Consider the following 45573-nt stretch of genomic DNA (forward strand, 5'->3'; position numbering starts at 1 on the left):
CCGCCCGGGACAGCGGCCCAGCAGGCCCCACCCCGGCCGCCACGCACAGCCGCCCAGCACGCACCGCACAGCCCGTCACCCTCACCGGCCCGGCAGCCCACACACCGGCCGCCGCAGGCAACGGCGCGGCAGCCGGCACGCAGACCGCCCGGGACAGCGGCCCAGCAGGCCCCACCCCGGCCGCCACGCACAGCCGCCCAGCACGCACCGCACAGCCCGTCACCCTCACCGGCCCGGCAGACCACGCGCAGACCGCCGCAGGCGACGGCACGGCGGCAGGCCACGCGCAGACCGCCCGGGACAGCGGCCCAGCAGGCCCCGCCCCGGCCGCCACGGACAGCCGCCCAGCGGGCCACGGCGCCCCAGCCGTCCCGGTCACCGGCCCGGCGGGCACCGCGCAGCCCCCCGCGCACGCCCGCCCGGCCACCGCCGCCCTCCCCTGGGGCATCTCCGTACTGGCCGCCGGTCTGGCCGTGGAGGCCATGGCGGACCGCACCGGCGACACCGGCGCCCCCGCCGCCGGTGTGCTCGTCGGCTGGGCGCTGACCGCCCTCGGCCTGGCGCTCGCCGGCCCCGGCCTCACCCATCTGTGCGGGCGCCTGCTCCAGGCGGTCCGCCCGGGCGCGCTGCGGCTGCTGGCCGGCCGGGGCCTCATGGAGGAGGCGCACCGTCTCGGCCGCCCCCTGGGCGTGGTCTGCGCGGTCGCCTCGGCGGCGTACGCGGCGGCGGAGCTGCGCGGCGCGGACGGATCGTCGTTCGGGCCGCTCAGCACCCTCGGCGCCCTCCTCGTGTCGGGCTGCGCGGTGGCCACCTTGCTGACCACCGCCGTCGAGGCCAAGCACACCCGCGCCGACGCCACGTCAGCGCTGCTGCGGCTCGGTGCGCCGGCCACGGTGCTGCGCGGTGCCGCCGCGCTGCGCGCCGTCGCCCTGCTGGCCGCGTTCGGTCCGCTGACGCTGGCGATCGCGGAGCTGGCGGCGCTGCCGCTGGCCCGTTCGTGAGACGGCCCGTTCGTGAGACGGCCCGTTCGCAAAAAAGATCGAAGAAATCTGCCGAACGTCGATGAGTTCGCCCCCGGCCTCCGGTCTACTCCTGCGAACGACACGACACCGACGGAAGAGGCCCGCATGTATCAGCAGATGATCTTCGTGAACCTGGCCACCACCGACCTCGACGCCGCCAAGAGGTTCTTCACCGAGCTCGGGTACACGATCAACGCCCAGTTCAGCGACGACTCGACCGCCTCGATCCCGCTCAGCGACACCATCGTGGTCATGCTGCACACCCCGGAGAAGTACGGCGTGTTCACGAAGAAGGACATCATCGACTCCCGCAAGAGCAGCGAGGTGCTGCTCGCGCTGAGCGCCGAGAGCCGCGAGAAGGTCGACGAGCTGGTCGAGAAGGCGGTCGCGGCCGGCGGCTCGGTCACCGGCGAGACCCAGGACCACGGCTTCATGTACGGCCGCGCCTTCGACGACCTCGACGGCCACACCTGGGAGGTCGTGTGGATGGACCCGGCCGCGGTGGAGGGCTGACAGCCGCCCGCCCCTAGCATGGGCGGGTGGATGACCTGACACCCGCCCAGCCGTACCATGCCGCCCACGACCGTGAGATAGAGAGCCTCGCCGAGTTCGACGAGGTCCTCGCCCGCGGCGCGGGCCTCGCGCACTACCGCGTCCAGGCCGTCGACCTGACGGACCGTACGGACGCGCTCCTGACCGCGGAGGCCACCGGCGCCGTCTTCCTCGGCTGCCCGATGGACGACAAGGCCGCCACCGCCGTACGCGCCGCCGGGGCCCTGGTGTTCCCGCCCGTGCCCGGTCTGCCCTTCGATCCCTACCGCGCGTCCGTCTACTCCCCGGACGACCTGTACGCCGGTCTGTCCGACGGCTACGGGACGACACCGGACGCGCTGGCCTACGCCTGGTTCCAGCGGACCAAGGCGGACGGCGACATCTTCGCCTCCATGCTGCGCGCCGTCCACGACGACGCCGTCTCCGACGCGGTCGACGAACTCCTCGCCGGCGCCCGGGTGGTGGGCGTCATGGGCGGCCACGCGATGGCGCGCGGCACCGAGGCGTACGCCGGCGCGGCCCGCCTCGGCCGCGAACTGGCCCGGGCCGGCTTCACCGTGGCCACCGGCGGCGGCCCCGGCGCCATGGAGGCGGCCAACCTGGGTGCCTACGCCGCCCCGTTCGCCGACACCATGCTGGAGGAGGCGCTGCTGCTGCTCGCCAAGGCCCCCTCCTTCACGCCGTCGATCGAGGAGTGGGCGCGGGCCGCCTTCGAGGTGCGCGAGCGCTGGCCGGACGGCGGCGCCTCGGTGGGCATCCCGACCTGGTTCTACGGCCACGAGCCGCCGAACGCCTTCGCCGCGCACATCGCCAAGTACTTCGCCAACGCCACCCGCGAGGACGGCCTGCTGGCCCGCTCCAACGCGGGGGTGGTCTTCCTGCCGGGCGCCGCCGGGACCGTACAGGAGATCTTCGACAACGCGACGCCGAACTACTACGAGTCGCGCGGCGAGCCCACGCCCATGGTGCTGGTGGACGAGGCGCACTGGACCGAGAGGCTGCCGACGTGGCCGCTGCTGCGGGCGCTGGCCCGGGGGCGGTCGATGGAGTCGCGGATCAGGCTGGTCGACCGGATCGAGGACGCCCCGGCGGCACTGAAACTTATTCGAGGTTAATAAGAGGGCAAAGCCAATGTCCTTATGGCCTCCACACGTTGACACTGCCGGTGTACTGCCAATAGACCTGTGAGTCTCCTGGGGCCGCGGTGTCGCGAAAGTGTGACCACCGGTCCCGGGCAACCCCCCGCACCCAGCATCCGGTAAAGGACCAACGTGCCCCTGCCCATACTCAGAAGTGCGGCGTCCCGCCGTAGCGTTCGTGCCCTCGGTGTGGCGACCGCCGCGGTCGCCCTGGCCGTCGGCGCCGCCGGCAACGCACTCGCCTGCAACATCGGCGAGTTCAGCGCCGACGCCACGTGCGACGGCGCCAAGGGTGTCATCACCGTGACCGACGTGGACGCCGGTGGCGTCAACGCCGTCGTCACCGTCTTCCGTCAGAGCGACGGCGGCGAGGAGAAGGTCGGCGAGCAGGAGGTGAAGGGGTCCCGCGAGGGCACCACCATCACCTTCACCGAGGACTGGAAGCCGAGCACCGAGTACCGCATCCACGTCAAGGCCGCGCCGTACGTGGACGAGGACATCAAGCCGAACCTCGTCACGCCGGCCACCGCCTGTGGCGGCGGCGAGGAGGAAGAGGAGTCCCCGACTCCGACGCCGTCCGAGTCCGCCTCGACCCCGGCCGAGGAGGAGTCCGAGACCCCGGCTCCGGCTCCGTCGACCCCGGCCGCCTCGGAGAGCGAGTCCACCGTTCCGGCGGAGGACACCGCGAGCAACGCTCCGTCGCCCGCGGCCGGTGACTCCAACCTCGCCGAGACCGGCGCCAACTCCAACACCGGCGTGATCGCCGGGGTCGCGGCCGCCCTGGTCGTGGTCGGCGGTGGCGCGGTGTTCTTCGGCATGCGCCGCCGTGGCGCGAAGAGCGAGAGCTGACGTCACGTCAGTACAGGTGGTGGCCCGTCCCCCTTCGTTGCGGTTCTCCGGGGGGCGGGCCACCGTCATGCCGGCTCCCGGCCGGCTGTCGGGCCGACTGCCGAGTCGACTGCCGAGCCGGATGTCGAGCCGGCCCTCAAGTCAGCCGAAGCTCGCCTTCGCCAGCCAGAACTCCAGCAGCTCCCGGTCGCCCACCACCTCCAGGTCCGGCGCGTCCAGCGGCAGCCGCCGGTAGAAGAGGTACAGCACGGAGGCCAGCGGCCCGCGCACCGCGGCCGTCGCCTCCTCGTGACCGCGGCGCCAGGTGACGCCGTCGGGCGTGAGGCCGACCAGCCAGTCGGCGCCGAGCGCGGGGTCGGTGTCGGTGGCGTGCAGCTGGATGCTGCGGCCGGGGGCGCGCAGGTCCTTCGCCGGTCCGTCGGGCAGGGCCCGCTGCACGAACTCCACGATCTCCAGCCACTCGTCCAGCGCGTCGGCGGCCACCTCGGGCGCCACCGCCCCGGGCGCGCGGCCCGCCGCGAGCGCCCCGTCCGCGCCGTGCACGATCAGCTCGTGGCACATCCGGCGGGCCCAGAACGCGGCGTCGTGCTTCCCCATCCACGACCAGGCGTACGCATCCGGCCCGGCCGCCCGCAGCGCGCCGGTCACCGCGGCGGCGGACCGCGCGAACCACTCCGCCAGTGCGGCGGCGTCGCCCCGGGCCGAGGGCCCCTCGATGCCGGACACCTGGTTCATGGGGACCTCCGCCCGCGCGCGGGTACGGACGGTGTGCTCCGTCCAGCGCAGGGCCCGGCCGACGTGCAGGACCAGGTCCTCCAGGGTCCACTCCGGGCAGGTCGGCACGGTGGCGCCCAGGTCGGCGCCGGCGGTCAGCAGCTCCCCCAACTGCCCTGCCTGATGGGCGATTTCGTCGCAGTAACGGTCGTGTGTGAGCAGTGTCATGCCCTCACCCTACGAGCGGGTGATCACCCGAGTACGACGATTTCCGCCACGTCGAACTCCACCCCGACCCGCTCCCCGATCTCCGGCGCGGCCCGCAGCGCACAGGCCGCCTCCAGCCGGGGCACGCCCGCGGGCCTCCCGGACTCCTCAGGCCTCCCGGACTCCTCGGGGCTCCCGGCCCCCTCAGGCTGGAGGCGCACGGCGACATGGGTGCCCTTGAAGGTCCGGGCGGCGACCGTGCAGGGCAGCCCCTCACCGGCGGCGACCAGCCGGACACCGGCCGGCCGGACCAGTACCGGACGCGTGCCCTGAGCACTGCCCTCGGGCACCGGCACCTTGCCCCACGGGGTGTCGGCGGCCTGACCGGCCACCGTCGCCTCGACGACGTTGTCGAACCCGAGGAACCGGGCGACGAACGCGTCGGCCGGGCGCTGCCACACGTCGAGCGGCGTGCCCTGCTGGGCGATCCGCCCGTCGCGCATCACCACGACCCGGTCGGCCAGCGCGAACGCCTCGCCCTGGTCGTGCGTCACCGCGAGCACCGTCGTGCCCAGCCGGCCGAACAGCTCCCGCAGTTCCACCACCAGCCGCTCCCGCAGCGACCGGTCGAGCTGGCCGAGCGGCTCGTCCAGCATCAGCAGCCGGGGCCGGGCCGCCAGCGCCCGCGCGAGCGCCACCCGCTGCTGCTCACCACCGGACAGCGCGGCCACGGACCGGCGACCGGCCCTCGGCAGCCCGACCAGTTCCAGCAACTCCGCGACCCGCTCCCGCTGTTCGTCGCGCGACGCGCCCCGCATCCGGGGCCCGAAGGCGACGTTGCCGGCCACGTCCCGCTGCGGGAAGAGCTGGTGGTCCTGGAACATCAGCCCGACCTCGCGCCGGTGCGCGGGTACGCCCGCCTGGTCCCGCCCGTCGAGCAGTACCCGCCCGGCGTCCAGCGGCTGGAGCCCGGCGACGGCCCGCAGCAGCGTCGACTTGCCGCTGCCGCTGGGCCCGAGCACACACACCACCTCGTGCTCGGCGACCGTCAGACCGACGGCGTCCAGCACGGCCCGCCCACCGAAGCGGACGGTGGCGCCCTCAAGGCTCAGCATGCTCAGAACTCCCCACTCCGGTCGGTGCGCAGCCGTTCGAGGACCAGCAGCGCCACCGCGCACACGATCATCAGAATCGTCGACAGGGCCATCGCCTGCCCGTAGTTGACGTCCCCCGGCCGGCCCAGCAGCCGCGCCACGGCCACCGGCAGCGTCGGGTTGTCGGGCCGCGCGATGAACACCGTCGCCCCGAACTCCCCCAGCGACACCGCGAACGCGAACCCGGCCGCGACCAGCAGCGCCCGCCGCACCAGCGGCAGGTCCACCTCACGCCAGACCCGCCAGGGCGACGCCCCGAGCACGGCCGCCGCCTCCCGCAGCCGTCCGTCCACCGCCCGCAGCACCGGCAGCATGGTCCGTACGACGAAGGGCACCCCGACCAGCGCCTGCGCGAGCGGGACCAGCATCCAGGACGAGCGCAGATCCAGCGGCGGCTCGTCCAGCGCGATCAGGAACCCGAAGCCGACGGTCACCGCCGACACCCCGAGCGGCAGCATCAGCAGCGCGTCGAAGCCGCGCACCAGACGGCCCGCGTCCCGGCGGGCCAGCGCGAAGGCGGCCAGCGAGCCGACGAGTACGGCGACGGCGGTGGCGGCGACGGCGTACTGGAGGGAGTTGCCGACGGCGTCGATCGGCGGGACGAGGAAGGTGCCGCCGTCCTCGCGCGTGAGCGCCCGGTAGTAACCGAAACCCCCGTCCACCGACCGCTGCACCAGCACGGCCAGCGGCAGCAGGATCAGTACGGCGACGGTGGCCAGCACCCCGGCCAGCAGCCCCCGCTGCCCGGCGCCGCGCGGCCGGCGCGCGGTGACCGAGGCGTCCACCAGCTTCAGCGCGGTCTCCCGCCGCCGCACCGTCCAGGCGTGCACGGCGAGGATCGCGGCGACCGCGACGAACTGGACCAGCGTCAGCACGGCGGCCGTGGAGAGATCGAAGAGCTGCGAGGTCTGCCGGTAGATCTCCACCTCCAGGGTGGAGAAGGTGGGCCCGCCGAGGATCTGCACGACACCGAAGGAGGTGAAGGTGAACAGGAACACCATCAGCGCGGCGGCGGCCACGGCGGGCGCCAGCGCCGGCAGGGTGACCCGGCGCCAGGCACCGAACGGCGACGCGCCCAGCATCCGCGCGGCCTCCTCCTGCCGCGGGTCGAGCTGCGCCCACAGACCGCCGACGGTGCGGACGACGACGGCGTAGTTGAAGAAGACGTGCGCGAGCAGGATGGCCCACACGGTGGTGTCCAGCCGCACCCCCCACAGGTCGTCGAGCAGCCCGCCGCGCCCGACCAGGGCCAGGAACGCCGTACCGACCACGACCGTCGGCAGCACGAACGGCACCGTCACCACCGCCCGCAGCACCTGCTTGCCCGGAAACTCCAGCCGGGCGAAGACATACGCGCCCGGCAGCGCGATCAGCAGCGTGAGCGCCGTGGAGGCCAGCGCCTGCCAGGTGGTGAACCACAGCACGTGCCGGACGTCGGAGGCGGCGACCACCTCCCCGATCCGGCCCAGGTGCCAGCCGCCGTCGTCCTTCAGGCCCCGCCCGACGATCGCGGCGACGGGCCAGGCGAAGAAGACGGCGAAGAACGCGACGGGCACCGCCATCAGGGCGAGCCGCACCCCGTTCGACCGCCGCCGCACGGCTACTTCAGTACGAGCGAGGTCCACGACTTGACCCAGTCGTCCCGGTGTTCGGCGATCTTCGCCGGGGCCATGGTCCGCGGATCGGTGACGTCCGGCATGTTGTCGGTGTAGACGGCCGGCAGCTCGGCGCCGTCGACGACCGGGTTGACGAACATGTTCAGCGGCATGTCCTCCTGGAACTTCTCGCTGATCAGGAAGTCGATCAGCGCCTTGCCGCCCTCGGGGTTCTTCGCGTTGCTCAGCAGCCCGGCGAACTCGGTCTGCCGGAAGCAGGTGCCGGTCGCCACACCCGTGGGCGCGGTCTTCGGCTGCGGATCGGCGTAGACCACCTCCACCGGCGGCGAGGAGGCGTAGGAGACGACCAGCGGCCGGTCCCCGCCGGCCTTCTTGCCCCCGGCGGACCCGGAGAACTCCTCGTTGTACGCCTGCTCCCAGCCGTCGACGACCTTGACTCCGTTGGCCTTGAGCTTCTTCCAGTACCCCTGCCACCCTCCCCCGCTCTCGGCTTCACTTGAGCGGGAGGTGCCCCCATCCCCGTACGCGGCGGCCGTCCCGAGCAGGAAGCCCAGCCCCGGCGAGGAGGTCCCGGCGTTCTCGGTGACGAGGAGGTCCTTGTACGCGGGCTCGGTCAGGTCGGCGAAGGAGGCCGGCGGGTCGATCTTGTGCTCGCTGAAGTACGCCTTGTCGTAGTTGACGCAGATGTCGCCGTAGTCGACGGGCGTGACGCGGTGCTGCTCGGCGTCGAGCTGGAACCGCTCGTCGACCCGGTCCAGCCCCTTCGCCTCGTACGGCTGGAACAGGCCGTTGTCGAGGGCGCGGGAGAGCAGCGTGTTGTCGACGCCGAAGAGGACGTCGCCCTGCGGGTTGTCCTTGGTCAGGATCGCCTTGTTGACGGCCTGCCCGGCATCGCCGTCCTCCAGGACCTTCACCCGGTACCCGGACTGCTTCTCGAAGGCGGCGATGACGCTCTTGGACACGGCCCACGAGTCATGGCTGACCAGCGTCACGGTCTTCGTGTCGCCGGACGCCCCGTCGCCGGACGACGACCCGCACGCGGACAGCGTGACCAGACCGAGCCCGGCGACCAGGACCGTGGCCTTCTTGGTGATGCTCACTGAATTCCTCCTGGGGTGGACCAGGAGAAGACGCGGCCCTGCCCGGAACCCCTCGTCGGGATCCCGGGCAGGGCGCAACAGCTCGAGTGATGACCGATCTCCCTACCCAGAATGACCTGGGCCAGGTTCGGAGGGTCTGCGGCCGGTGCCGCACTCTCAGCGCTGTGGCGCTCCCCTGTCGGAATATGAAGATGTGTTTTTCTGATGTCCTACGTCGATCAGGTTACCGCTCGCTCGCGGCGAGCTGGCCGCACGCCCCGTCGATCTCCTGCCCCCGGGTGTCCCGGATGGTCACCGGCACACCATGCGCCGCGATGGCCTCGACGAACGCCTTCTCGTCCTCGGGCCGCGAGGCGGTCCACTTCGAGCCCGGCGTCGGGTTCAGCGGGATGAGGTTGACGTGCACCGGCTTGCCCTTGAGCAGCCGCCCGAGCCGGTCACCCCGCCAGGCCTGGTCGTTGATGTCCCGGATCAGCGCGTACTCGATCGACAGCCGGCGCCCGGACCGCGCGGCGTACTCGAACCCGGCGTCCAGCACCTCCCGCACCTTCCACCGCGTGTTGACCGGCACGAGGGTGTCGCGCAGCTCGTCGTCGGGGGCGTGCAGCGAGATCGCGAGCCGGCACTTGAAGCCCTCGTCGGCGAACCGGTGGATGGCCGGCACGAGACCGACCGTCGACACGGTGATCCCGCGCTGCGACAGCCCGACACCGTCCGGCTCCGGGTCGGTGAGCCGCCGGATGGCCCCGACCACGCGGTTGTAGTTGGCCAGCGGCTCGCCCATCCCCATGAACACGATGTTGCTGAGCCGCGCCGGGCCTCCCGGCACCTCTCCGTCCCGCAGCGCCCGCATGCCGTCCACGATCTGGTGCACGATCTCGGCGGTCGACAGGTTCCGGTCCAGCCCCGCCTGCCCGGTCGCGCAGAACGGGCAGTTCATCCCGCACCCCGCCTGCGAGCTGATGCACATGGTCACCCGGTCCGGGTACCGCATGAGCACCGACTCGACCAGCGTCCCGTCGAACAGCCGCCACAGCGTCTTGCGGGTGGTCCCCTCGTCCGTCGACAGATGCCGTACGACGGTCATCAGCTCGGGCAGCAGCGCCTCCCGCAGCTTCTCCCGCGCACCGGCGGGGATGTCGGTCCACTGCTCCGGGTCGTGCGCGTACCGCGCGAAGTAGTGCTGCGACAGCTGCTTGGCCCGAAACGCCTTCTCACCGGCCGCGACGACCGCCTCCTTGCGCTCGGCGGGCGTGAGGTCGGCGAGGTGCCGCGGCGGCTTCTTGGCTCCGCGCGGGGCGACGAAAGTGAGTTCTCCGGGCTTAGGCATGGCTGTACCAGTGTCGCAGATCAACTCGCATGCCCCGGGGCACGCGGCGGCGCCCCGCAGCTGCCGGGCAGCTCGTGCAGTACCGCCGGGAACACCACTCGTCCGACCCCGTCGGCCACTACGGCCGAGCTTTCCGGCGCTCGTGCCGTTGCGAGAGCCTGCCAGGCGGTGAGGGTGAGGCGGGCGAGTTCCGGTATGCGCTGCGCATGGACCGCACCGCGGGAGCGGCTCTGCGCGAGGTTGCGCGGCTGCCAGTCGCCGGAGGTCCGCCGCCGACGGCTGTTCAGCGGCGGGGCCGTCGCCACTTGCAGAGCGTGTTCCAGCGCCAGCCCGCAGACTTCGGGGCCCATCGTCTCGACCTCCGACCGCTCGGCCGCCGGAGCCTCGGGGAGCAGCAGCGGCCAGCGGATCACCACCACCCTCTCCCACACCTCCGGCGGCACCGTGTTGGCGAGGTGATGGCTCTCACCCACGGGAAGGTCACGCAGCCGGCGCCCGGCCTCCTGGGTCTGCCCCACGTAGCAGAGCCCCGTGCCGGAGGCGAAGACTCCGTAGAGCACCGCGCCGACGGTGGCGGGGCTGTCCCCGTACTCCTCGGTCAGCAGGGACCCACCCGGTGGGCGAACCGGTACCGGCGCTCCTGCCACCGCGCCAGCCGCGCGGCATCCGCCAGCAGCGTCGTCAGCGACGACCGCCAGGTGCGGTAGGCGTCCTCGTACGCCCGGTCGTCCGCCGGTCCGTGTCCCAGGAGATCGTCCACGCACCGCAGGGTAGGGCAACGGCGACGGGCCCCGTCCTCCAGGAGGTACGGGGCCCGAGCGCGGCGGCGGCAGCGGTCAGCCGCTCCCGACGAAGATCACCAGCAGCAGCCAGGCCACCGGCGCCGTGGGCAGCAGCGAGTCCAGGCGGTCCATGATGCCGCCGTGGCCCGGCAGCAGGGTGCCCATGTCCTTGATGCCGAGGTCGCGCTTGATCATCGACTCGCCGAGGTCGCCCAGCGTGGCGCTGACCGCGACGGCCAGGCCCAGGAGCAGGCCCTGCCACCAGGCACCGCCGTCGATCAGGAAGTGCACGCACAGCGCGCCCGCGGCCATCGCGAAGGCCACCGCTCCGGCCAGGCCCTCGCGGGTCTTGCCGGGGCTGATGCGCGGCGCGAGCTTCCGCTTGCCGAAGCGCCAGCCGACCGCGTAGGCGCCGGTGTCGCTGACGACCGTCAGTATCAGGAAGGTGAGCACCCGCCATGCACCGTCGTCCGCCGTCAGCATCATGGCGACGAACGTGGCCAGGAACGGCACGTAGAACGCCGCGAAGACGCCCGCCGTGACGTCCCGCAGGTAGTCCTGCGGTGGCCGCGCCATCCGCCAGACGAGGACGGCGAGCGCGGTCAGCGCCATGGCGACCCACGCGCCGTCGGCACCCCACACATAGCCGGCGATCACCATCGCCGCGCCGCCGACCGCCAGCGGGACGAGCGGCGCGTGGATGCCCTTGCGCTCGTCGAGCCGCTTGGTCAGCTCCCACAGCCCGACCACGACGGCGACGACGACGACGCCCACGAACACGGCCTTGACGAAGAACAGCGACGCGACGATCACCACGCCGAGCCCGAGAGCCACCCCTATCGCCGCACCCAGGTCGCGCCCCGCGCTCTTCTTCTGCGGCGGGGGCGCCGGTTGCGGTGCGGCGTCCTGCATGGACTGGGGTTCCTGTCGGATCGGGGGTCCACCCGGCCGCGCGGCCCCCCGGTCGTCATCCTGGTCTCCGCCGAAGTCGGGTACGTCGGGCACGATGGGCATGGGGCGAGTCTGCTGCGCGTACTGCGCATCGTAGGCGGGACCCGCCGGGGCAGCCCCCTGGACAGGTCCCCGCTCGGACGGCCCCCAGTACCCGGCTTGTGGCGGCGCCCCCCAGGAAGAGTCGTTCATCAGACCTCGAGCAGCTCCGCTTCCTTGTGCTTGAGGAGCTCGTCCACCTGGGCGACGTACTTCGCGGTGGTGTCGTCGAGTTCCTTCTCCGCGCGGCGGCCCTCGTCCTCGCCGACCTCGCCGTCCTTGACCAGCTTGTCGATGGCGTCCTTGGCCTTGCGGCGCACGGAGCGGATGGAGACCTTGGCGTCCTCGCCCTTGCCCCGGGCCACCTTGATGTACTCGCGGCGGCGCTCCTCGGTCAGCTCCGGGAACACCACGCGGATGATGTTGCCGTCGTTGCTCGGGTTGACGCCGAGGTCGGAGTCACGGATCGCCTGCTCGATGTTGCGCAGGGCGGTCTTGTCGAACGGCGTGACCACGGCCATCCGCGGCTCGGGCACGGAGAACGAGGCCAGCTGATTGATCGGCGTCGGCGCGCCGTAGTAGTCGGCCACGATCTTGTTGAACATCGCCGGGTGCGCACGGCCGGTGCGGATCGCGGCGAAGTCCTCCTTGGCGACCACGACGGCCTTCTCCATCTTCTCCTCGGCTTCGAGGAGGCTCTCTTCGATCACCACTTGCTCCTGCGTGTCTTGAGTAGGCCCGGCCGCTGCTCCCCACGAGGGGCGGCGGCCGGCTGCGTCGCGTCTTCTTCCTGCACGGTTCCCGACCGGCAGGACATTGTCCATCCCCCGGCCAGGGGGTCAGGCACGGCTGTCCTGGTCCCCCACGAGCGTGCCGATCTTCTCACCCTTGACGGCGCGGGCGATATTGCCCTCCTTCAGGAGTTCGAAGACCACGATCGGGAGCTTGTTGTCACGGCAGAGCGTGACCGCCGTGGCGTCGGCGACCTTCAGGTCCCGGGTGATGACCTCGCCGTAGCCGAGGGCGTCGAACTTCACCGCGTCCGGGTTGGTCTTGGGGTCGGAGTCGTAGACCCCGTCCACCCCGTTCTTGCCCATGAGCAGCGCCTCGGCGTCGATCTCCAGGGCGCGCTGGGCGGCCGTGGTGTCGGTGGAGAAGTACGGCATGCCCATACCGGCGCCGAAGATGACCACGCGGCCCTTCTCCAGGTGGCGCACGGCGCGCAGCGGGATGTACGGCTCGGCGACCTGCCCCATGGTGATGGCGGTCTGCACGCGGCAGTCGACGCCCTCCTTCTCCAGGAAGTCCTGGAGGGCGAGGCAGTTCATCACGGTGCCGAGCATGCCCATGTAGTCGGAGCGGGCGCGGTCCATGCCGCGCACCTGGAGTTCGGCGCCGCGGAAGAAGTTCCCGCCGCCGATGACGATCGCGATCTGCGCGCCGTCCCGGACGACGGCGGCGATCTCGCGCGCGATGGCGTGCACCACGTCGGGGTCGACGCCCAGGCCCCCGCCGCCGGAGAAGGCCTCCCCGGACAGCTTCAGCAGAAACCGGCCGCTCACTTTGCCGTCGTCGCTCTTCTCGGCCTTGGTGGTGGTCATGGAGATCTCGCCTCTTTACGTGGGTCACACATACGAAGGAGGCCATTGCCGGGGGGTGGGTTCATCCCTGCGCGGCAATGGCCTCCTCGTCAGATCTGCTGTCGTCCGCGACGCGCGGGTGCGCGGACGACTGCTGCCGACCCTACCGGGGCCGGGCGTCCGTCGCGGTGCGGACTCAGATGCCGACCTTGATGCGTGAGAAGCGCTTCAGGGTGACACCGGCCTCGTCCAGGACCTTCTGGACCGACTTCTTGTTGTCCAGCGCGTACGGCTGGCCGAGCAGCGTGGCGTCCTTGAAGAAGCCGTTGAGGCGACCCTCGACGATCTTCGGCAGGGCGGCCTCGGGCTTGCCCTCGGCGCGGGTGGTCTCCTCGGCGATGCGACGCTCGGACTCGACGACCTCGGCCGGCACGTCCTCCTTGGAGAGGTACTTCGGCGCGAACGCGGCGATGTGCTGGGCGACGCCCTTGGCGATCTCGGCGTTCGGCTTGTCCAGCTCGACCAGGACACCGATCTGCGGGGGCAGGTCGGGCATGGTGCGGTGCATGTAGGCGGTGACGTAGCCGTCGGTGAACTGCGCGAAGCGGTCCAGGACGATCTTCTCGCCGAGGTTGGCGTTGGCCTCGTCGACGTACGCCTGCACGGTCTTGCCGGCCTCGATCTCGGAGGCGAGCAGGGCCTGGAGGTCGGCCGGGGAGGTCTTGGCGACGTGCTCGGCGATCGCGGTGGCGACGGCCTGGAACTTGTCACCCTTGGCGACGAAGTCCGTCTCGCACTTCAGCTCGACGAGGACGCCGGAGGAGTTGTCGTCGGCGATGATCGAGACCACGGCGCCGTTCTCGGCGGAGCGGCCCTCGCGCTTGGCGACGCCCTTCTGGCCCTTGATGCGGAGCGCCTCGACGGCCTTCTCGACGCTGCCCTCGGCCTCGTCCAGCGCCTTCTTGCAGTCCATCATGCCGGCGCCCGTGAGCTCACGGAGCTTCTTGACGTCGGCGGCGGTGTAGTTCGCCATGATTCAGGAATCTCTCTCGAAGTCTGAAGATCTACGGGCCGAAACGGCGGGGGCTTCGTGGGCCCCCGCCGTCCAGAACCCGAAGGGTGTGAGGGGTCAGGCCTGCTCGGCGTCCGCGGCGGGGGCCTCGGCGGCCGGAGCCTCGGCGGCCGGGGCCTCCTCGGCGGCGGGGGCCTCGGCAGCGGCCTCGGCCGGCTTCTCGCCCTCGGCCGGAGCCTCGTCCGCCTTCTTCTCGCCCTCGAGCAGGTCGCGCTCCCACTCGGCCAGCGGCTCGCCCGCGGCCTTCTCGCCCTTGCCCTCGGTGGCGACACCGGAGCGGGCGATGAGGCCCTCGGCGACCGCGTCGGCGATCACACGGGTGAGCAGCGTGACGGAGCGGATCGCGTCGTCGTTGCCGGGGATCTTGTAGTCGACCTCGTCGGGGTCGCAGTTGGTGTCGAGGATCGCGACGACCGGAATGTTGAGCTTCCGGGCCTCACCGACGGCGATGTGCTCCTTCTTGGTGTCCACGATCCAGACGGCGCTGGGAACCTTGGACATCTCGCGGATACCGCCGAGGGTCTTCTCCAGCTTGGCCTTCTCGCGCGAGAGCACGAGAAGCTCCTTCTTGGTCAGACCGGACGCGGCGACGTCCTCGAAGTCGATCTGCTCGAGCTCCTTGAGGCGCTGCAGACGCTTGTAGACGGTCGAGAAGTTGGTGAGCATGCCGCCCAGCCAGCGCTGGTTGACGTAGGGCATGCCGACGCGGGTGGCCTGCTCGGCGATGGCCTCCTGCGCCTGCTTCTTCGTGCCGACGAACATGACCGTGCCGCCGTGGGCGACGGTCTCCTTGACGAACTCGTAGGCGCGGTCGATGTACGACAGCGACTGGAGCAGGTCGATGATGTAGATGCCGTTGCGCTCGGTGAAGATGAAGCGCTTCATCTTCGGGTTCCAGCGACGGGTCTGGTGACCGAAGTGGACGCCGCTTTCCAGCAGCTCCCGCATCGTGACGACGGCCATGGCCGTATCTCCTTGAGTTTCTCGGTTGTGCCGCGGATGCCGGACGGCTCCCGCGCCTGACGCCCACCTGCGCCGTGCCACTGAGGACCGAGGGGCGCTGACCCGAGGCCTGGTGCTGCCTCGCGCCGGGGCGTGCGAAGTCGACCCGGTCACCCGGGTCGCCATCAGAAGTGTACGGGACCCGGGGAGCACCGGGTGACGCCGCTGTCCACAACCGGGGAGTAGTCCACAGCTCCGGGCGGGGGACGGGGCTTTCGGGGACGGTTCCCGCATGCGAGTGAGGCGATGGATGCGTGGGTGGGTGTGGTCGTCGGCGGTGCCGGCCCTGGTCCTTGCGGGGCTGCCGTGGGGAGGGGCCGCGCCGGTGTCCGTGACGCCGAGCGCGGTGTCCGAGCCCGTGGTGCCGGCCGTCGCCCGGAACTGGCCGACCGGCGGGCGGGCCGCCGTCCTGCGGGGCTGGTCGCCTCCGGTGACGCCGTACGGGCCGGGCCACCGCGGGGTGGACCTGGCGGCGGCGCCCGGCGCGGCGGTACGGGCGGTGGCGGCGGGTCGGGTGGCGTTCGCCGGCCGGGTGGCGGGCCGGGGCGTGGTCTCGGTCGAGCTGGCGGGGACCGGTGAGCCGCCGCTGCGCACGACGTACGAGCCGGTACGGGCCTCGGTGGAGAAGGGTGACGTGGTGGCGGCCGGCGACCCGGTCGGCACGACAGAGGCACCGGGCGCCCACTGTCCGGCCGGCTGCCTGCACTGGGGCCTGCGCGCCGGTGACACCTACCTGAACCCGCTGTCCCTGCTGCCGCCGTGGCTGCTCGACAGCGGCCCGTCCCGGCTGCTGCCGGTGCTGGGCGTACCACCACCGTGACCGGTGCCGGTCCGGGGAGCCGCGGGGGCGCGGGGATCGCCGGGGGCCCGAGGTCGCGGGTCGCGGGTTGCGAGGGCCCGAGGGGCGCGGAGTCGAGGGGCGCGGGCATCGCGAGGGGGCCGCGAGGGTCGCGAGGGGCGCGGGCATCGCAAGGGGGGGGCGGGCATCGCGAGGGTCGCGGGTTGCAGAGATCACGGAGCCGCCCGCATTTGCGGAGTTGCGGGGATCGCGGAGTCGTCAGGGGCCCGTGCGGCGGGCCCTGCGTTCGGCGGCGGCGTGCCACCAGCCGGGCGGGGACGGTCCCACGGCCCCGGAAGAGGGCTGGTCGGGATGGAGTCCGAGGCGCCGCAGGGCGTCGGCGCGCACCTGTACGCCGAACCAGCCGCGCCAGCGGCCGTCCGGGCCGGGCCCGCAGGCCAGGTCCCAGCGGATCTCGTCCTGCCCGAAAGGCGTCCAGTCGATCCCGCGCTCACGCAGTCAGGCGCGCACGGCCGCCCTCGGGGAGAGGCAGCCCGGCACGTTCTCGTAGGCCGCCACGGTGATCCACTCGCTGCCGGGTGTGTCCATGGCGTCCATGGTGACGGAGGACGGCGCGGGTGTCATCGGCGTTCACCGGAAGGCGGGCGGGTCAGCCCCGGCAGGCAGGCCCGGCGGGTCAGCCCCGTACACCCCGCAGCGCCATCGACACCGCCGCGTCCGTGATCACCGTCGGGTCCTCCGCCGCGCCCAGCTCGATCCGGCGCACCGCCGCGTCGACCACGCCCTGGAGCAGCATCGCCGCCAGCCGCGGCTCCGCGTGGCCCATCTCGCCGAGCGCCTCGACGATCATCGCGACCAGACCGCCGTGCGCCGCCCGGATCTTCTCCCGGGCCCCGGCGTCCAGTTCGCTGGCCGAGATCGCGACCACGGCCCGGTGCCGCCGGTCACCGACCAGTTCCAGTTGCGCGCGCACATACGCCTCGACCTTGGCCTCCGGCCGGTCGGCGGCGGCCATCGCGGCCTCCACCTCGGCCGCCCAGACCGGGAAGTCGACCGCGCACAGCTCCTCCACGACCGCGGCCCGCGACCGGAAGTACTCGTACACGGACGACCGCGCGAGGCCCGTCCGCTCGGCGAGGGCAGGGAAGGTCAGCGCCTCCGTCCCGCCTTCGGACAGCAGGGAGCGTGCCGCGTCCAGCAGGGCGGCACGCTGCATCGACCGGTGCTCGGCCACAGAGGCCGCTCGAATCCTTGGCACGTCGACCACTTTACGGACGCACCGCCCCGGACGGGAGACGCCGCCCCCCGTCCGGCCGATCGCCGACCCGCCCGGCCTCGCCGCATACGCCCAGGTCAGCGCCCGAACCCGGCCAGCTTCGCGCGCAGTTGCAGAACGGACTTGGTGTGGATCTGACTGACCCGGCTCTCGGTGACCCCCAGCACATTGCCGATCTCGGCGAGCGTGAGCCCCTCGTAGTAGTACAGCGTGACGACGGTCTTCTCCCGCTCCGGAAGCGTGTTGATCGCCCGCGCCAGGAACCTCCGCAGCTCACGGTCCTCGGCCACCTCCACCGGATTGTCGGCGGCGGTGTCCTCCAGGGTGTCCATGAGACTGAGCCGGTCCCCGCCCTCGCCGCCGGCGTGCAGCAGTTCCTCCAGCGCCACCACGTTGGCCAGCGACAACTGACTGAAGACCGCGTGCAGTTCCTCGACCGCGATGCCCATCTCGTCGGCCACCTCCCCTTCGGAAGGGGTCCGCCGCAGCCGCGCCTCCAGCGTGGCGTAGGCCCGCTCCACGCTCCGGGCCTTCTGCCGCACCGACCGCGGGATCCAGTCCAGCGCCCGCAGCTCGTCGATCATCGCGCCCCGGATCCGGGTGATCGCGTAGGTCTCGAACTTGATCTCCCGGTCGAGGTCGAACTTCTCGATCGCGTCGATCAGCCCGAACACCCCGGACGACACGAAGTCCGCCTGCTCGACGTTGGGCGGCAGACCCACGCTGACCCGGCCCGCCACGTACTTCACCAGGGGCGAGTAGTGCAGGATCAGCTGCTCCCGCAGCCGTTCGTCCCCCGTCGTCTTGTACGACCGCCACAGCTCGTCGAGCGTCGAGGGGGCGGGCGGCCGCACGCTGCCACCGTCGCGGGCGGCTGGGGGGACCGCCGCCCGTCCGGGCCCGGAGGTGTGCTGGGGCATTCGTCGCCTTGTGCCGTTCTGCCGTGTTCTGGTGCCGTCTGTGGACTGTCGGTCCGCCGTCTGGATGGTGCCTGTCTGCGTGAGGGTCTACGTGAGGGCCTTCGTGAGCGTAGCGTGACTGAGCCGTCGCGGTGCGCGAAGAAAGGGCTCCGAAGGGTACGCAGATACGTTCCGCTCGACGCCCTCCGGATACCCCGCGATCGCTCAGCGTGATCACTCGATTACCTCAACTGCGGGAATTCCCAAGGGCGTAGGGGTTCCCCCGGACGGCCGAACACGCTCGGTCAGCACGGGTCGCGAGCGGCGCGGGCGGAGATCATCGCCTGGCGTGTCAACTTCCAGCCGTCGTCGTGTCGTTCGACGTAACCGAGTGCTCGAAGCTCGTACAGTCTCGCGATCGCGTCGTCCTGGGAGGTCTGGGCGCGGCGCGCGATCCCGGCCGGCGCCGCGGTCCCGCGTGCCGGGAGCGCCGCCAGCACCTGCCGGGCGCCTGGTTCGAGCAGGTCGGTGGGGAGCACCGGGCCGCGCCGGTCCGGGGCCAGCTCGCCCATGTCACCGACCAGCTCGACGATCTCGGCGGCGTCGGTGACGAGGACGGCGTCGCCGCGCAGCAGTTCGTGGACGCCGGCGGAGAGGGCGCTGGTGGCCGGTCCCGGGACCCCTATCGTGTGCCGGCCCAGACGCCGGGCGGCCCGTGCCGTGACGAGGGAGCCGCTGCGGTGGGCGGCCTCGACGACGACCGTGCCGCGGGTCAGCGCGGCGATCACCCGGTTGCGCAGGATGAACCTGCTCGGCGTCGGATGCTCTCCGGGCGGCAGTTCCCCGGCCACCAGCCCCTGTTCCGCGATCCTTCTGATCAGCTCGGCGTGGCCGCGCGGGTAGGGCCGGTCGACCCCGCAGGCGAGGACGGCGACGGTGGCCCCGCCGGCCCCGAGGGCGCCCCGGTGGGCGGCGCCGTCCACGCCGTAGGCCCCGCCGGAGACCACCACCCAGCCGCGCTCGGCGAGGTCGGCGGCGAGCGTGGCCGCCATGTGCGCCCCGTACGCGGTGCAGGCGCGGGCGCCGACCAGGGCGACGGACTTCAGCGCCCACATCCGCAGGCTGGGCCGGCCGCGGACCCACAGGCCCAGGGGCCGGGCGTCCCCCAGGTCGTCGAGCTGCCCCGGCCATTCGGTCTGTCCCGGCGCGACGAACTGCACCCCCGCCGCGGCGGCGGTGGCCAGGTCCCGGCGCGGGTCGGCCCGCTCGGCCCGGGCCCGCAGCCCCGCCCAGCGCCGGTCGCTCGCACCCGGCAGCACGGGCCCGCCCCGCCGCAGCCGCCGGGCCACCTCCCGCACCCCGCACTCCCGCACCCACCGCCCACCGGACTCGTCCCCGGGCTCGATGACCCGGGTGAGGAAAACCCGGTCCAGCAGCGTCTCGTCCCACTCCTCACCCACACTCGCGCCCTCACCCGTGCGCATGGCTTCGCCCGCGCTGACGACCTCTCCCATGTCGCTCACGCCATCCCCCATGCTCACAGCCTCGCCCGCACTCACGCCCTCGCCCGTGCGCAGGACCTCGTCCGCGCCCATGGCTTCGCCCGCACTCACGACCTCTCCCATGTCGCTCATGTCATCGCCCACGCTCATGCCCTCCCCCGCACTCACAGCCTCGCCCGCCCCCATGGCGTCACCCGCGCCCATGCCGCTCATGTCATCGCCCCGATCGCCTCGATCCTCATGGGTGTGCCGCGTGGCACACCGGTGCGCAGGTGCAGGGCCAGGGCGACGTCCGTGGCGTCCGGCCGGTCGTGGCCGGCGAGGTCGGCGACGGTCCAGGCCACGCGCAGCACCCGGTCGAGGCCGCGGGCCGTGAGGGCGCCCCGCTCCAGGCCGCGCTCCGCCTCGTCCAGCGCGCCCGGCACGGCGTACCAGCGGCGGCGCAGCTCGCGTCCGGGAACTTCGCTGTTGGTGCGCCACGGGGTGCCGTCGAGGCGGGCCGCGGCCCGTTCCCGGGCCGATCGCACCCGGTCGGCGACCGTGGCGGTGGTCTCACCGGGTGTGCCGCACGCCGCCAGCCCGGCACGGGTGACGCGCTCCACCTCGACCCGCAGGTCGACCCGGTCCAGCAGCGGCCCGGACAGCCGGGCCTGGTAGCGCCGGATCGCGGGGGACGGGCACTCGCAGAGCTGGTCCTGCGGCGAGAAGCGCCCGCACGGACAGGGGTTGGCGGCGAGCACCATCTGGAACCTGGCGGGGAAGCGCACCACGCCGGCGCTGCGCGCGATGACGACGTGGCCGCTCTCCAGCGGCTGGCGCAGGGCGTCGAGCGCCTGGCCGCTGAACTCCGGGGCCTCGTCCAGGAACAGCACGCCCCGGTGCGAGAGCGACACCGCTCCGGGCCGGGCGATGCCGGGACCGCCGCCGACGAGCGACTGCATGGTCGCGGAGTGGTGCGGTGCGCAGTAGGGCGCGGTGTCGATCAGGGGCCTGCCCGTGGGCAGCAGCCCGGCCACCGAGTGCACCGCCGTCACCTCCAGCGACTCCTGGCGGCCGAGCCTGGGCAGGATCGCGGGCAGCCGCTCGGCCAGCATGGTCTTGCCGGCGCCGGGCGGGCCCTCCAGGAACAGGTGGTGTCCGCCGGCCGCGGCGATCTCCACGGCCGTGCGCGCCGCCTGCTGCCCCACGACGTCGGCGAGGTCGTGCCCCTGGTCGCACGGCGTGGCCCCGAGCATCCCGGCCGCGCCCGGCGCCCGCAGCCCGGACAGCAGCGGGTCGGGACGGCCCTGCTGGTCGGGTTCCTCGTCCGGCACCGGTTCGTCGGCGAGTACGGCGATCAGCTGCCGCAGGCTGCGTACACCGAGCACGGAGACACCGGGCACCAGGGACGCCTCGGCGGCGGCGCTCTCGGGCACCACCACCTGTTCGTACCCGGCGTCCGCGGCGGCGAGCACCGCCGGGAGGATGCCCCGTACCGGCCGTACCCGGCCGTCGAGGCCCAGCTCTCCGATCATGACGATGTCGGCGAGCACCCGGGGGTCGATGCGCTCGGCGGCGCCGAGGACGGCCGCGGCGACGGCGATGTCGAATCCGCTGCCGCTCTTGGGCACGGACGCCGGGCTCAGTCCCACCGTGAGCTTCTTCTGCGGCCACTGGACGCCCGAGTTGACCACCGCCGCCCTGACCCGGTCCCGGCTCTCCGTCAGGCTCTTGTCGGGCAGCCCCACCAGGGTGAACGCCGCGACGCCGGGTTCCAGGTCGGCCTGGACCTCGACGACCACGCCTTCGACTCCGACGAGGGCCACCGAGCACGTACGGGCGAAGGCCATCACGCCACCCCCCGCGCGTGCTCGACGACGGGTGCGCCGCGCCGCGGCAGGAGCACGCCCACCAGGTCGATGCGGACGCCGCCGGGCGGTGCCCCTCCGTGGGTCTGGATCCAGCGCTGGGCGAGCTCGCGCAGCCGCTCGGACTTCTCCGGGGTCACCGCGGCCATCGGATGCTCGAACGCGCCCGCCCTGCGGGTCTTCACCTCGCAGACGACCAGGACGTCCCCGTCCCGGGCCACGATGTCGATCTCGCCGGTCCTGCCGCAGCGCCAGTTGCGCCCCAGGACCTTCATCCCGGCCTCGGCCAGCCTGCGGGCGGCGAGCGTCTCGCCGTACCTGCCCATCGCACTGCGTGCGTTCATGTCGGCACCACCTCCGGCGCCAACCGTCACGCAGACCGGCCGATCATGTTGATCATGGTGAATTACTCACCGGTTGTGGAAAACTCCGTCACCCCCGCGGGTGACGTACGGACGCGTCACCCGCCCGGCAGCTCCAGATCACTCTTGTTCAGCTCCTCAATGTTCACGTCCTTGAACGTGAGGACCCGCACCTGCTTGACGAACCGAGCCGGCCGGTACATGTCCCACACCCAGGCGTCCGCCATGGACACCTCGAAGAACACCTCTCCCTGAACCGAGTGCACCTGCATCTCGTAGTCATTGGTGAGGTAGAAGCGCCGCTCGGTCTCGATCACGTATTTGAACAGACCGACGACGTCTCGATACTCCCGATAGAGCTTCAGCTCCATCTCGGTCTCGTATTTTTCGAGGTCCTCGGCGCTCATGGCATGTTCCCCTTCAGCCGTGCGATCCCACCATTGTGCGCCAGGTCCGTGAACCGCTAGACGATTTCGGTGTCAAGGGTCACCGGCCCGGCCGGTGGACCCTCGTCGAGCAGCGTGCGCAGCAGCTCGGCGAGTCTGGTCGGGTACACCGTCTCACGGGCCCGCGCCAGTTCCCGGCACGTCCACCAGCGCGCTCCCGCCACACTGCGCCGCTCCAGCTCGGTCAGCGCGGTGGCCGCGGTCGCGGTCTGGGTGGTGCGGGCCAGGTAGTACCACTCGTCCTGGTCCCAGCGGCGGCCGGCGAACGGGAAGGAGCAGCGGCGCCGCCACAGCACCGGCCCGAGGTCGACCTCGGTGATGCCGGTCTCCTCGGCGAGTTCCCTGCGGGCTGCCTCCTCGCGGGTCTCGTCGCCCTCCACGCCGCCGCCCGGGGTGAACCACCAGTCGTCGGCCGGATCGTCCGGCTCGTGGCCGTGGAGCAGCAGGACGCGGTCCTCGGGGTCGAGGAGCACGACCCGGGCCACCTTGCGCAGGCCGCCGGTGTACGTGTCCGCGGCGGGCGCCGGCAGCCCCGGTTCCGCCGCCGCGCCGGCCCGCTCCGCCTCAGCGGACACCGTCGGATCCCGTCCGGGCACGGGAACGGGCCGCCCGCTGGGCCACGGGCCCGTAGGCGGCCCCGGCGAGGATCAGCACGACCCCGGCGGCCACCGCCCCGAGGACGAGGCGCAGCGGGCCGGGCGGGGACAGGGCGCCGAGTTCCGCGAAACCGGACGGGCGGGGCAGCATGCCGTCCAGCGGCCAGACGACGGCCTCGACCCGGGCGTCCACGGCGGAGCGCGCCACGGTGCCGCCGGCCGCGTCGGTCAGGTGGGCGGTGGAGTCCAGCGAGGTACGGCGCTCGTCGCCGAGCAGGAACAGGCGTCCCTCGGGGACGGTGACGCCGGCGAAGTGGCTGCTCTCGGCCGCCGTCCCGGAGGGCAGGTACGGCTCGTCTATTTCCTTGCCGTTGACCTTGAGCTTGCCGTCCTGGCAGCAGGAGACGGTGTCGCCGCCGACCGCGACCACGCGCTTGACCATGGGGCTGTCGGCCCAGGTGGCGTCCCTGAAGACGACCACGTCACCGCGGCGCACATCGGTGCCGTCGACGCGCTCGGCCAGTATCCGGTCACCGGCGCCGACGGTCGGTGTCATCGAGTCGGTGGGCACGGTGTACGGCTGGTAGACCACCGCTCCCCAGACGAACCCGCCGAGGAACAGCACCAGCCCCAGCGCGACGACGAGACCGGACAGTCGCTGCCCGGTCCGGCTGCCGGCCGGGCCCGTGGTCGCGCCGCTCCCGCGTGGGGCCGTGTCTGTCGTGCTCTCGCCACCCATGGATCCGCACCCTACCCGGCGGACCCGGGGCGGTCAGCCCCGCGGATCCCCGGCACCGGGACGCCTCAGCGCGTCTCTGCGGCGCCGGCCCGCCGACGCCGCCACAGCACGAACGGCACGGCTCCGGCCAGGGCCAGGCCCTGGGGCGCCACCGTCAGGGCGCCGGCGGCCGACGAGGCGTCGTTCAGCGCGCTCTGGTCGAAGGTGTCCGGCACCGGAAGGGTGCTCCAGTGGTTGAGCGGCCAGGCGACGACGATGGCGCGGCCGATGACCTCGTCCACCGGGACCATGCCGCTGTTCTTGTCGGACTGGTTGTACCGGGAGTCCCGCGAGTTCTGCCGGTGGTCGCCCATGACCCACAGGTAGCCCTCGGGCACCTTGACCTTGAACTGGCCGCCCTGGTCGTCGACGCTGCACGGCGTGTTGCCCGCGTAGACGTACGACGTCTCGTCCAGGGCCGTGCCGTTGACCTTGAGCGGGCCGGTGCCCTTGCACTCGACGGTGTCGCCGCCGACGCCGACGACGCGCTTGATGAGGTCCTTCTCCTCCGCGGACGGCATCAGGCCGATCCAGCTGAGGAACGTCTGCAGGGCGTTGGGGTCGGCCGTCGGCTCGCCCGCCAGCCAGTCGGCCGGGTCGTGGAAGACGACGACCTCGCCGCGCTCGGGCTCGGAGCCGAACCAGGGCGTGAGCTTGTCGACCAGGACGCGGTCACCGATGGTGAGGGTGTTCTGCATCGACGCGGAGGGGATCGAGAAGGCCTGCACCAGGAACGTCTTGATCAGCAGCGCGAGTACCAGCGCGATGCCGATCAGGAGGGGCAGCTCCTTCCAGAAGGAGCGCTGCTTCTTGGCCGGTTTGGCGGACGGGGGCGGTGTGTCGCCCGGCCGCCGGCCGCCGGTCCCGTTCGGGCCGCCGGGGCCGTTCGCACCACCGCCGGAACCGTCCGGACCACCGGGCCCGTTCAGACCGCCGCCCGGACCGTCCGTACCACCGGACCCGCCCGGCCCGCCGGGACCGTTCGCACCACCGCCGGGACCGTTCAGACCACCAGGGCCGCTCAGACCACTAGGACCGCTCAGACCGCCAGGGCCGCCGGAGCCCACCCGGCCGTCCGTCACCGCGCCGCCGTTCCCGTCCGTCCCGGCACCGCTCCCGGGGGCCGGGGCCGCGTCCGTCGTCGGGGGGGCCGCATCCACGGGGCGCCCGCGGTCCTCCTCGCCACCGTGCCCGGACCGTGCGCCCACCGCCACATCCCCCACGCCAACTCCTTACTCCGTGCCGCCGCCTGCCCCTTGCACGGCGCAGGCCCACCACTCCCATAACGAGCGGGAGTTCCGCAGGGGTCGGGAGCTGGATCATCTCGTTCGAATGCTCGGGGGCCACACTATGCGACAGCGCGGGAGCGGCGGTCGTTCCGGAGGCCGCGTCGGCCACCGAGGCGAAGGTCTCCGGCTCCTCCAGGGTGCTCCAGTGCCCGAACGGCCAGGCGATCACCAGGGCGCGGCCGACCACCTCGTCCTCGGAGACCGTCCCGGAGTCGGTGTCCTGGTGGTAGCGGGAGTCGGCCGAATTGGCGCGGTGGTCGCCCATCACCCACAGCCGCCCCTCGGGGACGGTCACGTCGAACCGGGTGTCGGAGGGGGCGTTGCCGGGATAGAGGTAGTCGTCCTCGTCCAGCGGGACGCCGTTGACGGTGATGCGGCCCTGGGTGTCGCAGCACTTGACCCGGTCACCGCCGACCCCGACGACCCGTTTGATCAGGTCCTTCTCGTCGTCGGACGGCAGCAGGCCGATGAAGACCAGCGCCTCCTTGACCTGCTTGACGACGACGGGGTCGTCCTTCGTGGCGGTCTGCTCGTCCTGGAGCCAGCCGCCGGGGTCCCGGAAGACGACGACGTCCCCGCGCTGCGGCTCGGAGCCGAACCAGGGCGTGAGCTTGTCGACCAGGACGCGGTCGCCGATCTGGATCGTCTGCTCCATCGAGCCCGACGGGATCACGAAGGCCTGCACCAGGAACGTCTTCAGGACCAGCGCTATCACGACGGCGACCCCGACGAGGAGCGGTATCTCCTTGACGGCGCTGCGCCGGCGGCGCCGCTTGACCTTGCGCTGGAGCTTGCGCCGCTCGGCGCGACTGCGACCGCCGCCGGACGGGCCCGCCGGGCCGGACGTACGCCGTGAGCCGGTCGGCAGCAGGTTCTCCGCGGGGCTGCTGGGCGTCCCCCGGGGTTTGCCGCGGCTACCCATCCGAGTCCCCCGCGGCGGGCACGCGCGCGTAGGCGTCGGGACGGCCGAGGCCGGTGGTGTGCCCGAAGGGCCAGACGATCCAGTCGGCGCGGCCGGTCACGTCGTCCACCGGGACCATGCCGCCGCCGGGCGAGCCCAGGTGGTCGCGGGAGTCGCTGGAGCGGGCGCGGTGGTCGCCGAGGACGAAGAGGGTACCGTCCGGCACCACGACGTCGAAGCGGACCGTGGAGGGGCTGTCCCCGGGGTACAGGAAGGCCGACTCGTCGACCGACCGGCCGTTCACCTGGACCCTCCCCTCCTCGTCGCAGCAGACCACGTGGTCCCCTCCCACGCCGACGACCCGTTTGATGTAGTCACCGGTACCGAAGGTCCCGGTGCCGTCGAACACCACGATGTCGCCCCGCTGCGGCCCGGCACCGAAACGGTACGCCAACTTGTTTACGAGAACGCGGTCGCCGATCCTCAATCCGTGCTCCATGGAACCGCTGGGAATCCGGAACGGCTGGAGCACGAAAGCGGAGAGCAGCAGCAGGAACACCAGGCAGACCAGCGGGGTCAGCGTGATCCACCCGCCCGGCACCCACGCGGCGACCCCGCCCGGCTCCGCGGAAGGCTCCTGTCCGCCCCGATCCCCAGCACCCGGCCGTCCGCCCCGGAACGCGAAACGCGACCGTCCCTCCCGGGCCTCCGGATCCGGGGGTGTCCCGGAGTCGGAGGGGCGGGAGGAGCGGTCGCGCTCCGTCGGCTGTGTTTCGCTGTCCATCGGAGCCAGATGCTATCCGGCTCCGATGTGGACCTCGAAGTGCGCTCAGCTCTCGCGCTTCTCCTTGATCTTCGCGGCCTTGCCGCGCAGCTCACGGAGGTAGTACAGCTTGGCGCGACGGACGTCACCGCGGGTCACGAGCTCGATCTTCTCGACGATCGGGGTGTGCACCGGGAAGGTGCGCTCGACGCCGACGGAGAAGGAGACCTTGCGGACCGTGAAGGTCTCGCGCACGCCGGAGCCCTGGCGGCGGATCACGACGCCCTTGAACTGCTGCACACGGGAGCGGTTGCCCTCGATGACGCGGACGTGCACGTTGACCGTGTCGCCCGGGCGGAAGGCGGGGATGTCGCTGCGCAGCGACGCGGCGTCGACGGTGTCGAGCAGGTGAGACATTTCGTCTGCTTTCCTCGCTGATGCCACAGGTCATCAGCGGAAACTAGGTGTTTCGATGAGTGAGCGTCGTGCGAGCCGGACGGGCGTCGTCTCCCCCTGTGGCAGGGGCGCACGCCGGACGGGCGCACAACAGCGACCTATTCTTCCACGCCGGGTGTCCTGCGCCAAAATCGGCCGTACGGCTCCCCCGCCGGGTCCGGTTCCCAGCCCAGGATGGAGAGCATCTCCCGGTCCTTCTTGTCGAACGCCGTGGGGTCGCAGCGCTCGATCAGGTCGGGCCGGTGGGTGGTCGTGCGCTTGAGGGCCTCGTCGCGGCGCCAGCGGGCGATCTTCCCGTGGTGGCCGCTGAGCAGCACGTCGGGGATGCCGCGCCCGCGCCACACCGGCGGCTTGGTGAGGACGGGGCCCTCCAGGAGGTTGGCCATGGCGCCGGGCGCGAAGGAGTCGTCGCGGTGGGACTCGGCGTTGCCGAGGACGCCGGGCAGCAGCCGGGCCACGGCCTCGGTGACGACCAGGACGGCCGCCTCGCCGCCGGCCAGCACGTAGTCGCCGATGGACACCTCGTAGACGTCCATCCGGGTCGCGTACTCGTCGATGACGCGGCGGTCGATGCCCTCGTAGCGGGCGGGGGTGAAGACCAGCCAGGGGCGCTCGGAGAGGTGGACGGCGAGTTCCTGGGTGAAGGGCCGGCCGCTGGGCGTGGGCACGATGAGGGCGGGCGCGTGGGAGCCCGTCTCGTAGCCGTCGGCGAGCACCGTGTCCAGCGCCTCGCCCCAGGGCTCGGTCTTCATCACCATGCCGGGGCCGCCGCCGTAGGGGGTGTCGTCGACGGTGTTGTGCCGGTCGTACGTCCAGGAGCGCAGGTCGTGCACGTGGACGTCCAGCTGTCCACGCGCGCGTGCCTTGCCGACCAGGGAGACGTTCAGCGGTTCCAGGTACTCGGGGAAGATCGTGACGACGTCGAGCCTCATGCGTCGGCGTCCTGGTCGCGGGAGGAGGCGATCTCGGCCCGGTCGTCGATCAGCCCCGGCGGCGGGTCGATGACGGCCCGCTGCTCCTCCAGGTCGATCTCGGTGACGATCTCGGAGACGAACGGCACGTACACCTCGCTGCCGTCGGGCCGCTCCACCACGAAGAGGTCCTGGGTGGGCAGGTGGGAGATCTCGGTGATCCGGCCCACCTCGGTGCCGTCGGCGAGGACCACGTCGAGGTCCATCAGCTGGTGGTCGTAGTACTCGTCCTCCTCCTCGGGCAGTTCGTCCGGGTCGACCTCGGCGATGAGGAGGGTGTTGCGCAGGGCCTCGGCGCCGGTGCGGTCGGTGACGCCCTCGAAGCGCAGCAGGAGCCGGCCGCTGTGGACGCGGCCGGTGGCGATGGTGAGCGGCCCGGTGGCGGCGGGGTCGGTGGCCAGGACGGCGCCGGGCGCGAGCCGCAGTTCCGGTTCGTCGGTGCGGACCTCCACGGTGACCTCGCCCTTGATGCCATGGGCGCGGCCGATGCGAGCGACTACCAGCTGCACGGTGCTTGATCTCCTGATGTCGGATACGACTACGGGCCGGGGACGGCCCTTGAGCGGCCTTCCCCGGCCCGAGCCGGTGCTGCGTTGCGAAGCGTCAGCGGACGTGGTCCACGTCGACGAGGTCGACGCGGATGCCGCGGCCGCCGATGGCGCCCACGACGGTGCGCAGGGCGCGTGCGGTGCGGCCGTTGCGGCCGATCACCTTGCCGAGGTCGTCCGGGTGGACCCGGACCTCGAGCACGCGCCCGCGGCGCAGGGTGCGCGAGGCGACCTGCACATCGTCAGGGTTGTCGACGATGCCCTTCACGAGGTGCTCGAGAGCCTCCTCGAGCATGCTCAGGCCTCGGACGACGCGGACTCGGCGGCGGCCTCGTCCTTCTTGTCGGCCTTCTTCTTCTGGGTGATGGCCTCACCCTTGCCGTCGTCCTCGCCGCCGAAGGCGTCGAAGGACGGACGGGCCGGCTTCTCGGCGGCCACGAGCAGCGGAGCCGGGGCGGGCTCGCCCTTGAACTTCTGCCAGTCGCCGGTCTTCTTCAGGATGGCGAGCACGGGCTCGGTCGGCTGGGCGCCGACACCGAGCCAGTAGGCCACGCGCTCGGCGTCGACCTCCATCACCGACGGGTTGTACGTCGGGTGGTACTTGCCGATCTCCTCGATCGCACGGCCGTCACGGCGGGTGCGGGAGTCGGCGACGACGATGCGGTAGTGAGGCGAACGGATCTTGCCCAGACGCTTCAGCTTGATCTTGACTGCCACGGGAGTGGGTTCTCCTGGAATTGACGTGGTTGGGCACGGCGGAGATGCCGCGTGGGGTTGCGGTACCCGAGTGCCCGACGGACGCGTCAGCCGGAGGAGAGAGGGGTCCTGTGCGGCTGTCGAGTACAGCTAGCCATTGTGCCACACCCAGCGGCCCGCTTCCGGCCGAGGGTGTGGCACCGGGACGGCCGCCCTTCACCCGGCCGCCGCGCCCACCACCTCCGGGATGCGGAACGGCTTGCCGCAGCCGCCGCAGACGATCGGGGCCTGGGCGAGGACGGACGGGACGACCCGTACGTTGCGCCCGCAGTCGCAGACCGCCTTCACCCGTACGCCGCCCCCGGAGGAGCCGTGCCGGGCGGCCGGGCCGCGGAAGGTGCGGGCGGAGTCGGTCGCGGTCGCCGCCGTGTGCGCCTTCAGGGCGCGCTGGAGGCGCTCGATCGTCGGGCGGTAGCGGCGCTTGGCGTCGGGAGTGAGCGTGACCAGGGAGAAGCCGCTGCTCGGGTGCGGCTCCTCGGAGTGGTCCAGGCCCAGCTCCTCGGCGATCGCGAGGAATCTGCGGTTGTGGTAGCGGCCGGCGCGGGATGTGTCGCGGACGCCGCGCGCGGCGGCGATGCCGTGGACTGCCTCATGGAGCAGTCGTTCGAAGGAGAGCTCGTGCCCGCAGGCGGACGACGACTCTCCGATCAGGGACTCGGGCGCGGCAAGATCGGGCAGCTCGGGGTGGTGCCGCTGAATATCGGCCCACGCCTGCGCCAGCTCTGCGGCGAGAACAGGTGGTGTCGTGCTCACGTAATGACAACGACCCGGGGTGCCCCTGTGTTCCTATTCCGGGGCATCCCAAATATTTTGCTCGTACCCGTCAGTATCCGTTGATGCGTCACGACGACGACGGGTGCGCTGATCTGCGGAGAAGCCGCACAGCTCGTACCAAGGTGGTGCGTAGTCCACCGTACGCGCCGGCGTGTAGTCCGGGTCCGGGCGCTGGTGTGTGTGGGGTGTGCGCGGGCGCAAGAGACCTTTCGGCCGCCCTCGCGCCGGAAGGGCTTCCCTCAGTATGCCCGGACGATGACAGCCAAGTTACCTGGTACGTCACGGGCGTTCGGCACCGCCCCCGTCCGGGCGGCCAGACGCCCTACGGTCACGGTCCGCCGGTCGCCGCCCGTGGACCTTGACCGGAATCGCCCCGTGGGCGTGAAGCGGAGCCACCGGTTACCGGAATGTGAAATCCCGCCACTTTCCGGGGGTTCGGGCCGAAGCGGGGCCCTCTACCACTGGACGCCACGGCGAGCCCGGAGTTTCCTGGCATACGGGGGGAGCGCGGGCGCACTTCACGGGGGCCATGTATTCGGAGCGATCGGGCACAGCGGCGACACTCGGCGATTGGGGCGCTTACCTATGACACCTACGCTCGTGCGGCAGAACCAGCCTCACGCGGGTGCGAAAGCCCGCGTGGACCTGCGTGCACGCGCGCGTGACTGGTCCGAGATCCAGGAGCGGATGCTCGTACCGCTCTACGAGGCGGTCTACGAACGACTGGCCGTGGGACCCGGCACCCGCCTGCTCGGCCTGGGCTGCGGTTCCGGACTGGCCCTGCTGATGGCGGCCGCCCGGGGCGCCGCGGTCACCGGGGTGGACGCCGGCCGGGCCGAGCACCTGGCCCTGGCGCGCGAGCGGCTGCGACCGCGGGCGTGGGACGCGCCGGCGGCCGGTGACGCGGGGGCGGCCGGCGACTCGGGGGCGGCCGGCGACGCGCGGATCGTCGAGGGCTCGCCGCGGGAGGTGCGGCACGCGCGCGTACCGGCGTTCGGACTGGTGACGGCGTTCGAACCCATCGGGTGCCTCGCGGGTGACGCGGAGGGCATGGTCGAGCTGCTCGCGGAGGCGGTCCCGCTGGCCGAGCGCGGGGCGGCCGTGGTGCTGGCCGGCTGGGGGCCGCCGGAGCGGTGTGCCACCGCGTCGGTGCTGCGGGTGGCCACCAAGCTCGCGGACCCGCTGCGCAGCCCGGGCAGCTGGCGCCCCGCCCTCCGTGACGACCTGGAGGAGGTCGCCCAGCGGGCCGGGCTGAAACCGGACGGCTCGGGCCGGGTGGCCTGCCCCTTCGGGTACGCCGACGCGGACAGCGCGCTGCGCGGCCTGCTGTCCACGGGCCTGTTCGACGCGGCGATCGGCGCCACCGACCAGGCCCAGGTGGACAAGGAGGTGACGGAGGCGCTCCATCCGCACCAGCGGCCGGACGGCACGGTGTGGATGCCGAACGTCTTCCGGTACCTGATCGCGCGCACGCCCTGAGCGCCGGCCCCCGGTCTCAGCTCTGCGGGGTGTCCTTGGCCGGCCGGCCGATCCCGGCGATGCGGTAGGCGTCCGACTCGTCCAGCGTCTCGCTCGCGAGCAGCGCCTCGGCCAGCGCGTCGAGCTGTCCGCGGTGCTCACGCAGCTTGCGGCACGCCTCCTGGTAGCAGTCGTCGACGACCCGCCGCATCTCGCCGTCGATGACGTCCAGGGTCTCCGGGGCGGCGGCCAGTCCGTACGCCTGCTGGGCGTCGTCCGGCAGGGCGGACAGCCTGCCGACCTTCTCGCTCATGCCCCAGCGGCCCACCATGCCGCGGGCGATGCGGGTGACCTGTTCCAGGTCGTTCTCGGAGCCGGTGGTGATGACGCCGTAGACGACGTGCTCGGCCGCCATGCCGCCGAGCGCGCCGATGATCCGGCCGCGCAGGTACTCCTCGGTGTAGGCGTACTTGTCCGAGTCCGGCGTCGACAGCGTCACCCCGAGCGCCCGGCCGCGCGGCACGATGGTGATCTTGCGGACCGGGTCGGCGCCGGGCTGCAGCATGCCCAGCAGGGCGTGCCCGCTCTCGTGGTAGGCGGTGCGCCGCCGCTCCTCCTCGGGCATCACCAGGGGGCGTTCCGCGCCGAGCTGGACCTTCTCCAGGGCGTCGGAGAGGTCGGCGCGCGTCACCCGGTCCTGCTGCCGCTTGACGGCGAGCAGGGCGGCCTCGTTGGCGAGGTTGGCCAGTTCGGCGCCGGTCATGCCCGGGGTGGTGCGGGCGACCCGCGCGAGGTCCACGTCGTCGGCGAGCGGGATCTCACGCGTGTGGATGCGCAGGATGGCCTCGCGACCGCCGCGGTCGGGCGGGGAGACGGTGACGACCCGGTCGAAGCGGCCGGGGCGGGTCAGGGCGGGGTCGAGGATGTCGGCGCGGTTGGTGGCGGCGACGACGATCACGCCCTCGGCGCCGGAGAAGCCGTCCATCTCGGTGAGGATCTGGTTCAGCGTCTGTTCGCGCTCGTCGTGGCCGCCCATGCCGGAGCCGCCGGCCCGGGCCCGGCCGATGGTGTCGATCTCGTCGATGAAGATGATCGACGGCGCCACCTTGCGGGCCTCCGCGAACAGCTCCCGCACCCGGGAGGCGCCCACCCCGACGATCATCTCGATGAACTCGGAGGCCGACGCCGAGAAGAACGGCACCCCCGCCTCCCCCGCGACCGCCCGCGCCAGCAGCGTCTTGCCGGTGCCGGGCGGCCCGGACAGCAGCACGCCGCGCGGCATCTTGGCGCCCATCCGGCGGTAGGCGTCGGGGTTCTTCAGGAAGTCGACGACATCGCTCAGCTCGCCCTCGACCTCGTCGATGCCGGCCACGTCCGCGAACGTGGTGCGCTCCTGGCCCGGTTCCAGCTCGACCGGTTTCGGCGGCGCCTTGCGGCCGAGCATGCCGCCCGCGCCGCCGCCCAGGGCGCCCCGCATGCGGCGTGCGATGAACACCCACAGCACGACCAGGAGCAGCATCGGCGCCAGCGAGATCAGCAGGTTGGCGAGGGTGCCGCGGTGCTGGACGACCGGTTCGGCGGTCACGGTGACGTTGTTCCTGGTCAGGTCCGACCAGAGCTGGTCGTCCGCGAAGGTCGGCCGCTCGGTCTGGAACTTGGTGTACGTCCCCTCGCCCTCGGGGTTGTCCCGGGCCTTCTTCAGCTGGCCCTGGATCGCGTCGCCCTTGGCGTAGATCTTGCTGACGTTGCCCTGGTCGACCTGCTCGCTGAACTCGGTGTAGGAGATGGTCGGTTCGTCGCCGCCGTCGAAGAAGGACAGCACCAGGTTGGCGACGAGGTAGACGACCAGCGCGGCGAGGACCAGGTTCCACCAGCCGCCCCGCAGCCGACGCCCGCCGCCGGGAGGCTTCGGCGGCTCGGGGGGCGTGCCCTCGGTACGCCAGGGCGGCTCGGGGGCCTTGCGCGGCGGGGAGGGAGGGGTCATATCCGGACGTTACGACAGGAGGGGCGCGTACGCCCGCGCGGATACGTCACTGGGGGCGCCCCTCGCGCGAGGGGCGCCCCCAGTGACGTATCGCCGGAAACCGGCGACGTACCGACCCGGCGGGTCAGCCCATGAACTTCTTGAACTCGTCCGGCAGCTCGAAGTCCTGGCCGCCCTGCTGCGGCAGGCCGAGGGCGCCGCCGTTCTGCGCGGCGGCGGCGCGGCGGGCCGCCTCCTCCTGCTCCTGCTGCTTGCGCTTCATCGGGTTGCCGGAGCGCTGCTTGCCCTTGGCCTTCTTCTGCTGCTTCTTCTGCCGGCCCGGACCGCCGCCCATGCCCGGCATCCCCGGCATGCCCGGCATGCCGCCGCCCTGGGCCATGCGGGACATCATCTTGCGGGCCTCGAAGAACCGCTCGACCAGGTTCTTCACCGCGCTGACGTCGACCCCGGAGCCCTTGGCGATACGGGCCCGGCGCGAGCCGTTGATGATCGTCGGCTCCTGGCGCTCGGCCGGGGTCATCGACTTGATGATGGCGGCCGTGCGGTCGACGTCCCGCTCGTCCAGGTTGTTGATCTGGTCCTTGATCTGCCCCATGCCGGGCAGCATGCCGAGCAGCTTGGAGATGGAGCCCATCTTCCTGACCTGCTCCATCTGGGCCAGGAAGTCGTCCAGGGTGAAGTCCTGGCCCTTCTTGGACGCCAGCTTGGAGGCCATCTTCTCGGCCTCTTCCTGGCTGAACGTCTTCTCCGCCTGCTCGATCAGGGTGAGCAGGTCACCCATGTCGAGGATGCGGGAGGCCATCCGGTCCGGGTGGAAGGCGTCGAAGTCCTCCAGCTTCTCGCCGTTGGAGGCGAACATGATCGGCTTGCCGGTCACCGAGGCGATCGACAGGGCGGCACCGCCGCGCGCGTCACCGTCGAGCTTGGAGAGGACGACACCGTCGAAGCCGACGCCGTCGCGGAACGCCTCGGCGGTGTTGACGGCGTCCTGGCCGATCATCGCGTCGACGACGAAGAGGATCTCGTCGGGCGAGACCGCGTCGCGGATGTCGGCGGCCTGCTGCATCAGCTCGGCGTCGATGCCGAGGCGGCCGGCGGTGTCGACGATGACGAGGTCGTGGACCTTGGACTTGGCGAACTCGATGGAGTCCTTGGCGACCTTGACCGGGTCGCCGACGCCGTTGCCCGGCTCGGGGGCGTAGACCGCGACGCCGGCCCGCTCGGCGACGACGCTGAGCTGGTTGACGGCGTTGGGGCGCTGGAGGTCACAGGCGACCAGCAGCGGCGAGTGGCCCTGCTCCTTGAGCCAGCGGCCGAGCTTGCCCGCGAGGGTGGTCTTACCGGCACCCTGGAGACCGGCCAGCATGATCACGGTGGGCGGCTGCTTGGCGAACCGCAGCCGGCGGGTCTCGCCGCCGAGGATCGTGACCAGTTCCTCGTTGACGATCTTGAGGACCTGCTGGGCCGGGTTGAGGGCCTTGGAGACCTCGGCGCCGAGCGACCTCTCCTTGACCTTCTTGATGAAGGCCCGGACGACCGGCAGGGCCACGTCCGCTTCCAGCAGCGCGATGCGGATCTCGCGGGCCGTGGCGTCGATGTCCGCCTCGGACAGCCGCCCCTTGCCGCGCAGGCTCTTGAAAGTGGCTGAGAGGCGGTCGGAGAGAGTATCGAACACGGCGGCGTAGGTCCTCGCGTCGGCGGTGGTGTGGGTCGCCCTCCAGGGTATCCGGCCCCGCGAGCAAATCGTCCCTGCCCACTGCGGAGAGCGGGCGGAGAGCGGACGGGGAGCGCGCGGTCACCCCCGCAGCAGCTCCTCCAGCCCGCGTGCGACCGACACCGCCTCCTCCCCCGGCAGCGGCCCGCCCTCGGCGGCGGTCACGTAGAACGCGTCGACGGCGTTGGACCCCAGCGTGCCGGCGTGCGCGCTGCGCACCCGCACCCCCGCCTCCTCCAGGCCCCGCCCGATGCGGAACAGCAGCCCCGGCGCGTCCTGGGCCCGGACCTCGATCACCGTCGCGGAGCGGGAGGCCGCCGGCGCGACCGTCACCCGCGGCGGCGGCGCGACCACGCCCCGGCGGCGCGGATAGGCCGCGTCCCGTTCGGCGAGGCGGGCGGCGATGTCCAGGGAGCCGTCCAGCGCGCGGACCAGGTCGGCGCGGAGCCGGGCGGCCTGCGGCAGCGAGCCGTACTCGGCGGCGACCCGCCAGTCGAGGAGCAGGACGGAGCCGTCGACGCCGTCCGGCAGCGACAGGGAGCGCAGTTCGGCGGTGCGGACGGTCAGCCGGTGCACGGCGAGGACGCCGGCCACGGCGGGGAGCACGCCCGCCTGGTCGGGAACGGCGATCAGCAGCTCCACCCCGAGCGGTTCCTGCTCGCCCGACACCGAACCCGGCACCGAGCCCGACACCGAACCCGACACCGCGTCCGGCACCTCGGCCGGTGCCTCGGTCTGCGCGCGCAGCGCCAGCACCGGGCCGCCCGTGCGGAACGCCTCCAGGGCGAGCCGCTCCTGCTCGGCGGTGGGCGCGGCGGCCTCCGGGTCCTCCAGGGGGTCTCCGGACAGCACCGCGGAGACCCGTTTGACCAGGTCGGCGACGAGGGAACCGCGCCAGGCGGACCAGGCGGCGGGCCCGGTGGCGAGGGCGTCCGCCTCGGTGAGGGCGTGCAGCAGTTCCAGCGTGCCCTGGGTGCCGACCGCCTCGGCGACCGCCCGTACGGTGGCGGGGTCGTCGAGGTCGCGCCGGGTGGCGGTCTCGATGAGCAGCAGGTGGTGGCGTACGAGGGTGGCCAGGACGGCGGCGTCGGCGTGGTCGAAGCCGATCCGGACGGCCACGTCCTTGGCGATGATCTCGCCGGCCACCGAGTGGTCGCCGGGCCAGCCCTTGCCGATGTCGTGCAGCAGGGCGGCGACCAGCAGCAGGTCGGGGCGGTGGACGCGGCGGGTGAACGAGGAGGCGCGCACCGCCGTCTCGATGAGGTGCCGGTCGACGGTCCACACGTGCACGGCGTTGCGCTGGGGGCGGCAGCGCACCCGCTCCCAGTCGGGCAGCAGCCGGGTGATCAGGCCCTCGGCCTCCAGGGCCTCCCAGACCTCGACGGTGGGGCGGCCGGAGCCGAGCAGGGTGACGAGCTGCTCGCGGGCCTCGGCGGGCCAGGGCGTGGGCAGGGGGCGCACGGTGGCGGCGAGGCGGCGTACGGCGTGCAGGGAGAGCGGGAGACCGGACTGCGCGGCGGCGGCCGCGGCGCGCAGCGGGAGGACGGGGTCGCGTTCGGGGCGTGCGGCGCGGGCGAGCACCACCTCGCCGTCCTGTTCCACGACGCCCTCGGCGAGCGGGGAGCGCTCGGGCGCGGGCTTGCCGCCCCCCAGCATGGCGCGCAGCCGGGGCCGTACCGACCGCGCCCGCAGCACCCGCCCCACCTCGCGCCAGGTGACGTCACTGGCGTACGAGACGAGGCGCGCGGCCTCGTAGACCTGGCGGAGCAGGGTGTCGGCGTCGAGGAGGCCGAGTTCGGCGGCGACCTGGTCCTGTTCCTGCAAGGCGAGCCGGTCGGTGGCGCGGCCCGTCGTCAGGTGCAGGGCGTCGCGGACGTCGAGGAGGCGGCGGCGGGCGTCGGCGAGACCCTCGCGCGGGGCGTCGGCGAGCCAGGAGGCGGCGACGGCGCGCAGGGCGGTGGCGTCGCGGAGGCCGCCGCGCGCCTCCTTCAGGTCGGGTTCCAGCAGGTACTGCAGCTCGCCCTGGCGTTCGGCGCGCTCGGCGCAGAGTTCCTGGAGTTCGGGCAGGCGCTTGGGGGCCTGGTTGCGCCAGTCCGCGAGGACCGTCGTACGCAGCGCGGCGGTCAGGCCGAGGTCGCCGGCGAGGTGGCGGGCGTCGAGGAGACCGAGGTGGACCTTGAGGTCGTCGCCGGCCGTCCTGCGCGCCTCGGCCGGGGTGCGGACCGAGTGGTCGAGGGCGAGGCCGAGGTCCCAGACCGGGTACCAGAGGCGGTCGGCGAGGGCGGCGACCGCCTTGTCGTCGTGGCCGTCGTGCAGCAGGAGCAGGTCGAGGTCGCTGCGCGGGGAGAGTTCACCGCGCCCGTATCCGCCGACCGCGACCAGCGACACGCCCCGCAGTCCCTCGGCCCCGGTGTCGAAGAGGCCGGTGAGCCAGTCGTCGGTCAGCGCGGAGAGGGCGGAACGGCGCGGCGGCCCGGACCGCGCCCCCTCGGTGAGGAGGCGCAGCCGGGCCGCCGCGTAGCCGCTGGGTCCCGAGTCCTCTGTTTCGTTCGCCACGTCCGTGCTCGTCACCCAGCGACTCCTGTTCGTCCGTCGTGTCGGAGAGCGTCCGTGTCAGAGGGCGTCCGGGCCGCGCTCGCCGGTGCGGACCCGGACGGCCGTCTCGACGGGGACCGCCCAGACCTTGCCGTCACCGATCTTGCCGGTGCGGGCGGCCTTGACGACGACCTCGATGAGCTGTTCGGCGTCGTCGTCCTCGACCAGCACCTCGATGCGGATCTTGGGGACCAGGTCGACGGTGTACTCGGCGCCCCGGTAGACCTCGGTGTGGCCGCGCTGGCGGCCGTAGCCGCTGGCCTCGGTGACGGTCAGGCCCTGTACTCCGAAGGCCTGGAGGGCTTCCTTGATCTCGTCGAGCCGGTGCGGCTTGACGACGGCGGTGATGAGCTTCATGCGTCCACCTTCTTGCTCTCGGCGCCGACGACGGTCGTGGGCAGGGCACTGGTGCGGGCGGCCCCGCCGCCGGCGCCGCTGAAGTCGTATGCGGTCTCGGCGTGCTCGGCCTGGTCGATGCCGGCCACCTCGACGTCCTCGGATACCCGCATGCCGATCGTCTTGTCCAGCAGGAAGGCGAGGACCGCGGAGACGACCAGGGAGTAGGCGAGGACGCCGAAGACACCGGCGCACTGCTTCCAGAACTGGTCGAGGCCGCCGCCGTAGAAGAGGCCCGCGACGTCGGACTGGCCCTTGCCGGTGGCGAAGAAGCCGATGAGCAGGGAGCCGAGGATGCCGCCGACCATGTGGACGCCGACGACGTCGAGGGAGTCGTCGTAGCCGAACTTGTACTTGAGGCCGACGGCCATGGCGCAGACGACACCGGCGATGACGCCGACCGCGATCGCGCCGAGCGGGGAGACCGCGCCGCCGGCCGGGGTGATGGCGACCAGGCCGGAGACCGCGCCGGAGGCGGCACCGAGGGTGGTGAAGGCGCCGTGCCGGATCTTCTCGTAGGCGAGCCAGCCGAGGACGGCGGCGCCGGTGGCGATCTGGGTGTTGACGAACATCAGCGCGCCGACGCCGTCGTCGTTGCCGAGCCAGGAGCCGGCGTTGAAGCCGAACCAGCCGAACCACAGCAGACCGGCGCCGAGCATGACCAGCGGCAGGTTGTGCGGGCGCATCGGGTCCTTCTTGAAGCCGACCCGCTTGCCGATGACGAGGATGACGCCGAGCGCCGCGGCACCGGCGTTGATGTGCACGGCTGTACCGCCGGCGAAGTCGATCACGCCCAGTTCGAAGGCCCAGCCGCCCGCGCCCCAGACCCAGTGGGCGACCGGGAAGTACACGATCGTGGCCCACAGGGCGACGAACAGCGCCCACGCCGTGAACTTCACGCGGTCCGCGAGGGCGCCGCTGATCAGGGCGGGGGTGAGGACGGCGAACATCAGCTGGAAGACCAGGAAGACGAAGACCGGGATGGTGTAGCCGTCCCACAGCTCGGTCAGGCCGATGTCGCTCAGGCCCACCCAGTCGGAGTTCCAGCCGATGACCGAGCCGGAGTCCGTGCCGAACGCCATGGAGAACCCGTACAGCACCCACAGGACGGTGACGATGCCGAGGCTGATGAAGCTCATCATCAGCATGTTCAGCGTGCTCTTGACCCGGACCATGCCTCCGTAGAAGAAGGCCAGGCCGGGGGTCATGAGCATCACCAGGGCGGAACAGATGAGCATGAACCCTGTGTTGGCGGCAGAGAGCGTCGGCGCCTCTGCGGCAAGGGTGATGGCTGGTGCCATCGGCGTCTCCTCGTCGTTGGTACGGCCCCGTGCGGGCGGAAGCCTGGGCGGAGTGAGGGGTGGGCCGGTTATGCGCCATGAGACTGGCGCAGCGCGGTTTCGTTGGGCGCCCCTCGTTGTTTCGCCGCCGTGACGAAGACACCGTGCGTGTTACGCGTCGATGAACTGCCTGATCTCGGTACGGGCGATCGTTGTCGTGGCGCAACCTGCGCAGGCCGGCCGCGGCGGGCCCTCCGGTGACCTGGCGTGGGGGGAGCCGAGTCGGGCAGTTCGGGAGGGCCGGCCGCGGCCGGGGTTCGTGGGGTTTCCCGGGGGTTCAGACCGCCTCGGCGGTCTCCGGGAGTTCCTTGGCGAGCAGATCGGTGAGGTCGACGACGTCGGCCAGATCGCCGAAGTCGCGTACGGCCGTGTCGACGGTCTTGCGGATACGGGTGTTGACGCGTTCGGAGCGGACCTTCTTGGCGATCCCGATGGCGTCGGTGGCGAGGGCGGCGCCCTGCTCGGGCTCGCGGCGCAGCAGGTGCACGGTGGCCAGGCCGATCAGGTTGAGCGCGTAGGACCGCTGGTGCTCGTCGTCCTCGGCGAACAGGCTGACGGCCCGCTTCATCAGGGGCTCGGCCAGTGAGGCGTAGGCGGGGCTGCGGCCGGCGACGTAGGCGAGGTCGCGGAAGGAGTGGCTGTTCTCGCCGTGCAGTTCGGCCGCGGAGAAGAAGCGGATCCAGTCGGGATCCGGCTCGTCCCACTCGTCGGCGTCCGCGAAGATGTCCTCGGCCATCCGCACGGCCCGCTGGGTGCGTCCGGGCTGCCCCATGTTGGCGTAGGCGCGGGCCTCCATCGCATACAGCATGGACTGGGTGCGCGGACTCGCGCAGTCCCGGCTGCCGTACTGGGCGAGGTGGATCAGCTCCAGCGCGTCGTCGGGCCGGCCGAGGTGGATCATCTGGCGGCTCATGCTGGACAGGATGTACGAGCCGAGCGGCCGGTCCCCCGCCTCCTTGGCGGCGTGCAGCGCGAGCACGAAGTACTTCTGCGCGGTGGGCTGGAGCCCGACGTCGTACGACATCCAGCCGGCCAGCTCGGCCAGCTCGGCGGCGACCTTGAACAGCTTGACGCGGGTGGCCTCCGGCTGGGGTTCCTGGAGGAGGTCGGTCACCTCGTGCAGCTGGCCGACGACCGCCTTGCGGCGCAGGCCGCCGCCGCACTGGGCGTCCCACCGCCGGAACATCACGGTGGTGGTCTCCAGCAGGTCCAGCTCGGGCTTGGACAGCCGGCCCCGGGCGCGCCCGGCGGGCACCGGCTCGGGCTCCGGCGCGGCGGGCGGGGGCGTGGGCACGAGCCAGCGCTGCATGGGTTCGATGAGGGACGGGCCCGCGGAGAGGGCCAGCGAGGTCCCGAGGAAGCCGCGCCGCGCCAGCATCAGGTCGCTGCGCGAGAACTCGCTGAGCAGGGCCACGGTCTGCGGGCCCGTCCAGGGCAGGTCGACGCCGGTGGCGGAGGGGGCCGGGCGGCCGGTGCGCAGGCCCAGGTCCTCGACGGAGACGACGACGCCGAAACGCTCGGAGAACAGCTCCGAGAGGATCTTCGGGATGGGCTCGCGGGGGTTCTCGCCGTCCAGCCAGCGGCGTACGCGGGAGGTGTCGGTGGAGATGTGTTTGGCGCCCAGCCGGCGGGCCTGGCGGTTGACCTGACGGGCCAGCTCGCCCTTGGACCAGCCGCTGCGCACGAACCACGAGGTGAGCAACTCGTTGGGACGCTTGTCGGCGTGCCCGGGGTGTGCAGCGTCCCCCGCGCTCGTTCCGCCGCCACCGTTGCCGCTCACTGGAACGCCCCCATCCCTCAAGACCACCTGCCGCCGAGTGCGCCAAGCCCTATCAGGATGCCGCTGTTCGGACCGTCCGTCCCAGGGTTGTCACTCTTCGAACGGAAAGCCGAGTTGCCTCCGGCATACCCACACGCGCATGTGCCCCCAGGCTCCATGCACACAAAGTAATTTCACGATCACGCGTATGGCCATGGCGATTCCGTAAACGCCACCATTCGCCACCCCTGCGCATGAACTCGTGGCACGGGCCTCGCGATTCACTTGACATCGGCCACTCGGGAGTGGGTGCAACGGAGCACGGCAGGGGCGCGCGTCGCCGGACGCACCACCCGGGATGCTTCCAGGCGCCGTCTGAAACGCTCGGCACTGGGGAGGTGGGAACAGAGAGTCACCGCGCGCACCCACTTCGTAACCATCGGTGCGCCGAACCCGTTGGAGGGGGCATGGGCTTCACGATCGGCAGCAGTCGGGGGATTCGCGACCTCCGGACCGCCGCGCGGCGCCGCGGCCGCCCGTCGGAGTGCACGGCCGTGGCCGAGTTCACCGGCCTGTGGGGGTGGGACGCGGTGCCGGGGGCGCGGGCCGCCGGGGGCGCCTGCTCCTGCGGCCGCGCCGACTGCCCGGCGCCGGGCGCGCACCCGCTGGACTTCGCGCCCGAGGTACCCGCCGGATCGACGCTGGACGAGGTGAGCGAGGCGTGGGCGCGGTTCCCGGGCGCCTCGGTGATGCTGCCGGTCGGCCGGACGTTCGACGTGATCGAGGTGGCCGAGCCCGCGGGCTGCCGGGCGCTGGCCCGGCTGGAGCGCATGGGGCTGCCGGTCGGCCCGGTCACGGCGACCCCGCAGGGCCGCGCCCACTTCTTCGTCGCCCCCGGCGCCGCCGCCGAGCTGCCCCGGCTGCTCTACCGGATGGGCTGGGACGCGCCCTCCGCCCTCGATCTGCGCGGCCTCGGCCGGGGCGCGCACATCACCGCCCCGCCCTCCGACCGCGGCGGCCGGGGCCCGGTGCGGTGGCTGCGCCCGCCGGCCCTGGACTCGGCGACCCGGCCGCCGGAGGCGCGGCTGCTGCTGGGGACCCTGGCATACGTGGCACACCGGTCCCGGGGGTAGCGGCGGCGGTCACCTGGAGACGTACCGGGTGTACTGGGCGTACTGGGCGTACTGGCTCCTGACGCCCGGAAGCGCCCGTCCCCCGAGGGGGCGGGCGCTTCCGGTGTGGGCGGAGGAAGCGTTTCAGTCACCGATCAGCGCGTCCACGAACGCCTCCGGCTCGAACGGCGCCAGGTCGTCCGCGCCCTCGCCGAGGCCGATCAGCTTGACCGGCACGCCCAGCTCGCGCTGGACGGCGACCACGATGCCGCCCTTGGCCGTGCCGTCCAGCTTGGTGAGCACGATGCCGGTGATGTCCACGACCTCGGCGAAGACCCGGGCCTGGATCAGACCGTTCTGGCCGGTGGTGGCGTCGAGCACGAGCAGCACCTCGTCGAGCGGGGCGTGCTTCTCCACCACGCGCTTGACCTTGCCCAGCTCGTCCATGAGGCCGGTCTTGGTGTGCAGCCGGCCCGCGGTGTCGATCAGGACGACGTCGGAGCCGGTCTCCTTGCCCTCCTTGACCGCGTCGAAGGCGACGGAGGCCGGGTCGCCGCCCTCGGGGCCGCGCACGGTGTGGGCGCCGACCCGCTCGCCCCAGGTCTGGAGCTGGTCGGCGGCGGCGGCCCGGAAGGTGTCGGCGGCGCCCAGGACGACGCTGCGGCCGTCGGCGACCAGGACCCGGGCGAGCTTGCCGGTGGTGGTGGTCTTGCCGGTGCCGTTGACGCCGACGACCATCACGATGCCGGGCTTGCCCGCGGGGGGCTCGGTCTTGACCGCGCGGTCCATGTCGGGGCCGACCAGGGTGATCAGCTCCTCGCGCAGCAGCCCCCGCAGCTCCTCCGGGGTGCGGGTGCCGAGGACGCGGACGCGCTCGCGCAGCCGCTCGACCAGTTCCTGGGTGGGCCGCACGCCGACGTCGGCGGTGAGCAGCGTGTCCTCGATCTCCTCCCAGGTGTCCTCGTCGAGGTGCTCGCGGGAGAGCAGCGTGAGCAGGCCCTTGCCGAGCGCGCTCTGCGAACGGGAGAGGCGGGAACGGAGCCGGACCAGTCGGCCGGCGGTGGGCTCGGGGACCTCGAGCGGAGGTACTTCGAGCTCTTCGACGACGGGCGGCTCGGCGAGGGTGGCGCCGCTGCCGCTCGGGAGGTCGACCTCCTCTATCGTCCGGCGCGTTTCGTCGCGCGGTGTCTCGGCCTCTTCGCCGACGTGCGGCTCGGCCGGAGGGGCGGTGAGGTCAGGCGCGGCGGGCGGCGGCTTCGGCAGCGGCTTCTTACGGCGGCTGCCGACGACCAGCCCGCCGATCGCGCCGATCACGACCACGGCGATGACTACAGCAAGGATGACGATGTCCATAACGGCTCCAGTATCAGCCATGGCCCCTGTCGGTCAGGGCCCCGCGGCACACCCGTCTTGGCACTTCCTCCAAGGGACAAAGGTCACTGGTGGGACGCGATGGGAGCAAAGTACGATGGCGGGGCCCGCAGCGACGCGCGTAGATCACCCGACCGCCGCCCGTCCCTCCCCCACGAGGCACGGGCCCCTTGAGGCACGGACACCCCCACATGAGCGAAACCGCCGCCGCGCCCGACGGCGCCCACGGCCTGGAGACCCGCGGCATCGAGCAGGTGCCCGATCACGAACGCACGGCCCGCGTCCGCGGGCTCTTCCCGACCTGGGTCGGCGCCAACATCAGCGTGCTGCTGCTCACGATGGGCGCGAGCCTGGTCGTGGCGTACCGCCTCGGCTTCTGGCAGGCGGTGGTCGTCGCGGTGTGCGCGCCCGTCGTCTCGTACGGACTGGTCGGGCTGATCGGCATCGCCGGCAAGCGCGGCGGGGCGCCCGGGATGGCGCTGTCCCGGGCGGTGTTCGGGCAGCGGGGCAATCTGCTGCCCGGTGCGCTGATCTGGGTGGCCCGCTGGGGCTGGGAGACGATCAACGCGGTGACCGGCGCGTACGCGCTGCTCACGGTGCTGGACATCCTGTTCGGCGTGCGGGCCAACGCCCTGCTGGACATGGTGACGCTGCTGGCCTTCGTGATCGCGACGTTCGCGATCTCGGGGCTCGGCATCAACGCCGTGCAGAGATGCAACAAGTACGCGGCCTACCTCTTCGGCGCCTTCTCGGTGCTGGTGCTCGCCTATCTGGTCGCGGAGACCGACTGGTCGGCGGTCTTCGGCCGGCCCGCCGGGTCGGTGGCCGCGATGATCACCGGGATCGGCCTGATCGCGGCGGGCGGTGTCAGCTGGATCCCGTCCGCCCCGGACTTCACGCGCTACCTGCCGCGTACCGCGTCCGCGAAGGGGATCGTGGGCGTGACGGTCGGCGGCGCCGGGATCGTCGTACTCCCGATGGTGCTGATGGGCGCGGTGATGGCGGTCTCCACGCCGGACCTGGCCTCGACGGCCGACCCGGTCTCCTTCCTCGGGGAGATCCTGCCGACCTGGATCGCGGTGCCGTACCTGCTGATCGCGCTGATCGGCATGCTGCTGATCAACGCCATGTCGATGTACTCGGCGGGCTTCACCGCGCAGACCCTCGGCTTCAAGGTGCCGCGCCACTGGGCGGTGTCGGTGAACGCGGTGATCTCGCTCGTCTTCGGCAGCGTGCTGATGCTGGCGGCGACCAGCTTCCTGGGGTCCTTCACCGCGTTCCTGTCGCTGCTGGCGGTCGCCTTCTCGGCCTGGGTCGGCGTCTTCGGCGCGGACATGCTGCGCCGGCGGGAGTACGACGGCGCGGCCCTCTCCGACACGGGGCGCACCAGCGCGTACTGGTACCGGGGCGGCTTCTCCCCCGCCGCGGTGACCGCGTGGGCCGTGGGTCTGGCGACGGGCCTGATGTTCACCACGTCGGACTGGTTCACCGGCCCGCTGGCCGGCAACAACGTCATCGGCGAGTACGGGCTCGGCTGGGTCGCCACGATCGTGGTCTCCGGCCTGCTGTACGTGGTGCTGCCCAAGCCGGCGGTGGCGGTCCCGGCGGAGCGGGGCGGGGAGCCGCAGCCGCTGCCGCTCTGACGCTCGGTCCGGCCGGCCCGGCGTGCGCCCCCAAGCGCGGCACGCCGGGCCGGTCCGCGTCCGGGCGCGGCCGACGGCTGGCGTTCCTCGGCCGCGCCCGGACCACGGGCCCTGCGGATTCGGGGAGCC

General features: G+C 72.4%; 45 protein-coding genes, 1 pseudogene and 1 riboswitch. Of the genes and pseudogenes, 8 read left to right on the plus strand and 38 right to left on the minus strand.

All coding sequences use genetic code 11. The annotated features are described in order from the left end of the window. From ACIQR3_RS36060 to ACIQR3_RS36075, 4 genes and pseudogenes are all read left to right on the plus strand, one after another. Nucleotides 1–1001: pseudogene (locus tag ACIQR3_RS36060) on the plus strand (hypothetical protein); the annotation flags it as partial. A 126-nt stretch (nt 1002–1127) separates the two neighbouring features. Further along, on the plus strand, nt 1128–1535 hold the full coding sequence (locus ACIQR3_RS36065; protein WP_403545509.1) for a VOC family protein: 408 nt from the start codon (nt 1128–1130) through the stop codon (nt 1533–1535). Nucleotides 1536–1561: 26 nt separating this feature from the next. Then, nucleotides 1562–2689 carry an LOG family protein gene (locus ACIQR3_RS36070; protein ID WP_403545511.1) on the plus strand — a complete coding sequence of 376 codons (1128 nt, stop codon included), beginning with the start codon at nt 1562–1564 and terminating at the stop codon, nt 2687–2689. A 162-nt stretch (nt 2690–2851) separates the two neighbouring features. Further along, nucleotides 2852–3562: an LAETG motif-containing sortase-dependent surface protein gene (locus ACIQR3_RS36075; protein ID WP_403545559.1), complete on the plus strand. Its 711-nt coding sequence runs from the start codon at nt 2852–2854 to the stop codon at nt 3560–3562. A gap of 141 nt (nt 3563–3703) precedes the next feature. Here the strand turns inward: ACIQR3_RS36075 and ACIQR3_RS36080 are convergent, their stop codons facing one another. From ACIQR3_RS36080 to rpsB, 12 genes are all read right to left on the minus strand, one after another. Beyond that, nucleotides 3704–4504 carry a maleylpyruvate isomerase family mycothiol-dependent enzyme gene (locus ACIQR3_RS36080; RefSeq protein ID WP_403545512.1) on the minus strand — a complete coding sequence of 267 codons (801 nt, stop codon included), beginning with the start codon at nt 4502–4504 and terminating at the stop codon, nt 3704–3706. A gap of 23 nt (nt 4505–4527) precedes the next feature. Further along, nucleotides 4528–5598 carry an ABC transporter ATP-binding protein gene (locus tag ACIQR3_RS36085; RefSeq protein WP_403545514.1) on the minus strand — a complete coding sequence of 357 codons (1071 nt, stop codon included), beginning with the start codon at nt 5596–5598 and terminating at the stop codon, nt 4528–4530. Between the two features lie 2 nt (nt 5599–5600). After that, nucleotides 5601–7199, minus strand: a complete 1599-nt coding sequence (locus tag ACIQR3_RS36090; RefSeq protein WP_403545561.1) for an ABC transporter permease — start codon at nt 7197–7199, stop codon at nt 5601–5603. A 38-nt stretch (nt 7200–7237) separates the two neighbouring features. Next, the gene (locus tag ACIQR3_RS36095; protein ID WP_403545516.1) at nt 7238–8353 is read right to left on the minus strand and encodes a thiamine ABC transporter substrate binding subunit; all 1116 of its coding nucleotides are present in this window, start codon (nt 8351–8353) and stop codon (nt 7238–7240) included. Nucleotides 8354–8434: 81 nt separating this feature from the next. Beyond that, nucleotides 8435–8540, minus strand: a riboswitch (TPP riboswitch). 36 nt (nt 8541–8576) lie between these two features. Continuing rightward, nucleotides 8577–9683, minus strand: coding sequence for a 23S rRNA (adenine(2503)-C(2))-methyltransferase RlmN (gene rlmN, locus ACIQR3_RS36100; RefSeq protein WP_403545517.1), 1107 nt, complete (start codon nt 9681–9683; stop codon nt 8577–8579). Nucleotides 9684–9703: 20 nt separating this feature from the next. Continuing rightward, nucleotides 9704–10243 carry a hypothetical protein gene (locus tag ACIQR3_RS36105; protein ID WP_403545519.1) on the minus strand — a complete coding sequence of 180 codons (540 nt, stop codon included), beginning with the start codon at nt 10241–10243 and terminating at the stop codon, nt 9704–9706. 38 nt (nt 10244–10281) lie between these two features. After that, nucleotides 10282–10443, minus strand: coding sequence for a hypothetical protein (locus ACIQR3_RS36110; protein WP_403545521.1), 162 nt, complete (start codon nt 10441–10443; stop codon nt 10282–10284). Between the two features lie 76 nt (nt 10444–10519). Next, nucleotides 10520–11608, minus strand: a complete 1089-nt coding sequence (locus tag ACIQR3_RS36115) for a phosphatidate cytidylyltransferase (RefSeq protein ID WP_403545522.1) — start codon at nt 11606–11608, stop codon at nt 10520–10522. Further along, the gene (frr, locus tag ACIQR3_RS36120; RefSeq protein WP_215164522.1) at nt 11608–12165 is read right to left on the minus strand and encodes a ribosome recycling factor; all 558 of its coding nucleotides are present in this window, start codon (nt 12163–12165) and stop codon (nt 11608–11610) included. Before frr ends, ACIQR3_RS36115 begins: the two co-directional genes overlap by 1 nt. 129 nt (nt 12166–12294) lie before the next feature. Then, the gene (pyrH, locus tag ACIQR3_RS36125) at nt 12295–13056 is read right to left on the minus strand and encodes a UMP kinase (RefSeq protein ID WP_403545524.1); all 762 of its coding nucleotides are present in this window, start codon (nt 13054–13056) and stop codon (nt 12295–12297) included. Nucleotides 13057–13231: 175 nt separating this feature from the next. Beyond that, nucleotides 13232–14068 carry a translation elongation factor Ts gene (gene tsf, locus ACIQR3_RS36130; RefSeq protein WP_403545526.1) on the minus strand — a complete coding sequence of 279 codons (837 nt, stop codon included), beginning with the start codon at nt 14066–14068 and terminating at the stop codon, nt 13232–13234. A 96-nt stretch (nt 14069–14164) separates the two neighbouring features. Then, nucleotides 14165–15070 (minus strand): 30S ribosomal protein S2, encoded by a 906-nt coding sequence (gene rpsB, locus ACIQR3_RS36135; protein ID WP_403545528.1) that lies wholly within the window; start codon nt 15068–15070, stop codon nt 14165–14167. A 289-nt stretch (nt 15071–15359) separates the two neighbouring features. Between rpsB and ACIQR3_RS36140 the strand changes: the two genes are divergently transcribed. Next, nucleotides 15360–15929 (plus strand): peptidoglycan DD-metalloendopeptidase family protein, encoded by a 570-nt coding sequence (locus ACIQR3_RS36140; RefSeq protein WP_403545562.1) that lies wholly within the window; start codon nt 15360–15362, stop codon nt 15927–15929. A gap of 237 nt (nt 15930–16166) precedes the next feature. Here the strand turns inward: ACIQR3_RS36140 and ACIQR3_RS36145 are convergent, their stop codons facing one another. The 19 genes from ACIQR3_RS36145 to ACIQR3_RS36235 all read right to left on the minus strand — a co-directional run bounded on the left by ACIQR3_RS36145 (nt 16167) and on the right by ACIQR3_RS36235 (nt 30051). Next, nucleotides 16167–16391 (minus strand): hypothetical protein, encoded by a 225-nt coding sequence (locus ACIQR3_RS36145; protein ID WP_403545564.1) that lies wholly within the window; start codon nt 16389–16391, stop codon nt 16167–16169. A 15-nt stretch (nt 16392–16406) separates the two neighbouring features. Continuing rightward, complete coding sequence (locus tag ACIQR3_RS36150) at nt 16407–16532, minus strand: hypothetical protein (RefSeq protein ID WP_403545529.1); 126 nt, start codon at nt 16530–16532, stop codon at nt 16407–16409. Nucleotides 16533–16584: 52 nt separating this feature from the next. Continuing rightward, nucleotides 16585–17142, minus strand: coding sequence for a TetR/AcrR family transcriptional regulator (locus tag ACIQR3_RS36155; protein WP_403545566.1), 558 nt, complete (start codon nt 17140–17142; stop codon nt 16585–16587). 119 nt (nt 17143–17261) lie between these two features. Next, a complete protein-coding gene (whiG, locus tag ACIQR3_RS36160) occupies nt 17262–18104 on the minus strand; it encodes an RNA polymerase sigma factor WhiG (RefSeq protein WP_403545531.1) in 843 nt (280 codons plus the stop codon). Between the two features lie 284 nt (nt 18105–18388). Beyond that, a complete protein-coding gene (dprA, locus tag ACIQR3_RS36165; protein WP_403545568.1) occupies nt 18389–19567 on the minus strand; it encodes a DNA-processing protein DprA in 1179 nt (392 codons plus the stop codon). A gap of 227 nt (nt 19568–19794) precedes the next feature. Then, the gene (locus ACIQR3_RS36170; protein ID WP_403545533.1) at nt 19795–21414 is read right to left on the minus strand and encodes a YifB family Mg chelatase-like AAA ATPase; all 1620 of its coding nucleotides are present in this window, start codon (nt 21412–21414) and stop codon (nt 19795–19797) included. Continuing rightward, on the minus strand, nt 21414–21776 hold the full coding sequence (locus tag ACIQR3_RS36175; protein ID WP_403545535.1) for a YraN family protein: 363 nt from the start codon (nt 21774–21776) through the stop codon (nt 21414–21416). Before ACIQR3_RS36175 ends, ACIQR3_RS36170 begins: the two co-directional genes overlap by 1 nt. Before the next feature lie 116 nt (nt 21777–21892). Continuing rightward, nucleotides 21893–22201: a DUF2469 domain-containing protein gene (locus tag ACIQR3_RS36180; protein ID WP_003965949.1), complete on the minus strand. Its 309-nt coding sequence runs from the start codon at nt 22199–22201 to the stop codon at nt 21893–21895. A gap of 56 nt (nt 22202–22257) precedes the next feature. Continuing rightward, a complete protein-coding gene (locus ACIQR3_RS36185; protein ID WP_403545569.1) occupies nt 22258–22770 on the minus strand; it encodes an NUDIX hydrolase in 513 nt (170 codons plus the stop codon). Between the two features lie 34 nt (nt 22771–22804). Then, entirely contained in the window at nt 22805–23575 is a 771-nt protein-coding gene (gene lepB, locus ACIQR3_RS36190) for a signal peptidase I (RefSeq protein WP_403545536.1), read from the minus strand. A gap of 65 nt (nt 23576–23640) precedes the next feature. Next, nucleotides 23641–24543, minus strand: a complete 903-nt coding sequence (gene lepB / locus ACIQR3_RS36195; protein WP_403545570.1) for a signal peptidase I — start codon at nt 24541–24543, stop codon at nt 23641–23643. A gap of 100 nt (nt 24544–24643) precedes the next feature. Then, complete coding sequence (gene lepB, locus ACIQR3_RS36200; RefSeq protein ID WP_403545538.1) at nt 24644–25825, minus strand: signal peptidase I; 1182 nt, start codon at nt 25823–25825, stop codon at nt 24644–24646. Then, on the minus strand, nt 25818–26588 hold the full coding sequence (lepB, locus tag ACIQR3_RS36205) for a signal peptidase I (RefSeq protein WP_403545539.1): 771 nt from the start codon (nt 26586–26588) through the stop codon (nt 25818–25820). The genes lepB (ACIQR3_RS36200) and lepB (ACIQR3_RS36205) overlap by 8 nt, the downstream gene beginning before the upstream one ends. 45 nt (nt 26589–26633) lie before the next feature. Then, on the minus strand, nt 26634–26984 hold the full coding sequence (gene rplS, locus ACIQR3_RS36210) for a 50S ribosomal protein L19 (RefSeq protein ID WP_070022289.1): 351 nt from the start codon (nt 26982–26984) through the stop codon (nt 26634–26636). 137 nt (nt 26985–27121) lie between these two features. Continuing rightward, nucleotides 27122–27955 (minus strand): tRNA (guanosine(37)-N1)-methyltransferase TrmD, encoded by an 834-nt coding sequence (gene trmD, locus ACIQR3_RS36215; RefSeq protein WP_403545540.1) that lies wholly within the window; start codon nt 27953–27955, stop codon nt 27122–27124. Continuing rightward, entirely contained in the window at nt 27952–28503 is a 552-nt protein-coding gene (gene rimM / locus ACIQR3_RS36220) for a ribosome maturation factor RimM (RefSeq protein ID WP_215164535.1), read from the minus strand. The genes trmD and rimM overlap by 4 nt, the downstream gene beginning before the upstream one ends. Nucleotides 28504–28597: 94 nt before the next feature. Next, nucleotides 28598–28837 carry an RNA-binding protein gene (locus tag ACIQR3_RS36225; RefSeq protein WP_189419670.1) on the minus strand — a complete coding sequence of 80 codons (240 nt, stop codon included), beginning with the start codon at nt 28835–28837 and terminating at the stop codon, nt 28598–28600. Nucleotides 28838–28839: 2 nt separating this feature from the next. After that, entirely contained in the window at nt 28840–29259 is a 420-nt protein-coding gene (gene rpsP, locus ACIQR3_RS36230) for a 30S ribosomal protein S16 (protein WP_215164536.1), read from the minus strand. A gap of 195 nt (nt 29260–29454) precedes the next feature. Then, nucleotides 29455–30051 (minus strand): hypothetical protein, encoded by a 597-nt coding sequence (locus tag ACIQR3_RS36235; protein ID WP_403545542.1) that lies wholly within the window; start codon nt 30049–30051, stop codon nt 29455–29457. A gap of 606 nt (nt 30052–30657) precedes the next feature. On the opposite strand from ACIQR3_RS36235, the gene ACIQR3_RS36240 reads away from it, so the two are divergent. Next, complete coding sequence (locus ACIQR3_RS36240) at nt 30658–31551, plus strand: SAM-dependent methyltransferase (protein ID WP_403545544.1); 894 nt, start codon at nt 30658–30660, stop codon at nt 31549–31551. Between the two features lie 16 nt (nt 31552–31567). On the opposite strand, the gene ftsH is transcribed toward ACIQR3_RS36240, so the two are convergent. The 6 genes from ftsH to ACIQR3_RS36270 all read right to left on the minus strand — a co-directional run bounded on the left by ftsH (nt 31568) and on the right by ACIQR3_RS36270 (nt 41339). Beyond that, nucleotides 31568–33514 carry an ATP-dependent zinc metalloprotease FtsH gene (gene ftsH / locus ACIQR3_RS36245; RefSeq protein WP_403545545.1) on the minus strand — a complete coding sequence of 649 codons (1947 nt, stop codon included), beginning with the start codon at nt 33512–33514 and terminating at the stop codon, nt 31568–31570. A gap of 124 nt (nt 33515–33638) precedes the next feature. Further along, a complete protein-coding gene (gene ffh / locus ACIQR3_RS36250; RefSeq protein WP_403545547.1) occupies nt 33639–35189 on the minus strand; it encodes a signal recognition particle protein in 1551 nt (516 codons plus the stop codon). Nucleotides 35190–35309: 120 nt separating this feature from the next. Continuing rightward, nucleotides 35310–37799, minus strand: coding sequence for a [protein-PII] uridylyltransferase (locus tag ACIQR3_RS36255; RefSeq protein ID WP_403545549.1), 2490 nt, complete (start codon nt 37797–37799; stop codon nt 35310–35312). 42 nt (nt 37800–37841) lie between these two features. Further along, a complete protein-coding gene (locus ACIQR3_RS36260; protein ID WP_215164542.1) occupies nt 37842–38180 on the minus strand; it encodes a P-II family nitrogen regulator in 339 nt (112 codons plus the stop codon). Further along, nucleotides 38177–39520 (minus strand): ammonium transporter, encoded by a 1344-nt coding sequence (locus ACIQR3_RS36265; RefSeq protein ID WP_403545551.1) that lies wholly within the window; start codon nt 39518–39520, stop codon nt 38177–38179. The genes ACIQR3_RS36260 and ACIQR3_RS36265 overlap by 4 nt, the downstream gene beginning before the upstream one ends. Nucleotides 39521–39836: 316 nt before the next feature. After that, nucleotides 39837–41339 carry a hypothetical protein gene (locus tag ACIQR3_RS36270; protein WP_403545552.1) on the minus strand — a complete coding sequence of 501 codons (1503 nt, stop codon included), beginning with the start codon at nt 41337–41339 and terminating at the stop codon, nt 39837–39839. 446 nt (nt 41340–41785) lie between these two features. Here ACIQR3_RS36270 and ACIQR3_RS36275 point away from each other — a divergent pair, with 446 nt between their 5' ends. After that, complete coding sequence (locus tag ACIQR3_RS36275; protein WP_403545553.1) at nt 41786–42451, plus strand: bifunctional DNA primase/polymerase; 666 nt, start codon at nt 41786–41788, stop codon at nt 42449–42451. A 123-nt stretch (nt 42452–42574) separates the two neighbouring features. Here ACIQR3_RS36275 and ftsY read toward each other — a convergent pair whose 3' ends face one another. Continuing rightward, nucleotides 42575–43783, minus strand: a complete 1209-nt coding sequence (gene ftsY, locus ACIQR3_RS36280) for a signal recognition particle-docking protein FtsY (RefSeq protein WP_403545555.1) — start codon at nt 43781–43783, stop codon at nt 42575–42577. Nucleotides 43784–43992: 209 nt separating this feature from the next. Between ftsY and ACIQR3_RS36285 the strand changes: the two genes are divergently transcribed. Then, entirely contained in the window at nt 43993–45444 is a 1452-nt protein-coding gene (locus ACIQR3_RS36285) for a cytosine permease (RefSeq protein ID WP_403545557.1), read from the plus strand. The last annotated feature ends 129 nt before the right edge of the window (nt 45445–45573 follow it).

This window comes from Streptomyces sp. NPDC090994, assembly GCF_044768905.1.
In the GTDB taxonomy this organism is placed as follows: Bacteria; Actinomycetota; Actinomycetes; order Streptomycetales; family Streptomycetaceae; genus Streptomyces.

What these genes read in the sequence shown, in the direction of transcription:
- ACIQR3_RS36065 (WP_403545509.1), top strand. Translation starts at nt 1,128, where the DNA reads ATGTATCAGCAGATGATCTTCGTGAACCTGGCCACCACCGACCTCGAC.
- ACIQR3_RS36080 (WP_403545512.1), bottom strand. Translation starts at nt 4,504, where the DNA reads ATGACACTGCTCACACACGACCGTTACTGCGACGAAATCGCCCATCAG.
- ACIQR3_RS36085 (WP_403545514.1), bottom strand. Translation starts at nt 5,598, where the DNA reads ATGCTGAGCCTTGAGGGCGCCACCGTCCGCTTCGGTGGGCGGGCCGTG.
- ACIQR3_RS36090 (WP_403545561.1), bottom strand. Translation starts at nt 7,199, where the DNA reads ATGGCGGTGCCCGTCGCGTTCTTCGCCGTCTTCTTCGCCTGGCCCGTC.
- rlmN (WP_403545517.1), bottom strand. Translation starts at nt 9,683, where the DNA reads ATGCCTAAGCCCGGAGAACTCACTTTCGTCGCCCCGCGCGGAGCCAAG.
- ACIQR3_RS36115 (WP_403545522.1), bottom strand. Translation starts at nt 11,608, where the DNA reads ATGAACGACTCTTCCTGGGGGGCGCCGCCACAAGCCGGGTACTGGGGG.
- pyrH (WP_403545524.1), bottom strand. Translation starts at nt 13,056, where the DNA reads ATGACCACCACCAAGGCCGAGAAGAGCGACGACGGCAAAGTGAGCGGC.
- tsf (WP_403545526.1), bottom strand. Translation starts at nt 14,068, where the DNA reads ATGGCGAACTACACCGCCGCCGACGTCAAGAAGCTCCGTGAGCTCACG.
- rpsB (WP_403545528.1), bottom strand. Translation starts at nt 15,070, where the DNA reads ATGGCCGTCGTCACGATGCGGGAGCTGCTGGAAAGCGGCGTCCACTTC.
- ACIQR3_RS36140 (WP_403545562.1), top strand. Translation starts at nt 15,360, where the DNA reads ATGCGTGGGTGGGTGTGGTCGTCGGCGGTGCCGGCCCTGGTCCTTGCG.
- ACIQR3_RS36150 (WP_403545529.1), bottom strand. Translation starts at nt 16,532, where the DNA reads ATGACACCCGCGCCGTCCTCCGTCACCATGGACGCCATGGACACACCC.
- whiG (WP_403545531.1), bottom strand. Translation starts at nt 18,104, where the DNA reads ATGCCCCAGCACACCTCCGGGCCCGGACGGGCGGCGGTCCCCCCAGCC.
- dprA (WP_403545568.1), bottom strand. Translation starts at nt 19,567, where the DNA reads ATGCGCACGGGTGAGGGCGCGAGTGTGGGTGAGGAGTGGGACGAGACG.
- ACIQR3_RS36170 (WP_403545533.1), bottom strand. Translation starts at nt 21,414, where the DNA reads ATGGCCTTCGCCCGTACGTGCTCGGTGGCCCTCGTCGGAGTCGAAGGC.
- ACIQR3_RS36175 (WP_403545535.1), bottom strand. Translation starts at nt 21,776, where the DNA reads ATGAACGCACGCAGTGCGATGGGCAGGTACGGCGAGACGCTCGCCGCC.
- ACIQR3_RS36180 (WP_003965949.1), bottom strand. Translation starts at nt 22,201, where the DNA reads ATGAGCGCCGAGGACCTCGAAAAATACGAGACCGAGATGGAGCTGAAG.
- lepB (WP_403545536.1), bottom strand. Translation starts at nt 23,575, where the DNA reads ATGGGTGGCGAGAGCACGACAGACACGGCCCCACGCGGGAGCGGCGCG.
- lepB (WP_403545538.1), bottom strand. Translation starts at nt 25,825, where the DNA reads ATGGGTAGCCGCGGCAAACCCCGGGGGACGCCCAGCAGCCCCGCGGAG.
- lepB (WP_403545539.1), bottom strand. Translation starts at nt 26,588, where the DNA reads ATGGACAGCGAAACACAGCCGACGGAGCGCGACCGCTCCTCCCGCCCC.
- rplS (WP_070022289.1), bottom strand. Translation starts at nt 26,984, where the DNA reads ATGTCTCACCTGCTCGACACCGTCGACGCCGCGTCGCTGCGCAGCGAC.
- trmD (WP_403545540.1), bottom strand. Translation starts at nt 27,955, where the DNA reads ATGAGGCTCGACGTCGTCACGATCTTCCCCGAGTACCTGGAACCGCTG.
- ACIQR3_RS36225 (WP_189419670.1), bottom strand. Translation starts at nt 28,837, where the DNA reads ATGCTCGAGGAGGCTCTCGAGCACCTCGTGAAGGGCATCGTCGACAAC.
- ACIQR3_RS36240 (WP_403545544.1), top strand. Translation starts at nt 30,658, where the DNA reads ATGACACCTACGCTCGTGCGGCAGAACCAGCCTCACGCGGGTGCGAAA.
- ftsH (WP_403545545.1), bottom strand. Translation starts at nt 33,514, where the DNA reads ATGACCCCTCCCTCCCCGCCGCGCAAGGCCCCCGAGCCGCCCTGGCGT.
- ACIQR3_RS36260 (WP_215164542.1), bottom strand. Translation starts at nt 38,180, where the DNA reads ATGAAGCTCATCACCGCCGTCGTCAAGCCGCACCGGCTCGACGAGATC.
- ACIQR3_RS36265 (WP_403545551.1), bottom strand. Translation starts at nt 39,520, where the DNA reads ATGGCACCAGCCATCACCCTTGCCGCAGAGGCGCCGACGCTCTCTGCC.
- ACIQR3_RS36275 (WP_403545553.1), top strand. Translation starts at nt 41,786, where the DNA reads ATGGGCTTCACGATCGGCAGCAGTCGGGGGATTCGCGACCTCCGGACC.
- ftsY (WP_403545555.1), bottom strand. Translation starts at nt 43,783, where the DNA reads ATGGACATCGTCATCCTTGCTGTAGTCATCGCCGTGGTCGTGATCGGC.
- ACIQR3_RS36285 (WP_403545557.1), top strand. Translation starts at nt 43,993, where the DNA reads ATGAGCGAAACCGCCGCCGCGCCCGACGGCGCCCACGGCCTGGAGACC.